Source organism: Sphingomonas sp. 8AM (assembly GCF_902506455.1).
Lineage (GTDB): Bacteria > Pseudomonadota > Alphaproteobacteria > Sphingomonadales > Sphingomonadaceae > Sphingomonas.
Map to the genome: position 1 here is coordinate 61,905 of NZ_LR733844.1, position 55,804 is coordinate 117,708.

Here is a 55,804-nt window from a genome sequence, read left to right on the forward strand (position 1 = left end):
GGGCTGGGCACCGTGGGCACGTCCAACGGCCGTGCGGCCATTCGCATCTCCAAGTTCGAAGGACCCCTGCAATGAACGACATGACCGGCGGATTTGCCATCGACGCCGCCGTCGCCGCCAACCTGCGGCTGTTGCAGGGCGTCGACGTCAAGCTGACCGTCGAAATCGGCTCGACCACACTGTCGCTGCGCGAATTGCTCGCGCTGGGCGAGTCGAGCGTGATCGAGCTGGACCGGCAGGCGGGCGAGCTGCTCGACGTGCTGGTCAACGGCACGCTGATCGGCCGCGGCGAGATCGTCACCGTCGGCGAGCGCTACGGCGTCAAGATGACCGAACTGGTTTCGCCCGAGAAGCGCGGCTGAGGGGCGATCACGCGATGATGTGGACCTATATCCTGAAGCTGGTCGTGATGCTCCCGCTCGTCTGCGGGCTGATGATCGGCTGCCTGTATCTCTGGCGTCGGCTTGAGGCGCGGATGCCCGGCAAGCCGTCGACGCGCGGGATTGCGGTGCGCGAGACGATGATGATCTCGCCGGGCGTCAAGCTGGCGGTGGTCGATTTCGAGGGACGGCGCCTGCTCGTCTCGGTCAACCGCGCCGGCGTTACCCTGGTCGACAAGGCCGAAGGGCGCGTGCCGGTGGAGCCCGCCGCGTGAGCGCCTCGGCGATGCAGAGCGGCGCGCTGATCCGCCCGCGCGCCCGTGCCGCGGGCAAGCGGTCGCACCTGATCCTCGCGCTGCTCGCGATCATCGTCGCGCTGTGCGTCGCGATGCCGGCGCTGGCGCAGAACTTCCCTGCCCCGGCGCAGCCGGCGGTGCAGGGCGCCCCGGCCGCGCCCGCGCCGGGCGTCGGCGACGCGGTCGACCGCGCGCTCGGCCAATTGTCGCGTGGCGATGCCGGTGCGCAGGGCAACAACGGCTCGATGTCGTTGTCGCTGCAAGTGCTCATCATCATGGGCCTGCTCACGGTGCTGCCCGGCATCGTGCTGATGATGACCAGCTTCACGCGGATCATCATCGTGCTGTCGATCCTGCGTCAAGCGATGGGGCTGCAACAGACCCCGCCCAACCAGGTGCTGATCGGCCTGTCGCTGTTCCTCAGCTTCTTCATCATGGCGCCCGCGATCAACCAGATCAACACGACCGCAATCCAGCCCTATTCGCAGGGGCGGATCAACGGCACGCAATTGATCCAGACCGCCGCCGCGCCGCTCCACGCCTTCATGTCGAAGCAGACGCGCGTGAAGGACGTGACGATGTTCGCGCAGATGGCCAAGTCCGGCCCGTATGCGACGCCGAACGACATCCCCTATTCGGTGCTGCTGCCTGCGTTCGTCACCTCGGAGCTGAAGACCGCGTTCCAGATCGGCTTCCTGCTGTTCCTGCCGTTCATCGTCATCGACCTCGTCGTCGCGACGGTGCTGATGGCGCTCGGCATGGCGATGCTCAGCCCGACGATCATTTCGCTACCGTTCAAATTGCTGTTGTTCGTGCTGGTCGATGGCTGGGCGCTGACGATGGGCAGTCTGGCCAATTCGTTCGCGACCTAGCCTCCCGTCATCCCCGCGAAGGCGGGGATCCAGAACCTCCGACGTATCGCCTCCATCGACAGACCTGCGCGTCTGGATTCCCGCCTTCGCGGGAATGACGAAGAGAGAAGAGTAAGCCCGCCATGCAACCGCTCGTCGACGCCGATTACTTCCTGACCGTCGCCAACCAGACCATGTGGGTGCTGGCGCTGGTCTCCGCGCCGATCCTGATCCCGGCGCTGCTGTCGGGCCTGATCCTCGGCATGGTGCAGGCCGCGACCTCGATCAACGAGCAGACGCTGAGCTTCGTGCCCAAGCTGATCGTCGTCGCGGTGTCGATCATGGTGTTCGGTGCGATGATCCTCGGCTTGCTCAGCGACTTCACCAACGAGATCTTCGCGCGCATCCCGGATCTGGTGCATTGAGCCTGACCTTGGCTGTTTATCGTACCGCGGCGAAGGCCGGGGTCCAGCTGCGGAACGATCGTACTGACAACGATCGGTCCGTATCTGAGCCCCGGCCTTCGCCGTGGCACAGGCGGCACAACTGACATGTTGGGCTTCGGCCTCTCCATCGAACCGCAGCTCTGGGCGCTGATCTTCGTGATGATCCGCGTCGGGGCGGCGTTCATCGCCGCACCCGTGTTCGGCAACGTTTCCGTCCCCTTGCCGGTGCGGATCACGCTGTCGGGCGCGGTCGGGGTGCTGGTAATCGGCACCACGTCGATCCAGCCGCCACCGACGATCTTCGCGCTCGCCACCTTCGTCGCGATCGCCGCCGAGGCGCTCGTCGGGCTGGCGATGGGCTTCATCGTCCAGATCGCCTTCGCCGCACCGCTGGTGGCGGGCGAGATCATCGGCGGTTCGATGGGCATCGGCTTCGCCAATATGATCGACCCCAATTCGGGCCGCTCCAGCCCTGCGGTCGGCCAGTTCCTGTCAATCCTGCTGACGCTGCTGTTCCTGTCGCTCGACGGGCATCTCGTGCTCGTCGACATGGTGGTGAAAAGCTATACAGCCTTGCCGCCCGGCGCGGCATGGCTGGCGGCGGGGCAGATGCGCGACATCGCGCTGTTCGGCGGCTATGCGTTCATGGCCGGGCTGCTGCTCGCCTTGCCGGTCGGGTTCCTGTTGTTGTGCCTCAACCTCGTCATGGGGATGGTGTCGCGCTCGGCCCCGTCGCTCAACCTGTTCTCGATCGGCCTGCCCGCCAGCCTCGCGGTCGGGGTCATCAGCCTCGCGATCGCGCTGCCCGCGATGGGCGATTACATGCAGGTGATCGTCCGTGAGGGTCTCGCCGCCGCGCAAAGCCTGGTGCTCGGCTGATGTCGGAGGGAGGTGACAAGACAGAAGCCCCAACCCAGAAGCGTCGTGACGACGCCAGGGAGAAAGGCGACGTCCTCAAGAGCCGCGACCTCGCGACCGCCTTCGTCGTGCTGGCCGGCATCACCTGGATCATGTTCTTCGGCCCGGCGCTGCTCGCCGCCTGCCGCGAGGTGATGGCGGCGAGCTTCAACTTCGGCCGCGCCGACGTCGAGGATTTCCAGCCATGGCGCCCGCTGATCCAGGCCGGGTGGAAGCTGGCCGCGCCGCTCGGCACGCTGTTCGCGATCACGATCGCCGCCGCGGTCGCCAGCCAGGCCGGGCTCGGGTCGCTGAGCTTCAACGCGAAGCTGCTCACGCCGAAAGCATCGCGGATCAATCCCGGCTCCGGGATCATGCGCATCATCGGAATGCAGGGCTGGATCGAACTCGGCAAGTCGCTGCTCAAGGTGACGCTGCTCGGCGCGATCGGCGCGTGGATGCTGTGGCAGACCGCGCATTTCAGCTTCGGGCTCGCCGCCTCCAACCTGCCGGTCGCGCTCGCCGGGCTGGGCTCGACGCTGACGCATGTCCTGCTCGTCATGGCGATGGGGCTGGTCGCGATCGGCATGATCGACGTGCCGACCCAGATCATGCAGCTCCTCAAGAAGCTGCGTATGACCAAGCAGGAAGTGAAGGACGAGCATAAGGAGAGCGAGGGCAACCCCGAGATGAAGGGGCATATGCGCATGAAGCAGCGCGAGATGCTGTCGGGGGGCATGCACAAGGCGCTCGACCAGGCGCATGTCGTGCTCACCAACCCGACGCACTTCGCGGTGGCGCTGCGCTACGAGCGCGGACGCGACGAGGTGCCGGTGGTGGTGGCCAAGGGACGCGGCGCGCTGGCGCTCGCGATCCGTTCGGCCGCCAAGGATCGCGCGCTGCCGATCCTCGAATATCCGGCGCTGGCGCGTGCCGTTTACTATACCAGCCGCGAGGGACAGGAAGTGCGCGACGATCTGTATCTCGCCATCGCCACCGTGCTGGCTTTTGTCTTCGGACTCAATGCGCAAGCCGGCGGGACGCAGCCGCCGGTCGATGTGCCCGACACCGCACGTTTCGACGAAAATGGTGTCCGCCAGTCATAAAGAATCGCCGCGCGCGGCCGTTTAGGAGAGCATCATGGCGACGATCAGCAGCACCAGCACGAGCAGCACGGCGTCGACGACGAAAACGTCGTCGACGACCGCGTCGTCGACCACCAAGACGGCGAGCGCGTCATCGATCAACAAGTCGACCGCCAACTCGATCCTGACCTCGCTTGGCTCGGGCTCGGGCGTCGACACCGATACGCTGGTCACGCAACTCGTCGACGCGCAATTCGCCGCCAAGCGCGCGCAGATCACCGCCAAGACCGACAAGCTGACCGCGCAGATCTCCGACGCGGCGACGCTCAAGAATTTCGTCAGCGACTTCGCCAAGGCGGTCAACACGCTGGTCACCGGCGGCTCGCTGGCGACGCAGCCGAACGTCAGCGACCCCAAGGTCGCGGGCGCGACTGCGATCTCGGGCGCGCCGATGTCGGCCAGCGCCTCGGCGAACGTCACCGTCACCTCGCTCGCCACGGTGCAGACCGTCACCAGCGCGAAGCTCGCCAAGACCGACCAGTTCGGCAGCGGCAAGCTGACGATCAACATCGGCACCGCAAACTACACCGCCGGCAAGATGGACGGCCTGACGGTCGGCAAGGCCGGCGACGGCAGCGACCTGAGCTTCGACGTCGACGTCGCGCCGCCCAACGACACGCTGTCGGGCATCGCCGCCGCGATAAACGCCAAGAACACCGGCGTCACCGCCGCGATCATCACCGACGCCGATGGCGGCGCGTTCCTGTCGCTGAAGGGGCAGAGCGGTACCGCGCAGGCGTTCTCGGTTACGGGCACCGGCGGGACGCTCGACACGCTCAACGTTGGCCCCAACGCCACCGCGACCTCCAAGATGTCGGTCGTTGGCCAGTCCGCCAATGCCAAGCTGTCGGTCGACGGCGTGTCGGTCGAGCGGCCGAGCAACGAGATCAGCGATCTCGTTCCCGGTATAAAGCTGACGCTGGCCGGCACCGGCTCGATGACGTTGACCGGCACGCGCCCCGACACCGCGTTGACCAATGGCGTCAAGGATTTCGTCGAGACCTTCAACCAGTTGCTCAACGAGGTGAAGCAGCAGACCAACGCGGTCGACGGCAGCCTGCGCGCCGATCCGGCCGCCAAGCAGCTGCTGCGCAACCTGCAGGGCTTCGCGAGCAAGACATTGCTCCCCGACGCCGCCCCGGGCTCGCCCTCGACGCTGGCCGGGATCGGCGTGACCACCGACAAGACCACCGGCGAGCTGACGATCGACGACGCCGCGCTGACCAAGGCGATGAAGGACTCGCCCGATTCGATCCAGGCGATGTTCAACCCGAACAGCTTTGGCGCGACCGGCATCAACGCCGCGATGCAGTCGCTGAAGCTGTCGTCGGGCAGCACGCTGTACGGGCTGGGCGCGACCGACCTGAAGCTGCGCAAGGCGCAGGACGATCTGACGAAGGAAACCGCCAAGATCGACGAGCAGTCGACGCGCTTCTCGGCGCGGCTGACGCAGCAATATGCCAGCATGAACTCGCGCGTGTCGGCCTACAAGCAGACGCAGTCGTTTATGAAGCAGCAGATCGACGGCTGGTACAAGTCGAGCTGATCGGGAGAGACGACAGATCATGGCCTATGCCTCTTCCCTGCTGCGCGATCCGGCGCGCACCTACCGCGAGATCGACCTCGCGGGCCGCACCGCCGCGGCCGACGGTCCGGCGCTCGTCCAGTTGCTCTACGAGGAACTGACGCAGGCGCTGCGCGTCGCCGCCTGGGCGGCCGATCACAAGCAGTTCGCCACCCGCAGCGAACGCATCACCCGCGCCACCGCGATCCTGTTCGCGCTGGAGGCCAATCTCGATTTCGAGAAGGGCGGCGACGTGTCGCGTGCGCTGGCACGCTTCTACGGCGGGTGCCGGCGGCAGGTGATCGAGGCGAGCATCGGCACCGACGGCGCCCCGTTCCGCGCGGTCGCCGCCGAGCTGGAGGAGATCGCCAGCGCGTGGCGTCAGGCACGCGCGGCGTAACCTGCCGTCACCCCCGCGAAGGCGGAAATCCGGACGCGCAGGTCTTCGTAAGAGTCGTTGACGTCCGAGGTTCTGAATCGCCGCCTTCGCGGGAATGACGAAGCAAGTCCGACGGTCACCTCCTGAACCAGTGCCGCTGGACGAACCAGATCACGATCCCCGCCGCGATCACCGCGCAGGCGCCCGCGATCGCGTCGAACGCCCACGGCTCCTCGGCATAGGGCAGTCCCTTGACGTTCATCCCGTACAGCCCGGTCAGGAACGTCAGCGGCAGGAAGATCATCGCCACCATCGCGATCACCAGACTGCGCTGGTCTAGCTGTTCGGCGCGCAGGTCGGTCAGCGCCTCGTGCATCAGCGCGGCGCGCTCGCGGATCGCCTCGACTTCCTCGGCCATCCGCGCGGCGCGGTCGGCGGCGGCCGAGAGATGCGCGCGATCTTCTTCCGCCAGCCAATCGCCGGGGAGCGTCGCCAGCCGCTCCAGCGCGGCGCGCTGCGGGCTGAGGAAGCGGCGGTAGTTGATCGCTTCCGAGCGCATCCGCGTCACCGAACGACGCAGCTCGAAAACGCGGTGCGCGCTGAGCTTCTGCTCGCAATCGTCGAGCCCGTCGCCGAGGTCGGCAACGACCGGGTCGAGATCCTCGGTGATCGCGGTGGCGATCGCGGCGATCAGGTCGCCGGGATCGCGCAGCTCGCCACGCTCTATCGCTTCCTCGACGCGCGACAACGTCACCAGCCGCTTGCGCGAGACGGTGATGACGCGGCCCCTGGTAGCCCAGATGCGGATCGAGGCCAGCACATCCGAGGTATCGAGCGGCTCCTCGGTCCGCCCGCGCAGGTTGACGAACGCGCCCTGCCCGATCTTCTCGGCGCGCGGCCGCGTCTCGGCGGCGGTCAGCGCGTCGACGGTGAAGGCGTCGAGCCCGGCGGCGTCGCGCAGCCATGCCTGTGCCTCGGCGGCGTTGGAGGCGAGATGCACCCAGCGGAACGCCGCGTCGCCCGACAGCCCCGTTTCCGGTGCGACCTTCTCGACCTTGCCGTCATCACTGACGCGCCATGCCACGCCGCTCATGCTCGCATCCCGATATCCACGGTCAACCCGGTGCCGCGTGTCGGTGGTTCATCGCATTGTTCGCGCGCGGCATCGGCGCGCGCGCGGTCGAGGATTGCGGCGGGCACGTCGGCGCGGTGCGTGACACGGTCGGCGGCGGCGAGCAGCCGCGCCTGCCGCAGCGTGAGGTCGTCGGGATCGCGCGAGGCGAGGTCGAGCCGCACGACGCCGGTCGTCGCGCTTCCGGCGAGTACCGCGTCGGCGGCATCGCGCCCGTCGTAAGCGGCGAGCGGATCGAGCGCCGCGCCGGGGGCGAGCGCCGCGCCGATCGCGCGTCGCCGCTCGCCGCCATCGGGCAGCGCGACACGCAACGCCGCGCGCGCGCCGTGCAGCGCCTCGGCAAGCCGTCCGAGCGATGCGGGCAGCACCGCCTCGAGCCGTTGCCGCACCGCCGCCGCCAGCCCGGCCGAGACACCGCCGGTGCCGATCGCGACCAGCACCGGCGCGCGATCGACGATCGCGGGCAATGTGAAGTCGCAGAGTTCGGGGCGATCGACGGCATTCACCAGCACGCCCCGCGCCTTGAGCCGCGCCACCGCTGCGTCGTCATCGGCAACGATCGCGAGCCGGGCGTCCGGATGATCTTCCCCGACGACGATCGCTCCGGCGCGTTCGAGCAAGCGCCGCTTCGGCTCGGCCGCCTCGCCATCGCCGACGAGGATTACCGGGCGGCCGTTCAGGCGGACGAAGAGCGGGAGACTTTGGAGGGTCATGCCGCGCGTCCTCGCGCCGTCATTGCGAGCATAGGGGCCGCCGCCCATGTCGTCACCCCGGCGAAGGCCGGGGCCCAGTTGGGCAACCGAGCCGCATCAAACGACCGGCCCGTCACGGGACCCCGGCCTGCGCCGGGGTGACGGCAATTCGCGAGAAGCACCGCCCCTACAACCACTCCGGCACGCGCTCTGCGGCAAGGATCGTCTCCGCGGCGATCCGGTCGGCGACCACCGCATAGCGGTCGCCGTCGACCAATACCTCGGGCACCAGTGCGCGGCTGTTGTAGGTCGACGCCATCGTCGCGCCATACGCTCCAGCGGTGCGAAGCACGGCGAGGTCGCCGCCCTTCACCGCGTCCATCTCGCGCGCCATCGCGAAGGTATCGCCGGTCTCGCACACCGGACCGGCGACGTTCGCCGTCATCCGCTCGCCGGTCGGGATCACCGCATCGACATCGTGCCATGCGTCGTACAGCGCCGGACGCGCCAGATCGTTCATCGCCGCATCGACGATCACATAGGGATGCAGCACCCCCGGCTTCACCCAGATCACGCGCGTCAGCAGCACGCCGGCATTGCCCGCGATCACGCGGCCGGGCTCGAACATTAAGTGTGCGTCCCAGCCCTTTGTGACGCGCTCGACCATCGCGCCATATTCGGCAGGCGTGCGCGGATCGTCGCCGGCCTTGTAGCGCACCCCGAGGCCGCCGCCGAGATCGACGCGCGCCACCGGATGGCCCGCGCCGCGCAGATCGTCGACCAGCAGCTTGACGCGCCGGTACGCCGCCTCGAGCGGGGCAAGGTCGAACAACTGGCTGCCGATGTGGATCGCGACGCCCTGCATCGACAGGCCGGGCAGCGCGGAAAGCCGCGCGTACATCGCCGGGGCCTGATCGATCGGCACGCCGAACTTGTTCTCCTTGCGGCCGGTCGAGATTTTGGCATGCGTGCCCGCATCGACGTCGGGATTCACCCGCAGCACCGCCCGCGCGGTCATTCCGCGTTCGTGCGCGAGCTGTGCGAGGACGACGCCTTCTTCTTCCAGCTCGAGGTTGAACTGGCCGATCCCGGCTTCCAGCCCGCGCAGCAATTCGGCGCGCGTCTTGCCGACGCCGGAAAAGACAATCCCGCTCGCCGGAATGCCCGCCGCCAGCGCGCGCGCCATCTCGCCACCGGAGACGACGTCCGCGCCATAGCCTTCGGCGGCGACGACGCGCAGCACCGCGAGATTGGGGTTCGCCTTGATCGCATAGGCGAGATGCACGTCGGGCACCCCCGACAGCGCATCGCGAAACGCGCGCGCCTGCGCGCGGAAGGCGGCGGCGGAATAGACGTAGACGGGGGTGCCCACCTCGTCGGCGATGCGGGTCAGCGGCACGCCCTCGCACCACAGGGCACCGTCGCGGTAATGAAAATGGTCCATGGTCACTCGCAGATAATCGTCAGCGTGGGGGAAGGTCGAACGGGTCGGGCTCCCGTTTCTGCGAGCTTTTCAAGACCTCCCCGGTCCGTTGCGGCCGCGCCTGCACCGACGGGGTCAGCAATGCCCCGACCGCAGGCTGTTGCGCCGCGCCGTACGGCGTGACCGGCATCGCCTGTCCCGGCGCGGGCTTCAGCGCCTGCGTCGATCCGCACGCGGCGAGCGGGAGCGCGGCGAGGATTAGCAGCGCCCTCACGCGCGCGCCGCCCGGATCGCGGCGCGGACATTGTCGGGCGCGGTGCCGCCGAAGCTCTTGCGGCTCGCCACCGAGGCATCGACCGACAGCACGCCGTACACCGCGTCGGTGATCCGCGCGTCGATCGCCTGAAGGTCGGCGAGCGGCACCTTGTCGAGCGTGCAGCCGAGCGCCTCGGCACGCGCCACCGCGCGCCCGGTGATGTGATGCGCCTCGCGGAACGGCACATCGGCCTCGCGCACCAGCCAGTCGGCGAGGTCGGTCGCGGTCGCGAAGCCGCTCTCCGCCAGCGCGCGCATCCGCTCGATGCGGAAGGTCGCGCTCTCGATCATGCCGGTCATCGCCGCGATCGAGATCGCCAGCAGGTCGTGGCACTCGAACACCGGCGGTTTGTCGTCCTGCATGTCCTTGGAATAAGCGAGCGGCAGCCCCTTCATCGTCACCATCAGGCTGACGAGGCAGCCGGTGATCCGCCCGCTGTGCCCGCGCACCAGCTCGGCCGCGTCAGGGTTGCGCTTCTGCGGCATGATCGAGCTGCCGGTCGACCATTGATCGCTGAGCGACACGAACCCGAACGGCTGCGACGCCCAGAGCACGAACTCCTCCGCCAGCCGGCTGAGGTGAAGCGAGCATTGCGCGGCGGCGGTCAGGTAATCGAGCGCAAAGTCGCGGTCGCTGACCGAATCGAGGCTGTTGCGTGTCGGGCCGTCGAAACCGAGCGCGGCAGCGGTGGCGTGGCGGTCGATCGGGAAGCCGGTCCCCGCCAGCGCCGCGGCGCCGAGCGGGCAAAGGTTGCCGCGCGCGCGATTGTCGCGGAAGCGGCTGATGTCGCGCGACACCATCTCGTGATAGGCCATCAGATGGTGGCCGAGCGTCACCGGCTGCGCGGACTGCAAATGCGTGAACCCGGGCATCACGCTGCCGGCATGTTCCTCGGCCCGCGCCAGCAGCGCCGCATCAAGCGCGTCGAGCGCCGCCAGCACCTGATCGGTGGCGTCGCGCACCCACAGCCGGAAGTCGGTCGCGACCTGGTCGTTGCGGCTGCGCGCGGTGTGCAGCCGTCCCGCCGCCGCGCCGATCGCGTCGGACAGACGCGCCTCGGTCAGCATATGAATGTCTTCCATCGCCAGATCGTCGGGCACGCCGTTTTGGGCATAGCCGGCCGCGACCTGCTCCAGCCCGTCGCGGATCGCCGCCGCATCGGCTGGCGAGACGATGCCCTGTTCGGCGAGCATCGCAACATGCGCGCGGCTGCCCGCGACATCCTGCTGCCACATCCGCTTGTCGAAGGGAATGGACGCGTTTATCTCGCGCATCACCGCGGCGGGCCCTTCGGCGAACCGCCCGCCCCACATCTGGTTGGAACCGCTCATGGCATCCCGCGTCGCGATCGTCTGTCTCCTCGGCACCGCGCTGGCAATCGCCGCGTGCGATAAGCCCTCCCCGGCCAACGAGCAAGCCGAGGTGGCGAGCAGCGACGAGGTCGCCGCCACCGCCGCGCCGAAGGTCGACAAGATCGACCGCAGCCGCAAGGGCGAGCGCGCGCCCGACGTCCTCTTCACCCCCGCCGCGGGCGGCGCCGCCACCACGCTGGCGGCGTTCAAGGGCAAGCCGGTGCTGGTCAACCTGTGGGCGACCTGGTGCGCGCCGTGCGTCAAGGAGATGCCGACGCTCGATGCCGCCGCCGCGACGCTGGGCGAGAAGCTGCCGGTGCTCGCGATCAGCCAGGATATGGAGCCCGCCAAGGCCAACGCCTTCCTCGCGCAGCGCAAGTTCGCGCATCTGCGCGCGTTCCTCGACCCGAAGCTGGGGCTGAGCACCGGCTATGGTGCGAACCTGCCGACGACGATCCTGTACGGCGCCGACGGCAAGGAGATCTGGCGCGTGACCGGCGACATGGACTGGACCGGCGCGGAGGCGAAAAAGCTGCTCGCCGAGGCGGCGTAAGAGGCGACCACCACTCTCCGTTATTGCGAGCGGAGCGAAGCAATTAAGATCCGGACCAGGACGCCCCGGATTGCTTCGCTTCGCTCGCAATGACGATCCTCACAGGAACATCATGACCGGCCCCGCCCCCACCAGCACCGCGCCCGCGCTCGTCGCGGTGATCGTCGCGAACGCGGCGCTCGCGTTCGGGCCGCTGTTCGTCCGCGTCGCGGATACCGGGCCGGTCGCCGCGGCGTTCTGGCGGATGGCGCTGGCGGTGCCGGTGCTCGCGGCGATCGCGCTCGCCACCCGCAAGTCCGCCGCCGCGCCGTCCCGGCGCGTGTGGCTGTTCGTCGCACTGGCCGGCCTTGCCTTCGCCGCCGATCTCGGGACGTGGCACCTCGGCATCCTCCACACCACGATGGCCAACGCCACGTTGCTCGGCAATTCGGCGACCTTCCTGTTCCCGCTCTGGGGGTTCCTCGTCGCGCGCGCGTGGCCGACGCGGATGCAGGGCATCGCGCTGTTGCTGGCCGCCGCCGGAGCCGCGCTGTTGATGGGGCGGTCCTACCAGCTCGACCCGCGGCATCTCGCGGGCGACCTGCTGTGCATCGTCGCGGGCGTGCTCTACGCGCTGTACTTCATCCTGATGTCCGACGTGCGGCGCGCGCTCGCCCCGTGGCCGGCGCTGGCGCTGTCGTCGCTCGCCTCGTTGCTCCCGTTGCTCGGCTATGCACTGATCCTCGGCGAGAAGATCATGCCGCAGCACTGGACGCCGCTGCTCGCGCTGGCGCTGGTGTGCCAGCTGCTCGGGCAAGGCTGCATGATCTATGCGCTTGGCCGGCTCCCGCCGCTGGTGATCGGGCTGGCGCTTCTCATTCAGCCTGCGGTGGCGGCGACGATCGGCTGGGCGCATTTCGACGAAGCGCTCGCCGCGCCCGATTTCGTGGGGATCGCGATGATCGCTGCGGCATTGGTGCTGGTGCGCGACACGCGGCGCGCTGCTAAAGCGCCGCCACCCGCCAATCCGGTGCCGGAGGAAATGCAATGACCGAGGATCTGACGCCGGAAGACCTGACGCCGGAAGACCTGACGCTGGACGAGGTGCGCGCGCGCCTCGCGCCCGCGATCGCCGCCAATGCGGCGTTCGATGGCTGGGGCGACACCGCTCGCGATCTCGCCGCCGAGCAACAGGGCATCGACCGCGATGTCGCGCGGCTCGCCTTTGCCGACGGGGCGGTCGCGATGATCGACGCATGGTTCGGGCACGTGGATGCCGGGATGGCCGCGGCGCTGCCCCCGGCGACGCTCGCGGCGATGAAGATCCGCGAGCGCATCACCGCGCTGGTCGAGGCGCGGCTCGCCGTGCTGGCTCCGGAACGGGAGGCGCTGCGCCGCGCACGCGCGATCCTCGCGCTGCCCGTCAACGTTGCCGCCGCCGCGCGACTCGGCTGGCGCAGCGTCGATGCGATGTGGCGGCTCGCAGGCGACACGGCGACCGATTACAATCATTACACGAAGCGCGCGATACTGCTGGCGGTCTATGCCGCCACCACCACCGTCTTCCTCGACGACGACAGCGAGGAGCAGGCGGACACGCGTGCCTTCCTCGCGCGGCGGATCGACGGGATCATGCGGTTCGAAAAGGCCAAGGCGCAATTCACCCGCCGCACGCAGCATCGCCCTAGCCTCAGCCGGTTCGTCGGCCGGCTGCGCTATCCGGTCGTTTGAAGCACCAGATCGGGCCAATGGCGAATTGATAATCAATCTCATTGTGCTTATAGAGGCCTGGTGACCACGCCCATCAGCCTCGAAACGCTTCCGCGGCATCAGGCCGCCATCGTCGACGACATCGACTGGTCGCGACTCGCCACGCCGGAAGCGCGGCGGCTGCGCGAGCTGGGGTTTGATTCGGGGGTTCCGGTGCAGGTGCTGCACCGCGCGCGGCTGGGTGCCGGGCCGGTCGCGTGCCGGATCGGACGGATGACGGTCGCGCTGCGCCGCCCGGTGGCCGGCGCAATCCGCGTCTCGGTCGAGCCGCTGGCGGCCGAGTGACGCGCCACCGGCGCGACGCGTGATGGAAATGCCCCCGCTGGTTGCGATGGTCGGCAATCCGAATGCCGGCAAAAGCGCGCTGTTCAACGCGCTGACCGGCGCGCGGCAAAAGGTCGGCAATTATCCCGGCGTTACCGTCGAACGCCACTCGGGCCGGCTTGCACTCGATGACGGTCGCCCGGTCGAGCTGGTCGACCTGCCCGGTGCGTACAGCCTCGAACCCTCTTCCCCCGACGAGCGCGTGACGCGCGACGTGCTGCTTGGCGCGCAGAGCGGCGAGCGGCGTCCGGACGCGCTGGTCGTAGTGCTCGACGCCGCCAATCTCGACAACCACCTGCGCTTTGCGATGCAGCTGATCGCGCTCGGACTGCCAGTGGTGATCGCGCTCAACATGGTCGACCTCGCCGAACGCGACGGGCTGGTGCTCGACCCGACGGTGCTGGAGCGCGCGCTGGGCGTACCGGTCGTTCCAACCGTCGCGGTGCGCCGCCGCGGGATCGACGCGTTGCGGGCGACGCTGACCACCTTGATCGGCGCACCCGCCGCGCCGGCCGCACCCGCGGTTCCGGTCGAGGACATCCGCACGCTGCAACGTCGCGCCCGCGCACTGTCGCAGGCCGCGACGATCAGCGAGACGCCGACGCGCCGCTGGCACCATGCACTCGACAGTGTCGCGCTGCATCCGGTGTTCGGCCCGATCCTGCTCGTCGCCTTGCTGTTCGTGATGTTCCAGGCGGTGTTCAGCTGGTCCGAGGCGCCGATCAGCTGGATCGAGGACGGCTTCAAGGCGCTGGAGGCCGCGATCAAGGGCATGATGCCCGACGGTTTCCTGCGCTCGTTGCTTACCGACGGCGTGATCGCCGGGGTCGGCGCGGTGGTCGTCTTCCTGCCGCAGATCCTGATCCTGTTCCTGTTCATCCTCGTGCTTGAGGCGTCTGGCTATATGGTTCGCGCCGCGTTCCTGATGGACCGGTTGATGGCCGGGGTCGGACTGTCGGGGCGCGCGTTCATCCCGCTGCTGTCCAGCTTTGCCTGCGCAGTGCCCGGGATCATGGCCACGCGCACGATCGACGACGAGAAGGACCGGCTGACCACGATCCTGATTGCGCCGCTGATGACCTGTTCGGCGCGGCTGCCGGTCTATACGATCATCATCGGCGCGTTCATTCCGGCGCGGCAGGTGCTGCCGTTCGTCGGGTTGCAGGGGCTGGTGCTGCTCGGTCTCTACCTGATGGGGATCGGCGGCGCGTTCGTGGCCGCACTGCTGCTCCGCCGCACCGTCACCAAGGGCGAAAGCTCTGGCTTTATGATGGAGATGCCCAAGTACCAGATGCCGCGCCTCCATGATGTCGCGATCGGGCTGTGGAGCCGCGCGGCGATCTTCCTGAAGCGGGCGGGCACCACGATCGCGCTGACCACCGTCGTGCTGTGGGCGCTGCTCAGCTTCCCGCAGGCGCCCGCCGGGCAGAAACAGGTCGAATATTCGATCGCCGGGCGGATCGCGAGCGGGCTGGAGGTCGTCGTGCGTCCGATCGGCTTCAACCACGACATCGCGCTCGCACTGATCCCGGCGATGGCCGCGCGCGAGGTCGCGGTCGCGGCGATCGGCACCGCCTACGCGATCGACGACACCGAAGACGAGAATGGCGCGAAGAGCCTCGTCGATAACCTGCGCGGACGCTGGTCGTTGCCGACCGCGCTCGCCTTCCTGATGTGGTTCGTGTTCGCTCCGCAGTGCATCAGCACAATCGCAGTGACGCGGCGCGAGACGAACGGCTGGAAATGGCCGGTGTTCATGTTGGCTTATCTGTTCGTGACCGCCTATGTCATGGCCGGAATCACGTTTTGGCTGGCGACGTTCGCCGGTCTCTAAGAGGGCTTCATGGCAGGCAGCGTTAACAAGGTCATTCTCGTTGGCAATCTCGGGCGCGATCCCGAGTCGCGCTCGTTCCAGAACGGCGGCAAGGTCGTGAATCTCCGCATCGCGACGTCAGAGTCGTGGAAGGATCGCAACACCGGCGAGAAGAAGGAAAAGACCGAATGGCATTCGGTCGCGATCTTCAACGAAGGGCTGGCGAACGTCGCCGAGCGGTTCCTGCGCAAGGGCAGCAAGGTCTATATCGAGGGCCAGCTCCAGACGCGTAAGTGGCAAGACCAGCAGGGCAACGACAAGTACAGCACCGAGATCGTGCTGCAGGGCTTCAACTCGGTGCTGACGATGCTCGACGGCCCGGGCGGGAACGCCGGCGGCGGTGGCGGCAGTGGTGTTCGTGACGACTTCGGCGGCGGCGCAGACGATTTCGGCGGCGGAGGCGGCTACGGCGGCGCGCGCAGCGGCGGCGGCGGTTCGCGTGGCGGCAGCGGCGGCAGCAGCACTGGCGGCGGCGGCGCGGGCGGTGGATCGCGCAGCAGTGGCGGCGGCAATTACGGTGGCGGCTTCGCGGACGACCTCGACGACGACGTACCGTTCTAGGTTCGGTCGCTCGCGTGAACGCTTCCTCCTCCAGCCGGCCAGCCGGAACCGTCGTCGACGCCCGGTCGGTTGACGAGCGGGAGCGGCGTGCCGCCGTCGATGCGCTCGATCTGGTGCCGCTGCACCGTGCCGCAGCGCTCAAGCAGATCACCGACTTCGCGGCGCAGCTGTGCGCCGCGCCGATCTCGCTGGTGTCGCTGGTGGAAGAGGAGGAGCAGACGTTCCTCTCCGCCACCGGCACCGCGCTGGCCGGGACGCCGCGCGACATGTCCTTCTGCGCGCACGCGATGTGGCAGGACGATCTCATGATCGTCACCGACGCGACACAGGACCCGCGCTTCGCGGACAATCCGCTGCTCAACGATCCCGGCGTGCGTTTCTATGCCGGCGCGCCGCTGGTGACCGACGGCGGCGTCCCGCTCGGCGCGCTGTGCATCCTCGACACCGTTCCGCGGCCGGAGGGACTGACCGCCTTCCAGGCGGAGGGGCTGCGCATTCTTGCCGGATCGGTGATGGCGCGCATCCACGGCTCGCGCGATCATGCGGTGTCGCGGGCGGCGCAGGCCGAGGCAGCGGAGAGCGAAACGCGTTTCCGCGTGCTCGCCGACACGATGCCGCAGATGGTGTGGTCGACGCTGCCTGACGGCTTCCACGATTATTATAACGCGCGCTGGTACGCCTTCACCGGCGTACCGGCGGGATCGACCGACGGCGAGGCGTGGAACGGCGTGTTCCACCCCGACGACCAGCTGCGCGCCTGGGCGGCGTGGCGGCAGTCACTCGAGACCGGTGATCCGTACGAGATCGAATATCGCCTGCGCCACCATGACGGCAGCTATCGCTGGGTGCTCGGCCGCGCGCTGCCGATCCGCGATGCCGACGACGCGATCACGCGCTGGTTCGGCACCTGCACCGATATTCACGAACAACGCATTGCGTTGGAACAGCGCGAGATCATCAGCCAGGAGCTGAGCCACCGCATCAAGAACATCTTCTCGGTAGTGGCGGGCCTCGTGCATCTGACCGGACGCACGCATCCGGAGCTGGCCGGGCTACTCGGCGAGTTGCGGCAGCGGATCACCGCGCTGGGCCGCGCGCACGATTTCGTTCGTCCGCACAGCGACCAGTCGCGCCCGACGGTGCGGCAGGACAGCCTCCACGGGCTGCTCGCGGAGCTGTTCTCCCCCTATCAGGCGCGTGCCGGTGAGCGGATCCGGATCACGGGTGACGATGTCACCGTCGACGACCGCGCCGCCACCCCGCTGGCGCTGATCTTCCACGAGCTGGCGACCAACGCGAGCAAATATGGCGCGCTGTCAGTCGCCGAGGGTGGCGTAGCGGTGAGGATCGCGATCGACGCGCCGGACGTCGTGCTGCATTGGTGCGAGCGCGGCGGCCCGACGCTCGCCGGGGCGCCCGCCCGCGCCGGGTTCGGCTCGCAGCTGATCGAGATGAGCGCATCGCGCCAGCTGGGCGGAACCGTGACACGCGACTGGCACGCCGACGGGCTGGAGGTGACGGCGCGCGTGCCGCAGGTGGCGTTCAGCCGCTAGTCTCAATCCGGCCGCTCGCCCGATCGGCCGGCATGCCCCGCAGGGCTTCGTTCAGACAGCCGAGGTCCAGCGCACAAAGTCGATGCACTCCACCCCGCCTTCGTCCGCCTGCGCCGCCGTACGAGCCGCGGCAAGGATCGCCTCCTCGTTAAACGGTTTGCGGACATAGCCCAGCGCAGTGTCGCGATTGGTGATTTGCCCGGGATTGGCGGTGACGAACACCACCTTGACCCCATGGTCACGCGCGATCCGCGCTGCGATATCGGGTCCGGTCGGCCCATCGCGCAGATTGACGTCGACGAAGGCGAAGCGGCAGCCGGGCGCTGCCTCGATTGCCGTCGCAGCGTCGGCGGCGATCGCCGCGACATGGTAGCCCGCGTCTTCCAGAATGCGTTCGAGATCGAGCGCAACGAAAATCTCGTCTTCGACGATCAGGGCCGTCGGGTTCATGGCGCACATCCGTTCACGGCGACTTAACCGCGATCAACTTTGCTTTGTTCCCGGCGCAGCAGGAAGATCGCGTGCTCGGCAAGGAAGTTAGCCGCCGCCCCGCCGGTCTGCTTGTCGCCCGACAGGAACCACGCCCCCTCCACGATCACCCCGCGCTCGGCGAGATGCGCGCGAAAATCGTCGATGGTCAGGTGGTGGATGTTGGGCGTGTCGTACCAGCGTTCGGGCAGCAGCCGCGTCACCGGCATCCGCCCGCCCCACAACAGCGACAGCCGCACCCGCCAATGCGCGAAATTGGGGAAGCTGACGAACGCGAACCGTCCGATCCGCAGCAGCTCGTCGAGCACGCGATCGGGCGCGCGCGCGGTCTGCAGCGTCTGGCTGAGGATCGCATAGTCGAAGCTCTGGTCGGGGTAGCCGGCAAGATCGGTATCGGCATCGCCCTGGATCACCGACAGCCCGCGCCCGACCGCTGCCGCGACGTTGCCGGGTTCCAGCTCCAGCCCGCGCACGTCTACGCCGCGTTCGTCGCGTAGCGCCGCCATCAACTCGCCGTCGCCGCATCCGACATCAAGCGCCCGCGCCCCGGCGGGTAGATGCGCGGCGATGATCGCCAGATCGGGTCGCAAGCTCATCGCCCGGCACTCAGGAAGCCGCGAATGACGCGATCGAGTTCCGGTGAGTCGAGCAGGAACGCGTCATGCCCGAACGGGCTCGACAGCTCGACGAAGCTCGCCGGCGCGCCCGCCGCCATCAAGGCATGAACGATGCTGCGCGACTCGGTCGTCGGGTACAGCCAGTCGGTGTCGAAGCTGACAAGGCAGAAGCGGGTTGCAGTGCCGCGGAAGGCGTTGGCGAGCAATCCGCCATGCTCCTCGGCCAGATCGAAGTAATCGAGCGCGCGGGTGATGTAGAGATAGCTGTTGGCATCGAACCGGTCGGTGAACGCCAGCCCCTGATGTCGCAAATAACTTTCGACCTGGAAATCGGCGTCGAACCCGAACGACTTCTGCGCGCGCGCCTGCAGGCGGCGTCCGAACTTCTCGGTCAGCCCCGCCTCGGACAGATAGGTGATGTGCGCCGCCATCCGCGCCACCGCCAGCCCGGCGGCGGGCGGATCGCCGTCGTAATAGTCGCCACCACGCCAGTTGGGATCTGCCATCACCGCCTGCCGCCCGACCTCGTGGAAGGCGATGTTCTGCGCCGAATGCCGCGCGGTCGAGGCGATCGCGACGCACTTCTCGACCCGCTCGGGGAAGGTCGCCGCCCAGCTGAGCGCCTGCATCCCGCCCATCGACCCGCCGACCACCGCCATCAGCTTCGCGACGCCGAGATGATCGAGCAGCAGCGCCTGCGCGCGCACCATGTCGCGGATCGTGATGACCGGAAATGCCATCGCATAGGGACGGCCGGTCGACGGATCGACGCTCGCCGGACCGGTCGAGCCCATGCACGAGCCAAGCACGTTGGTGCAGATCACGAAATAACGATCGGTGTCGATCGGCTTGCCCGGCCCGACCATCCGCTGCCACCAGCCCGGCTTGCCGGTCCGCGGGTGCGCGCTCGCCAGATGCTGGTCGCCGGTCAGCGCATGGCAGACCAGCATTGCATTGCCGCCGTCCGCCGCCAGCGTGCCATAGGTTTCATAGGCGATCTCGACCGGCGCGAGCAGCGCGCCGCCATCGAGCCGGAGCGGCCCGGGCAACACGACGCGGCGCGACAGGCCGAACCGCTGATCGAGCGAGGAAGGCGTGGTGAGCATGGAACCGCCGCCTTTACCCGCGGCGCGGCCGGGGTGTCGAGACACGTCTGCGTCCGCGCCGCCGGGCGTGACCCGCAAGTAGGGCAGCGCGTCGAACGACGCGGGAGCGAGCGCCGGAGCCGCACCGTTCCTGCTCATCCGCCGGCTTCCAAATCCATGTTGCGCGGTTCGTCGGCCGTGTTGACTAATCTGTAAGGAGTGCTGCCTAGCGCGGATTCAAGGGCATGGAGGCCATATGGGATTACTGGATTCACTCGCCGGCTTCATCGACAACGAAGGTCTCGCCGAGGCATTTGCGGTCAAGCCCGACGACCCCGCCAAAGTGCGCCGCCCGCTGCTCGACGGCATCCAGCGCACGCGGGAACAATATGCGGAACGCACGCCCGGCACCGCCAAAGCGGGCGGCCGCTGGTGGCAGATCCAGAACGGCATCGTCGCGTTCACCGTCAGGCTGCCCGGCGGCGCGCTGCCGCTCAACGGATCGGCGACCAACCACCTGCCCGAGGCGATGTTCGCGGTGTTCCTCGACAAGCTGGAGCAGGCGGTGGAAGCCGGCGAGCTGGACGACGCGCTGAAGGCGCATCAGGAAGATCGCGCCCGCTCGCAGACGGCGAGCACCCCCCGTCGCAAGGAGCGCAGCGGCGAACGCCATCCCGGCACCGACCGCGAGGACTGGGACACGCTCACCTGGGCGCAACGCCAGAAGGTCAACGCGTTGTTTCGGGAGGGCAGAAACCCCGACGGCAGCGTGATCGCCGAGGTCGGCTACAAGCCCGACGCGCCGCTCTAGGCGCACCCGCCCCCTTCCCCCGACGCCCCGCGCGCGCTACCCGCGTCGACCATGACGAACGCGCCCGCTCCCAAGCCCTGGATCATGGATATCGCCCCGTACATCCCGGGGCGCTCGACCACCGACGACGGTCGCACCGTCGCCAAATTGTCGTCGAACGAGAACCCGCTCGGCACCTCGCCCGCCGCGCGCGCGGCCTATGCCTCGGCGGCCGACACGCTGGAGCGCTATCCCGATGCCAGCGGCGCGATCGTGCGCGAGGCGATTGCGGGACGCTTCGGGCTCGACGCCGCCCGGATCATCTACGGCAACGGTTCGGACGAGATCCTCCACCTCGCTGCGGGCGCGTTCGCCGGGCCCGGCGACGAGGTGATCTTCGTTCGTTACGGCTTCGCGGTGTATGAGATCGCGACGCGGCGGGTCGGTGCGACCCCGGTGATCGCGCCCGACCATGACTATGCGACCGACGTCGACGCGATCCTCGCCTGCGTGACCGAGCGCACGCGCGTCGTCTATGTCGCCAACCCGAACAATCCGACCGGCACCTTCGCGCCCGCCGCCGAGATCGCGCGGCTCCACGCCAGCCTGCCCGGCAACGTGTTGCTGGTGCTCGATCAGGCGTATGCCGAATATCTTGCCGATCACGACGACGATGGCGGGCTGGCACTGGCGAAGACCGCGCGTAACGTGCTGGTGACGCGCACCTTCTCGAAAATTCACGGCCTCGCTGCCGAACGGATCGGCTGGGGCTATGCCCACGAGGAGATCGTGCAGGCGCTGCACCGCATCCGCCTGCCATTCAACATCACGATCGGCGGGCAGCGGGCCGCAGTCGCCGCGATCGAGGACCGCGCCTTCGTCGAACATACCCGCGCGCATAATGCCGAGTGGCGGGCGTGGTTCGCGGAGGAAATCGCCAAGCTCGGCAATGCCGGGCTGCGTGCGATCCCCAGCGAGGCGAACTTCGTGCTGGTGGTATTCGAGGGCGAACTGACCGCGGAGACCGCCTACAAGGGGCTGATGGACGCGGGCTATATCGTCCGCTGGCTGCCGGGTCAGGGGCTCGCGCAGGGGCTGCGGATCACGATCGGCACCGAGGACGAGACGCGCGGTGTCGCCGCGGCGCTGCGCAATCTGGTCGAGCGTGGGGCGGCTCCGGCGCATGCCACCGCGCCCGATAAGGGTATCGAGCGCGGCTGATGCTGCCGTTCGCGCGTGTCTCGATCATCGGCCTCGGGCTGATCGGCTCCTCGATCGCGCGCGCGGTGCGGCAATATATGCCGACCGTGCGGCTGACCGGGCATGACGCCGACGCAAGCGTGCGCGAGACCGCGCGCCGCATCGACCTGCTCGACGACATCACCGATCATGCCGGCGCAGCGGTCACTGACGCCGATCTGGTGATCCTGTGCGTGCCGGTCGGCGCGATGGGCGCGGTCGCCGCCGAGATCACCGCCGATCTGCCCGCCGACGCGATCGTCAGCGACGTGGGAAGCTGCAAGGCGTCGGTCGCGCAGGCGCTGTCGGCGGTGCTCCCGCCCGAGCGCGTCGTCCCCGCGCATCCGGTCGCCGGCACCGAGCAGAGCGGGCCGGAGGCGGGCTTTGCGACGCTGTTCCGCCGCCGCTGGTGCATCGTCACCCCGCTTCCTGACAGCGACGAGGCGGCGACGATCCGCGTCGAGGATTTCTGGCGGCGGCTCGGCGCGGACGTCGAGCGGATGGCGCCCGATCACCACGATCTCGTCCTCGCCGTCACCAGCCATCTGCCGCACCTGATCGCCTATACGATCGTCGGGACCGCCGATGATCTGCAACAGGTGACGCAGTCGGAGGTCATAAAATTCTCCGCTGGCGGGTTCCGTGATTTCACGCGCATCGCGGCGTCGGACCCGGTGATGTGGCGCGACGTGTTCCTGTCGAACAAGGAAGCGGTGCTGGAGATGCTGCAGCGCTTCAGTGAGGATCTCAGCCAGCTACAGCGCGCGATCCGCTGGGACGACGGCGACGCGCTCCACGACCGCTTTGCGCGCACCCGCGCGATCCGGCGGTCGATCGTCGATCAGGGCCAGGACGACGCCGCGGCGGATTTCGGCCGCAAGCACGACTGACCTACCTTTCGTCATCCCCGCGGAGGCGGGATCCAGAACCTCTGCCGTTTCGACACTATCGACGGACCTGCGCGTCTGGATTCCCGCCAGCGCGGGAATGACGGACAAGGCTCAAATCAGCCCCAGCTCGCTCAGCTTTCCCATCAGCACCGGCGGCATCGCGGCCAGCCCGTCCGCTACATCGCCATCCAGATCGACCGGCGCATCGCCCGCCTCCAGATAACGCCAACCCTGATGCGCCCGCCGCGGCTGCGCCAGCACCAGCCGCAACGCGGGGTCGATATGGATCGCCACCCGCCCGCCCTCGGCCTCGGCGAACGACAGGATCGGCGAGCGCGCGACCAATTGGTGCTTGATGATCCAGAACAGCGACCCCTGCCCCGCCACTTCCTCATGCCGCTTGGGCAGGTAGCGCGTGGTCAGGAAGACCGGTCCGGCGGCGGCACGCGCCTGCAACCGTTCGGCAAGCAGGTCGACGCTCGCCGCGCCGAACGCGACCTTGGTGAGATGAAGCGGCATGGAAACAGCGATGTGGGTCGGCAGCACGCCGCCCGCAAGATCAGCGCAGCGGCGTCTCGAGCAGCTGCGCCATCTTCGCCTTCATCGCACGGATCGTCGCGACGGGCAGCGTCTGCAGGCTGCTCATCGAGATGCTGCGCGGATTCACCGGCCGCCCGTTCTGCCACACTTCCCAGTGGAGGTGCGGTCCGGTCGAGATGCCGGTCGACCCGACATAGCCGATCACCTGCCCGCGCGCGACGCGCATGCCCGCGCGCACCGCGAACCGGCTCATATGGCCATAGCCGGTCGTCAGCCCGCCGGCGTGCGCCAGCTTGACGAAATTGCCATAGCCGCCCGCGCGCCCCGCCAACTGCACCACGCCGTCCATCGCGGCATAGATCGGGCTGCCATAGGGCGCGCCGATATCGGTGCCCTTGTGCATCCGCATGAAGCCGAGCAGCGGGTGCATCCGCATCCCGAACGTCGAGGTGACGCGCCCGGCGACCGGCATCCCCATCGTCCCGCGCCGCTCGACCTGCCCGCCCGGGTCCATCAGCGTGCCGCCGTCTTCGCCGTCGCGGGCGCCCCAGCGCACCAGCGTCACCTTCTGCCGGCCCTGATCGAGCCCGGCATATTGCAGCTGTCCGACCTCGACCTCGCCGGTCGCGGCACGCTGCTGGTCGGCGACGATGTCGAATGTATCGCTCGGATCGATCCGCTCGATCGGCATGTGTGCGCCGAGCGCCTTGAGGTAATTCTCGACCACCCGCGCCGGCACCCCCGCTGCGCGCGCCGAGCGATACAGGCTCGCGCCGACGATCCCGCGGACGTGCAGCGGGGTGCGGTCGATCGCGATCGGGCGGCGCAGCACCGTCAGCCCCTCGCCCGCGCGCAGCACCGTCATGTTAAGATCGAACGCGGCGCGGAAATCGAGCTTTTCGAGCGGGCGCGGCTGGAATTTGGTCGGTCGCCGCCCGAGTGTCAGCGACAGCAACGTCCCCGGACGCAGCGTCGCGCTGCCGACCAGCGACGCCACCCGCGCCGCCTCGCCGCCGCCCACCCCGGCGCGCTGCAAGGTGCCCGCCAGCGTGTCGCCGTCGCCAAGCGCAGCGGTCAGCTCGATCTGCGGACGTTCGGGCGTTTCGCTCAACGGGCGCACCAGCGCCCCCGCCGCCATCCGCCGCCCGGTCGTCGCGCCCAGCGCGAGCGGTGCGAACGACTGCGTCCGCGCTTCCTCGAACGCCGCCTCGCCCATCACCGGTGCGCTCGCCCCGATCAACGGCTGAAAGCCCGGCGACAGGAACCACGCGCCCGCGCACAAGGCGGTGCACGTCGCCAGCCCGCGCCACCATGTCCGGCTGCCGATGTCGCGGCCGAGATCGGGCACCCAGTCGGCCTCGCGCGCCGCGGCACGCGCGCGGTGCAGCCACGCGCGATCGTCGGACGGCAGAACGACCCGGCCGGGCACGCCCGCGCCCGCACCCGCCCATTCCAGCCCCTGTTGCTCGCGCAAGAACACGCCGGCTTCTGCCCCGCTCTCGAAAAAGCACGCCGCCGAAGCGACCTGCGTCAGGGGCAGCGTTGTGGACGTGATTCGCTAAAGTCAAATTAACCGCCCACGTCGGAGCGTCGCGCTGCGGTGGAGCGTTGATCTGGGACGGCGAACCGGAGGCGCCTGACATGCAGCGATTGCATCCCCGCGCCGCGCACCCGATGTAAGGCAGGTCATGGTGGCTTTCGACCGACCCCGCGTTACGGCCGTGCTGGGTCCGACCAACACCGGCAAGACCCATCTCGCGATCGAGCGGATGTGCGCGCATTCCAGTGGGATGATCGGCTTCCCGCTCCGACTCCTGGCGCGGGAGGTCTATGACCGCGTCGTCGCGATCAAGGGCGCCGATCGCGTCGCGCTGATCACCGGCGAGGAGCGGATCGTCCCGAAGGACGCGCGCTGGTTCCTGTGCACCGCCGAGAGCATGCCGTTGCAGCAGGACGTCGCCTTCGTCGCGCTCGACGAGGCGCAGCTCGGCAGCGATCGCGAGCGCGGGCACGTCTTCACCGATCGCATCCTGCGCGCGCGCGGTCGTGAGGAGACGATGATCCTCGGCTCCGAGTCGCTGCGTCCGGTGCTGCGCGCGCTGGTGCCGGGGATCGAGATCGTCGAGCGCCCGCGCTTCTCGACGCTCAGCTTCGCTGGCGCGAAGAAGCTGTCGCGGTTGCCGCGTCGCTCGGCGATCGTCGCCTTCTCCGCCGAGGAAGTCTATGCGACCGCCGAGATGCTGCGGCGGCTGCGCGGCGGCGCCGCGGTGGTGATGGGGGCGCTCTCCCCGCGCACCCGCAATGCGCAGGTCGCGATGTTCCAGAACGGCGAGGTCGATTATCTCGTCGCGACCGACGCGATCGGCATGGGGCTCAACCTCGACGTCGGGCATGTCGCCTTCGCCGGGCTCCACAAGTTCGACGGCCAGCAACGCCGCCGGCTGCGCGTATCGGAGATGGCGCAGATCGCCGGCCGCGCCGGGCGGCATCAGCGCGACGGCACGTTCGGCGCGCTGACCGAGGAAGGCCCCGACGCCTTCGAGCCCGAGGAAGTCGCCGCGATCGAGGGGCATCGCTTCCCGCGACTCGACTGGCTCTACTGGCGCAACGGCACCCCCGATCTGTCGAGCATCGACGCTTTGGTCGCCAGCCTGTCGGAGCGCCCCGACGACCTCGCCTTGCGCGCCGCCCCCGAGGCGCTCGATCTCAGGATCCTCAAGCGGCTCGCGGAGGAACCCGGCGTCCGCGACCGCGCGCGCGGCAATGTCGCGCGGCTATGGGCGGCGTGCGGCATCCCGGACTTTGCCAAGCTCGGGCTCGATCCGCACGCGCGCTTCGTCGGGCGCGTCTTCGGCTATCTCGCGCAAGGCTATATCCCGCACCAATGGTTCGCCGACGAGGTCGCGCGGCTCGACCGCACCGAGGGTGATGTCGAGACGATCGCCGGCCGCATCGCGGCGATCCGTAGCTGGGCCTATATCGCGCAGCGCCCCGACTGGCTCGCCGATCCGCAGACCTGGGCGGCGCGCACGCTCGAGATCGAGGCGCGGTTGTCCGACGCGCTCCACCTCAGCCTGACGCAGCGCTTCGTCGACAAGCGTACCACCGCGCTCGCCAGGAAGATCGGCGGCGGGGTCGGCGCGCTGCCGGTCGAGATCGACGCGCAGGGCGAGGTGACGATCGACACACACACGATCGGGCAGCTGGACGGCTTCCGCTTCGTCGTCGCCCCTGATGCGCGCGCGCACGACAAGCGCCTGCTGCTCGCCACCGCCGAGAAGCGGCTGGCGGGCGAGCGTCGCCGACGGGCGGAGGCACTGATCGCCAGCGACGATGCGCAGTTTGCGCTTGGCGAAGACGGAACGATCACGGTCGCCGGGCTTGACCATTTCTCGGGCAAACTCGCCCCACCCACACCGTTCGGGCTGAGCCTGTCGAAGGGCGGGCCACCGGACCCGTGCCTCGACCAGCTCGGCACGAACGGCTGTGAAGAGGCACCCTATGAAGGGAATGCCCTGGTCGTCGCCCGGCTGGCGCGCGGCACGTCGCTCGCGCGTCCGCAGGTCGTGCTGGACGAAGCACTCGACTGCCTTGATCCCCCGCTGCGTAATCGCGTGGTCGAGCGCCTGCGGCTCTGGACCGCTGCCACGATCGCCCGCGCGCTTCCGGCGCTCGCCGCTTTATCGGAGGCGACGCGCGCCGCCGAGGCTGGTCCCGCGCTGCGCAGCATTGCCGCAGCGATGGAGGCCGGCGCGGGCTTCGCGCAACGCCTGCCGCTACGCGAGGCGATCGAGGCGCTGGCGCCCGGCCAGCGGCAATGGCTGCGGCGGCAGCGGATCACGATCGGCGCGCTCGACCTGTTCGATCCACGATTGCTCAAGCCCGCCGCCCAGACGTGGCGGCGCGCACTGCTTGCTGCGCACGGCACACCGCCCCCGGCTGCCCCCCCGATGGGCGCGACGACCCTCCCGCGTGGTGCGCCGGGCGCAGTGCCGCTGATGGGCTATCGCGCGCTCGGCGGGCAGGCGGTGCGGATCGACCTTGTCGACCGCGTCGCGCGCGCCGCGCATGACGCCCGCGGCGCGAACGGCCGTACCCCCTTCGCGCCCGACCCGGCGCTGGCGGTGTCGATCGGGCTCGAACCCGCGACCGTTGCGCGATTGATGGCCGAACTCGGCTTCCGCCCGGTCACCGGGCCCGATGCGGCCCCGCATTACGTCTGGCGGGGCCGCGCGCGCGCCAGGGTTGCCGCGCCCGACCCGGCCAATGCCTTTGCCGCGCTCGCCGGATTGATGGGGCGATGACCACCGACGCGACGATGCGGCTCGACCGCTATCTTTGGTTCGCGCGGCTCGCCAAGACCCGCGACGTCGCGCAGGCGCTCGCCTGCGACGGGCACTTCCGTATCGACGGCCGCGCGGTCGACCGCGCGCACGCGCCGGTCCGCGTCGGCAACATCCTGACCTTCTTCCATGCCGGCCGCGTGCGCGTGCTGCGCGTCGAGGCGTTGCCGGCCCGCCGCGGCCCCGCCCCGGAAGCGCAGGGTTGTTATCAGGAACTGGCCCTGTCTGAGCCGGTTTCGTCACCAGAGCGTTGACGCGCGACACCGACGGCGCGAAAGCGGCGCGCGAGAAGTGAGGAATTAGCCGACCATGACCTATGTCGTCACCGACGCCTGCATCCGCTGCAAGTATATGGACTGCGTGGAAGTATGTCCGGTCGACTGCTTCTATGAGGGCGAGAACATGCTCGTCATCAACCCGTCGGAGTGTATCGACTGCGGCGTGTGCGAGCCCGAATGCCCGGCCGAGGCGATCCTTCCCGACACCGAAAGCGGGCTGGAGCAATGGCTTGAGCTGAACAACACCTTCTCGGCGCAATGGCCCAACGTCACGCGCAAGCTCGACCAGACCCCGGCTGACGCCGACGAGCACAAGGGCGCCGAGGGCAAGTACGACAAATTCTTCTCGCCCGAGCCCGGCAAGGGCGACTGACGCGGATGCGGCTGTCGCGCCGCGCGCTGCTGGCCGGCGGTGCCGCGGCGCTGGTGCCGCTGCCCGCGCTCGCGCGAGACGCCAGCTACCCGCCGCCCGATCGTGAGGCGATGATCGCGGTCCCCGGCGGTCGCGTCTACGTCCGCATCAACGGTGACCTGAATGGCCCACGCCCGCCGCTGGTCCTGATCCACGGTGGCCCTGGTGGCACCCACACCGGGATGCTCGACGCGCTCGCACTCGCCGACGAACGCGCAGTGATCCTCTACGACCAGCTCGACAGCGGCCGGTCGGACTGGCCGCAGGATCCCGGCAACTGGCGCGTGCCGCGCTTCGTCGACGAACTGGAGGCGATCCGTCGCGGGCTCGCCGTCCCGCATTGGCACGTCTGTGGCATCAGCTGGGGCGGAACGATCGCACTCGAATATGCCGCGCGGCGGCCGGCTGAACTGGTCAGCACCGTCCTCGGCGGCCCGTTGATCGCCACCAAAGCCTGGCTCGCCGACGCCGACGCGCTGCGCGCCGCACTCCCCGTCGCGGCACGCGACACGCTGCTCGCGTGCGAAGGTGTCTCGCCGCCCGCATCTGCTGCCTGTGATTCGGCGACCGACGTCTTCTACCGCCACTATAACCGCCGCGAGGACGCACCCTCCGCGCTGCGTGCGGCGGCACGCGCACCGGGCAATCGCGGGTCGAATCAACGGCTCTACGAGACGATGTGGGGCAAGAGCGAGTTCGTCTCGACCGGCACGTTGCGCGATTACGACGGCACCCCGCTGCTCGCGAAGCTGGACGGTGCGCGCACGCTGTTCATGGTGGGCCAGTATGACGAGGCGCGCCCGGTTACCGCGCTCGGCTTTGCGGCGCGCTTGCCGGGCGGGGCGGAGATGGCGGTGATCCCCGGCGCTGCGCATGGGACGCTCAGCGACCGTCCCGCCGAGACGGTCGGCATCCTGCGCGCGTGGCTGGCACGTCACGACACGCATCCGTTGTAAGAAAGTTCCGGCCCGTCAGCGTCGCTGCCCTAAACAGGCTGGAAATTTTATTGCGGTTGGGTTATATACGTCCGGCACGGGCGCTTCCTTAGCGTCCGCCGGAGACGTCCAACCTTTTTGCCCCGGTCCGACCAGCAACGCGGCGCTTGCGCCACGGTCGGGTCCGTTGGGGCCACAACATTGGAAAGGCCACCTATGGCTGCCAAGGCTCTGCATTTCGATGTCGGCGATTATGTCGTTTACCCCAAGCACGGCGTCGGGCGCGTCATCGAGTTGCAGAAACAGGAAATCGCCGGAATGCAGCTCGAGCTGTACGTCCTGCGATTCGAGAAGGAGCGCATGACGCTCCGCGTCCCCACCAACAAGGCCGAGTCGGTCGGCATGCGCAAGCTGTCGTCGGACAAGACGATGCGCGAGGCGATGGAGACGCTCAAGGGCAAGCCCAAGGTGAAGCGCACCATGTGGTCGCGCCGTGCGCAGGAATATGAGGCGAAGATCAATTCGGGCGACCTCGCGTCGATCGCCGAGGTGGTCCGCGACCTGTTCCGCGCCGACGACCAGCCCGAGCAGAGCTATTCCGAACGGCAGATCTTCGAGGGCGCGTGCAGCCGCCTCGCGCGCGAACTCGCCGCGATGGAGCAGATCGACGAGCCGGCCGCGCAGGAGAAGATCCTCGACATCCTCCGCAAGGCCGCGGCGATCTACAACAAGGACAAGGTGCCCGCCTGACGCGGCATCCCCCCTGTTGCGTGCAGAAGGGGCGGCCGGCGACGGTCGCCTCTTTTCGTTTGTGCACCCCCAGGTTGTGTATTATTGAAGCAACACACAACGGGAAACGGACGATGCGGTCGATGATGCTCGCGGCGCTGCTGCCACTGGTCGCATGCGGCAACAATGGCAACATCGAGGGCGCGGAGGTACCGGCGCACGGGTCCGGCGCCACGCGGACCTATGACGTGCGCGACTTCACCGCCATCAGGCTGGCGGGCAGCGACGATGTCGACGTCCGCGTCGGCGGCAACTTCTCGGTGCGCGCCGAGGGTGACCCGCAAATCCTCGCAAAGCTGACGATCTCGCGCGACGGTGATCGGCTGATCGTGTCGCGCCGCTGGAGCGGCGCGCGCGGCAACGCCCGCGTCTACGTCACGCTCCCGGCGCTGACCGCCGCCGCGCTCGACGGTTCGGGCGATCTTACCGTCGATCAGGTCCGCGGCAGCCGCTTCGATGCCAAGCTCGCGGGATCGGGCAACCTGCGGGTCGTGCAGGTCGCCACCGAGTCGCTCGGCCTCTCGCTTGCCGGATCGGGCAACATCGCCGCCGCCGGACAAACCGGCCAGCTCTCGCTCAATCTCGCCGGCTCTGGCAACGTCGAGGCTGGCGCACTGGTCGCGCGCGAAGCGGCGATCAAGTCGGCTGGCTCGGGCAATATCCGCGCAACCGTGCGCGGGCCGGCATCCGTCGCGCTCGTCGGCTCGGGCGATGTCGATCTCGGCAGCGGCGCGCGCTGCACCGTGCGCAAGGTGGGCTCGGGCTCGGTGCGGTGCGGGGGCTGATCGCGCTCGCCACGTTGTTCGCATCGCCGGCGCACGCCGCCGAGCGGCGCTGGCCGGTGGGCAGCATCGAACGGCTCCGCATCGAAGCCCCCGTCACGGTCCACGTGGTGACCGGCGGTGGCAACGGCGTCCGCGGCACCGCTGCGGATCGCGCAACACTTGATGCGCTGGAATTGCGTGTCGATGGCAACACGCTGACGATCCGCGCGCCACGCGGCACAGCGAAGAACGCCGATCTCGTCGTCGCCACGCCGCGCCTTGACACAATTGCGCTCTTTTCAGCCACGACGGTGCGCATCGACGTGCTGCGCGGCGCGCGGGTGACCGTCTCGACGGCCGGGACGGGCAGCATCTTGATCGGGCGGGTCGATGCCGAGCGCTTCGACGCCACGCTTGTCGGGGAGGGAACCATCACGGCAGCCGGCCGGGCCACCGAGACGCGGCTCGCCGGCAACGGCCCCGGCATTATCGACGCCGCAGCGCTCGCATCCGAGCGCACCATGGTTCAGGCGGCCGGCGACCTGATCGTCCGCGCCGCCGCGCGCAGCGTTGCGCAGATTTCCGCCGGACCGGACGCGCAGGTTACGATCGCCGGTCGCCCGCAATGCACGATCCGCGCGGCACGACCGACCAACATCCGCTGCTAGCATGGTCGGTGCCGACCCCGCCTTGGTCAGAAATCGACCGCGATCCCTTTCAGCTCCCAATCGCCGAACCGCACCGGATCGCGGCCGAGCGGATCCTCCTGCGGCCGTTTGATTGGTTCTGGGTCGGGCACCGGCGTGTTGGGGCTGAGGTGCGCGGGCGGCTTTACATGGTCGGGGCGCTTGCCCATCGCGACGGTCCTTCCGATTGATCCGGCGTGCGCTCCGGCACATATGCAGCGCCATGACCGCCTTCAACCCGAGCCGCTTGCAGCAGATTGCGCGTGGCTGACGCCCGCCCGCCCGCTCACGCAAATCATCCGAATAGGCTCGACCCACACCTGCCGACCTCCGCACGGCCAGCACCTTGAATCAGACTTCCAGCGCCGTGTGAATCCCCGATCGACTCCGCTCAGATGACTCAGACTCTAGTACGCCGACAGCGTGAACCGGTCCACGTCCAGCCAACCGCCATTGCCGGCGGCATTGTAGCAGGACAGCGCGAACTGGACTCCCTGAAACGTGCCCGTCTGCCAGTCGAACGCCAGCGGCACCGTTCCCCCGACCGGCGTGAAGCGGCGGCCGTCCTCGCTGTAGGACAGCGTGGCGGTTTTTGCGGGAAAGTCCATGTCGGCGCGCAGCCACAGACGGGTGCCACGAAAGCGCTGCGCCGGCACGCGGACGTCGACGTCAGGACCGTCCTTGCGATCCTCCGTCACGCGCATTGTCAGCGTGTTCGTCCCGCCGCGTACCGACAGTTGCGCGCTGAACTTGCCAAGCGTGCCGAACCCGCAGACATCGCCGCGTTTCAACCGGCGCGTGTCGATCAGCATCTCGCCGCGCGCGCGTGGGGCCTGACCTTTCTGGACGAGCGTGTTGCGCGCCCACCACAACTGATCGCCGGGCGCGGCGTGGAGCCGGAGCCAGCCGGGGCGCTCCGCGAGCGACCAGAGATGGTCGAGCGGATTGTGGTTCCACTGCCATTGCCGGCCAAGCGTGCGCGCGGCGAAATCGTCGCTGGAGGGCGGTTCGGCGAACGGCTGCCCGGCGATCGGCTTGCGCGCTATGTCGGGCACGCGACCGGGGGCATCGGGCGTGCCCCAGACCGGCCAGTCGTCCCGCCAGAACACCGGGCTGATGTTCGTGACGCGGCCGATCGGCCCTGAATCGCGCATCACGAACCCGTACCAGCCGCCGCCGGGCAGATCGACCAGCGCGCCCTGGTGGCCGCCGGTCGTGTCGTCGATCTGGGCGCGCGTCTCCCACGGACCATCGAGCGTGCGCGCGCGCGAAACGGTCAGCGCCAATTTGCCGGGGATAGCGTTGAACAGATAATAATAGCCGCGGCGCTTGATAAGCTTCGAGCCCTCCGCGCCCTTGTTGTAATAGATGACGCGCGAAGCGGTGATCCGCGTCAAATCGTGATCGAGCGTGTGAAGCGTGATTGTCCCGTCGCTGCCGATCGACGTCGCGAGATAGACCGCACCGTCATCGTCGAAGAACAGCGCCGGGTCGAAGGCGGCGCGGTCGAGCGTCACATGGGTCCACGGTCCCTTCGGATCGCGTGCGCGGTAGATCCGCGTGTGCTGCCCGACCGGCGTGACCGCGACATAGAAGACGCCGTCGCGATAGCGCAGGCTGGGGGCGTAGATGCCGTGCCGGTACGACCCGCCATCCGTCATGTCGAACTTCGGTGACCCGTCCAGTCGGGGCAGGAGGTGCGACACGATGTCCCAGTTCACCAGATCGCGCGAATGCAGCAGCGTCAGTCCCGGCGCGTTCGCAAAGGTGGTGCTCGCGAAGTAGAAATCCGCGCCGACGCGGATGATGTCGGGGTCGGGATAATCGGCGTTGAGCAGAGGATTGGCATAGCGGCCGTCGCCACGATCGCTCCGCCACACCTGCGCGCCGACGTTGGCAGGCACGGCAAGCGCCAGCGCACTCGCAAAAGTGATGCATCGCAGCAACAGCGGTGTGCTCGCCAACATTCTCCATCCCTCCGGAACTTGTCTGATAGTATACCGCAAACGACTGTTTCAGCGCTGCGGATGAAATGCTGCCGCACACATGAAAGGGTGTGTGGCCAATTGGTCACAGCTAAGATGAACTTTGATATAAACCGGGATTGCATCCCCTTGTTACGACCATCCCCAGATTGACAGTGCAGGGCACCCTGATAGCGATAACGGCAATCATGTCACAAACATGAACAAGGCGGCGCGTCGCCGTCACGGAGGAGGGGATGATGAAGGGAAGTCATGTCATGGGCGCGCTCGCGCGTTCGTCGTCGGTCTGGGCGCTGGCGGTTGCTGCCGCCGTGCCGGGCATCGCGGTCGCGCAGACCAGTGGCCAGAGCACGACCGAAAGCCCGACCAATGCGCAGCCGGCTGACGGCACGGCGGTCGGTCAGGACCCCGCGCCGGGTGCGGACGACATCGTCGTCACCGGCGTGCGCGCCAGCCTTGATCGCGCCATCGCGATCAAGCGCGATTCGCCGGGCGTCGTCGACGCGATCAGCGCGGAGGACATCGGCAAGTTCCCCGACACCAACCTCGCCGAATCGTTGCAGCGCATCACCGGCGTGTCGATCAACCGCGTGAACGGCGAAGGGTCGCAGGTCTCGGTGCGCGGCTTCTCGGGCGGGTTCAACCTCGTCACGATCAACGGTCGTCAGCTGCCCGCCACCAACATCGACACCAGCGGCGGCAATCTGTTCGCGCGCGGCGCAGGCCGGTCGTTCGACTTCCAGAACATCGCCTCGGAAGGCGTCAGCGGGCTTGAGGTCTACAAGACCGGCCGCGCTTCGGTGCCGACCGGCGGTATCGGTGCGACGATCAACATCAACACCCGCAAGCCGCTCGACTCGCGCGAGACCGGCGTTACCGGCTCGATCGGCGCGAAGGCGCTGTACGACACCTCGGTCGAAAAGTCCGAGGACACCAAGCATCGCGTGACCCCGGAAGTCTCCGGGCTGCTGAACTATCGCAACGAAGAGGGTACGTTCGGCGCGGCGGTGTTCGGCAGCTATCAGCTCCGTTACTCGGCGTCGGCGCAGTCGAACCCGAACTACTGGAACGTCGTCCCGACCGCCGACTTCTTCAACCCGGGTACCTTCATCAACTCGACGACCGTCATCGACGGTACGCGCCCGACCGCGCCGTATGTGCTGGTGCCCAACGACAGCCGGTACCAGTTCTCGGAGAACCGCCGCGAGCGGATCAACTTCCAGGGCGTGCTGCAATTCCGTCCGACCGACCGGCTGGAATTCACGGTCGACAGCCTGTTCGCGCAGAACCGTCTGCGTGAATCGCGCAGCGAGCAGACGAACTGGTTCAACCGCCCGTTCAGCGAAGTCCGCTTCGATGACAATCCGAACATGGCGACCGCGATCTTCCTGCGCGATTACCTGCCGAACGGGCCGAAGGACGAAGGGTTCGAGCAGCAGCAGGCCGCGACCAAGGCACGGCTGGGCTCGGTCGGCCTGAACGCCAAGTGGGAGTTCGCCGATAACCTGACGCTGACCGTCGATGGCCATCATTCGGTCTCGACCTCGTCGCCGGACAACCCCAACGGCACCACCGCGACCACCGTCGCGCTTGGCGCGCCGGTGATCCAGGGTCACTCGCTCGACTTCAGCACCGGCTTCCCGCAGCAGGCGCAGGTCATCAACGATTGCTATCGCGCGAGCGCGACGGCGACGCCGACCGGCAATTGCAACGGCGTGCTCGACATCGGCGATCTGGGCTCTGCTCCGGCGCGCACGATCATCTCGCGCCAGACGCAGCGCATCGATCAGTTGCAGGCACGTCTCGGCTGGGATCTGGGCGGCGGCAGCCGCTTCGACGTCGGCGGGTCGTACACCGACTCGAAGATGCACTCGACGCAGACCCAGACGCAGCAGACGCTGGGCGACTGGGGTCTGCAGAACCCGGGCATCATCCAGCAGCTCGCGCCCGAGCTGGTCAGCCAATATTGCCTGACCTGCAAGTTCGACCACTTCAACCCGGCATCCGAGGGCGCGTCGCTGATCGCGTTCCGCGGCAATGCGATCGACCTCTATAACGTGCTGAGCCCCTATTACTCGCAGCGCGGTGCGCCGCCGGCACCTTCGGCCCCGGCCGATGATACCGTGCAGGAGAAGATCTGGTCGGTGTTCGGCCAGTTCACCTGGAACGGCGAAGTCGCGGGCAAGCCCGCCAACCTCGTCATCGGTGCGCGCTACGAGCAGACCCGTGTCGTCTCTGACGCAGTGCAGACGTATAACAACATCGTCTGGACCGCCGACAACGACTTCCGCGGCGACGCCAGCGGCGCGTTCACCGCGATCCGCCAGCGCGGCAGCTACGAGAACCTGCTGCCGTCGGTCGATTTCAGCATCGAACCGATCACCAACGTAAAGGCACGCGTGTCGTTCAGCCGTACGCTGGCGCGACCGGATTACGGCAACCTGTTCGCGACCGCCTCGGCAGGCGCTCCGGGTCGCCCGACTGCGCTGGGTGGCATCCCGACCGGCAGCACCGGCAACGCCAACCTGCTCCCGCTGCTGTCGGATAACTTCGACGTGTCGCTGGAGTGGTATTACAAGCCGTCCAGCTTCGTCTCGATCGGTTTCTTCGACAAGCGCGTCGCCAACTTCCTCGGCACCGGCATCGTCAACCAGAACCTGTTCGGGTTGCGCGATCCCAGCTCGGGGGCTGCAGGCTCGCGATCGGGCACCGCGGCGGCCTATCTGCGTGGCGCCGGGCGTGACCTCAGCGACGTGAACCTGTTCAGCTACACCGCGCTGCTGGTCCAGAACAACGGCAACCAGGCCGCCGCGACGTCGCAGTTCGAGGCGAATTATGTCACCAACCCGAACGGTGGCGGCGCGCTGAACCAGGCCTTCGTCAACAGCCTGCTGGCCGCGGTGGACATCCCCGCCGATGCCAACGATCCGCTGTTCAACTTCTCTGTCTCGCAGCCGATCAATAACCGCGAAGGCAAGATCAACGGCTTCGAGCTGGCGTGGACGAACTTCTTCGGCAACACCGGCTTCGGTTTTGCAGGCTCGTTCACGAAGGTGAACGGCGATGTGAACGTCGATCCCTATGCGGACCCGACGGTGAACATCTTCGCGCTGACCGGCCTCGGCAATAGCGCCAACGCGACGGCGATCTACGACAAGAACGGCATCTCGGCACGTGTCGCGTACAACTGGCGCGACAAGTACCTTGTTGCGACCAACCAGGGGGGCAACCGCAACCCGTTGTTCGTCGCACCGTTCGGCACGCTGGACGTCAACATCAGCTATGACGTCAGCGACAAGATCGCGCTGACGCTGGAAGGGATCAACCTGACCAGCGAGAGCGTGAAGACCTATGGCCGTACCAAGCGCAATCTGGTGCTGGCCCAGGAGCTGAAGCCGCGCTTCCTGCTGGGCGCGCGCTACCGCTTCTGATCGGTCGCGGACGTACGAAATGTGGAGGGCCATCGCTTGCGGTGGCCCTTTGCGTTTGGGACAATGACGGAATGACGTTCACGACTCTCGATAATGTCGATCATGCCGAGCTGCGCGTCGCGGTGCGCGCCGGGGCGGCGTTCGGCGATCACGCCAATCTGCTGCCGATCTTCCCGATCGAGTTCGAGGAGGCGCAGCGCGAATTGCCGATCGTGTTCCGGCGCGGCGAGGATGGCGGCATCCGTGCCTATGTCCTGCTGGGGCTCGACCGCGGCGAGAATTTGTTTCTCGACGGAGATCGCTGGACCACGCGCTTCGTGCCGGCGATCCAGCGGCGGGGGCCGTTCGCGTTGACGCGCGGCGACGATGGCGAAACGGTGGTGCAGATCGACCCGGACGATCCGCGCGTCGGCGCGGCGGACGGCCTGCCGCTGTTCCGCGACCACGGCGGCGACGCACCGTATCTGGAGCATGTCCGCGCCGCGCTGGACCTGCTGGCGGCGGGTGCGCAGAGCGAACGCGCGATCCACGCTGACTTCGAAACGGCGGGATTGCTCCGCGGCGTGACGCTGCGGATCGATCTGGGCGACGCTGGCGGCTATGAGCTGACCGACCTGCTGACGATCGATCAGGCGGCGCTCGCCGGGCTGTCGGGAGCGACGCTGGAGCGGCTGCACGCCAATGGCTTGCTGCGGGCGGCGACGATGGCGGCGGCGTCGCTCGGTAATATGGAGCGGCTGATCGAACTCAAGACGCTCAGGGAGGCGGCGTGACCGCAGCGATCACCGACCCGCGCGTGCGCGAGATCGCCGCCGATGATCCGGCGGCGCAGGATCTGGCAGCGCTGGTCGCGGCGGGCGTGCCGGTGGTGGTGCGCGGACTGGCTGCCGACTGGCGGCTGGTTGCGGCCGGGCGGGAGGGGCCGGCGGAGGCAGTCGCCTATCTGCGGCGTTTCTACAACGGGCAGCCGGGGGTGGGATACACCGCTGACGCCGCGCATGGCGGCCGCTATTTCTACGACGAGACGCTGACGCGGCTTGATTTCGCCGCCGAGCGCGTCGCGCTCGACGATTACATGGCGCGAATGCTGGCGACGCTGGCCGCGGACGATGCACCGTCCTTCTATATCGGCTCGACCGATCTCGAGCGGTTCTTCCCCGGACTGGTCACCGAAAACCCGCTTGCGCGCGCCGAATTTGCACGCGTGCTGCGCAGCATCTGGATCGGCACGCGGACGACCGCGCAGGCGCATTACGACATGTCGAACAACATCGCGGTCTGCGCAGTCGGGCGGCGGCGATTCACCTTGTTCCCGCCTGCGCAGGTCGCGAACCTCTACCCCGGTCCGCTGGAGCCGACGCCGGGGGGGCAGGTCGTGTCACTGGTAAACTTCCGCGCGGCCGATCTCGGCCGCTTTCCCGGCTTTGCCGAGGCACGCGCGGTAGCGCAGGTCGCCGAGCTGGAGCCTGGCGATGCGGTCGTCTACCCGGCGCTGTGGTGGCATCATGTCGAGGCGCTCGCGCCGTTCAACGTGCTGGTGAACTATTGGTGGAACGATGCCGCTGCCTTCATGGACACGCCGATGAACACCTTGCTTCACGGGATGCTCAGCCTGCGCGACCGGCCGGCGTCGGAGAAGCAGGCGTGGCGCGCGCTGTTCGACTATTACGTGTTCGGCGATGCCAGCCGCCCGGCGGCGCATCTGCCTGCGGCGGCGCAGGGCGCGCTCGCTCCATTGGACGACGCCCGCGCGCGGCGGTTGCGCGGTGACTTGTTGAGGAAGCTGAACCGATGACGGGTGTGCGGCGGGTAGTGATCGCGGGCGGCGGCACCGCCGGGTGGCTGGCGGCGGCGATGCTGACCAAGCAACTCGGTGCGATGGTCGCGGTGACGCTGGTCGAATCGGAGGAGATCGGGACGGTCGGGGTCGGCGAATCGACGATCCCGACGGTGCGCGCCTTCCACCAGTTGATCGGGGTCGACGAGCGCGATTTCGTTCGCGCGACCGGCGCGAGCTTCAAGCTGGGAATTTCGTTCGAGGGCTGGTCGCGCCCGGACGAACGCTATTTCCATTCGTTCGGGTCGATCGGGCAGTCGACATGGATGGCCGACTTCCATCATTTCTGGCTGGAGGCGCGCGCGCAGGGAGGCGCGGAGGAAATCGGCCGCTATTGCGTGGAGCACGAGGCCGCGCGCGCCGAGAAGTTCGCTGGCGGTGCCGAAGCCGGGCTCAACTACGCCTATCACTTCGACGCTGCGCGCTACGCCCGCTATCTGCGCGAGCGCTGCGAAGCCGACGGGCTGACGCGCGTCGAGGGCAAGATCGCGCGCGTCGAGCGCGACGGCGAGAGCGGCGATATCGCGGCGCTGGTCATGGAGGACGGCACACGCATTGCCGGTGACCTGTTCCTCGACTGCACCGGCTTTCGCGCGCTGCTGCTCGGCGAGACGCTTGGGGTCGGCTATGAGGACTGGGCGGAGTGGCTGCCGACCAACCGCGCGCTTGCGGTGCAGACCACCGCGACCGGGCCCGCCGTGCCCTATACCCGCGCGATCGCGCATGATGCGGGGTGGCAATGGCGCATCCCGCTCCAGCACCGGCTCGGCAACGGAATCGTCTATGCCAGCGACTATCTGAGCGACGACGAGGCGCGGGCGCGCTTGCTGGGAAGCGTGACCGGCGAGACGCTGATCGAGCCGCGCCTGATCCGTTTCCGCACCGGACGACGGGTCAAGGCGTGGGAGCGCAATTGCGTTGGGCTGAGCCTGGCGGGCGGGTTCGTCGAGCCGCTCGAATCGACCAGCATTCACCTCATCATGATCGCGCTGACCCGGCTGTTGCAGCTCTTCCCGTTCGATGGCGTGAGCGAAGCGGCGGCGGCGCGCTTCAACGACATGGCGCGGCGCGAGATCGAGGGCGTGCGCGACTTCATCATCCTGCACTACACGCTCAACCAACGCGACGAGCCCTTCTGGCAGCGGATGCGCGACATGCCGCTGCCCGACTCGCTGGCGACGCGGATCGCGCTGTTCCGCGAGGGCGCGCAGGCGTTTCAGGCGAGCGACGAGCTGTTCACGATCACGTCGTGGGTGCAGGTGATGCTCGGGCAGAAGCTGACGCCGCGCGCGCACAATCGCGTCGCGCGGATGATGCCGGAGGGGCGGTTGCAGCAGACGTTGGGGCAGATGGCGGCCAACGTCGCGGGCGCGGTGCGCGGCTTGCCGACGCATCAGGCGTATCTGGATCGGGTTTAACCGATCACGTCATTGCGAGCGTAGCGAAGCAATCCAGGGCGTCCTGGTCCGGCTCTGGATTGCTTCGTAACGCTAGCAATGACGAGTGGTTAGCGCGGCCGCGTCCACAGCCGCGGGTCGCGCGGTGTGTCGGGCAGCGACTGGCGCCGCGCTGCCTTGAGCCCCGCGCGCGCGATCCACGCGAGCTTCGCGCCCTTTGATGTCGTGACGCGGTGATCCCACGCCTGCGGCCCGCGCGCCGCAACTCCGCGCGCGATGTCGCCGTAAATCCCCGCCGCCGCCAGCACCGCCCACGCCGAGCGAAACGACAGCGCCCTGGTGCCGATCGCTGCGCTGTCCTCATGCAGTTGTGCGCGCGTCGCCAGCCGTTTGGCGAGCACCGCCAGCCGCTCGCGATACGGCGGCTTGATAAATTCGCCGGGCGGCATGTCCGTTTCGACCAGCCAGTCGACCGGCAGATAGCAGCGGTCGACGCGCGCATCCTCGGCGACATCCCGCGCGATATTGGCGAGCTGGAATGCCAGCCCGAGATCGCAGGCGCGATCGAGCGTCGCGTCATCGTCGGGCGACACCCCCATCACCACCGCCATCAGCAAGCCGACCGCGCCCGCGACATGGTAGCAATAACGGTAGAGGTCGTCCTCGCTGCGCGGGCGCCAGTCATCAGCGTCGAGCTGGAAGCCGTCGATCACGTCATGGACGAAGCGACGCGGCAGCCCGGTCTCGCGCGCGACGACGCCGAGTGCGTCGAACGCCGGATCGCCGGTCGCCTCACCATCGAGCGCGGCGTCGCTGAGCGCGCGCACCCGCGCCACTCGCGCGCGGGCGTCGGTGACGATCGTGCGGTCATGGCCATGATCCTGCCCGTCGACCAGATCGTCGCAGGCGCGGCACCAGGCGTAGAGCAGCCACGCGCGCTCGCGGACGACCGGCGCGAACAGTTTCGAGGCAGCGGCAAAGCTCTTCGAGCCGCGCGCGATCGACAGCCGCGCGGTTTCGACCAGCGCCGCGCGCGTGTCGGTCACAGGTCGGAGGCGGCCATGCGCACGATCGGCTGCGTCGGGACGTGCGCCGCCATGCGGTCGAGCAGCCCGCCCAGCGTCTCGTCGACGATCAACAGGTCGCGATGCTGCGCGCGCAGGAAGCCGACCTCGCCCATCTTCTCCCAGAAGGCGACGATCGCGTCATAATAGCCGCCGGCGTTGAGCAGCCCGACCGGATCGGCGTGATAGCCGAGCTGCGCCCAGCTCAGCGCCTCCCACAATTCGTCCATCGTCCCGGTGCCGCCGGGCAGCGTCACGAAGCCGTCGGCGAGATCGGTGAACATCTGCTTGCGCTGGTGCATACCCGTCACGACGTGCAGTTCGGTCAGGCCGCGATGCGCGACCTCGGCATCGACCAGCGCCTGCGGGATCACGCCGATTACCTCGCCGCCCGCCGCCAGCGCGGCATCGGCGATCGCGCCCATCAACCCGAGCCGCCCGCCGCCATAGACGACGCCGATCCCGCGTGTCGCGAGCGTGTGCCCGACCTCGCGCGCGAGATCGAGGTAGAAGGGGTCCGAGGGTGTGGCGGAGCCGCAATAGATGGCGAGGCGCTTCATGTGCCTCGCGCTACGGGATCGAGGCGAGCGGGGCAACCGGGGTTGGCAGGGCGTGCCCCACCGGGGCAGAGTGATGCGCGCGGAAGGATCGGGGTTGGCGTTCGGGGGGGCGGATGAGCTGCGGCGGCGAACGGGCGGGATTGATCCTGCGCACCATTTACGCGCTGTGCCTGCTTGGGGCGACGTACAACCATTGGGCGATCATCGTCCGCCACGGGCTGCTCTGGGACTATGACGGCCTGCCCGTGGTGAGCGCGGTCTTCTGGACGTCGCTGGCGTTCCTCGATCCGGCGGCGGTGGTGTTGCTGTTCCTCCGCCCGCGCGTCGGTGTGGCGGCCACGATCGCGATCATTGTCGTCGACGTCGTCCACAATCTCTGGATTCTGGCGCATTGTTATCCGCCGCTGTCGCGCACCCTGCTCGAAACGCCGGGCGTCATCGCGCAGATCGTCTTCATGGTGTTCGTGCTGGGCTCCGCGCGCATCGCGTGCCGGTCACGCTGACGCCATCGGCGGGACGCTCCAGTCGATCGTGCCGCGGCCGTGTGCGGCGAGGAAGGCGTTGGCCTTGCTGAAATGACCCGAGCCGAACCAGCCTTTATAGGCCGATAGCGGCGAAGGATGTGGGGCGGTGAGGATCAGGTGGCGGTCGTCCCCGGATGCGGTGACGAGCGGTGCCTTGGCCTGCGCGTGGCTGCCCCAGAGCATGAAGACCGTCGGTGCTTCCTGTTCGGCGACGGCACGGATGATCGCATCGGTCAGTTGCTCCCAGCCACGCCCGCGATGCGCAGCGGCGCTTCCCTCGGCGACGGTCAGCACGGTGTTGAGCAGCAGGACGCCCTGCCGAGCCCAATGTTCGAGGAAGCCGTGCGTCGGTCGGGCGATGCCGCAGTCGCTGGCCAGTTCGCGATAGATGTTGGCGAGACTGGGGGGCGGCTTCACGCCCGGGCGGACCGAGAAGCACAGGCCATGCGCCTGCCCCGCGCCGTGATAGGGGTCTTGCCCGAGGATCACCACGCGAACGTCGGGCAAGGCGGTAAGTTCGAGCGCGCGGAACCGCTCGGCGGCTGGCGGGAAGATCACCGTCCCGGCCTGTTCCTCGGCGGCGAGAAAGCGGGTGAGTGCGGCCATCGACTCGCTGGTGAGTGGCGCGGCGAGCGCGTCGCGCCAGCTCGGGTCGATTGTCGGGGCGTCCATGCGCGTCAACCGTCGCGGCGGTGTTCGAGCAGCCACGGACGCGGGCGCCCGGTCGGCTTCGGCGTGCCGTCGAGCCGGATTGAGCGCGTCACCACTACCGGGCGCAGCATCAGCGTGCCGTTCATCTGCTGGCCGGTCGGCTCGGCCAGGATGCGCTTGACGGTCTTCTGCCCGGCGACGACGCGCCCGAAGGCGGCATAGCCGGGGTCGCGCGGACTCCAGTCCATGTACGCCGCCGGGCCGACGGTGATGAAGAAATTGCCGTTCGCCGACCCCGGCGGCCCCTTGCGCGCCATCGAGATCGTCATGTCGAGGTGGCGGATGCCGGTCTTCTTCGTCGATTCGTGCGGGATCATGTCGAGGAAGCGCCGCGCGTCGGTGCGGATGCCCGACTGGATGAAGCCGGTGCCGGGCAGCTTCTTGCTGCGCGCGGTGCGGTAGAAGCTGACCCCATCGAAGCGGCCGTCGTCGACGTAGCGCAGGAAATTGGCGGTGGTGAGCGGCGCGTGGCGCTGATCGAGCGCGAGCACGATCGGGCCGTCGGCGGTCTCCAGTCGCACGCGCACCCAGCCCGGCGTGGCGCGGTCGGCACGCTGTGCCGCGGCGGGCGCGGCGGCGGAGAAAAGGGCGAGCAGCAGGAGAAGGCGACGCATTGCGCGGATGTACGGAGGTGCGGGCGCGTCCGCAACGCCGTCAGAGGCCGAGCCAGACCAGCGGGGCAGGGAGTGCGGTCGCGGCATAATCGACCTGCAGCACGCGGAGGCGGCGATTGCCCTGCGCGATGGCGGAGGCGTGGAGGATCGGCGTGGCGTAGCTCCAGACATCCCCTGCGCTGGCGAGGCACGCGACGGTGCCGCAGTGTGTGAGGGTGTCGGCGATTGCGTCCTCCGCGATGCGGCCGAAGCGGTGCGAGCCGGGGGCGATCAGCAAGGGCGCGTTGTCGACGGGCGTGTCGTCGAGATGGAGGCGCAGCGTCACCATCGCCTCGGTGATCGCGAACGGTGGTTCGACGTGCTGGATGCCCTGCTTGGTCGACCACGGACCATAGCCGGGGACGTCGGCGCGGGCCTGGACGGCGATCGTGCGTTCCTGATGCCAGCCGAGCGACCAGTTCATGGCGGTGGTCTTGTCGAACAGGATCGGGCGGACCGGCTGCGCCGCGCGGCCGAGGTGGTGCGCGGCGATGGCGTGGATCGCGCCTGCGGCCAGGAGTGCGGGCAGCGAGGGGTGTCCGTGGGGGCGCAGACCGGCGCGCTCCTGCGGGAGATCGACGGCGAGTTGGTGGAGCGTGGGGAACAGCGATGTCGCGGCGGCGGGGTGGTGCGCGGCGCCGCCCCGGGCCAATTCGAGGGTCGCCGTCATAGGGGCAAGCGTAGTGGGCGGCCCGCGTATTTGCGAGCGCGCGAGAGGCGCGGACGGGCATCACACCCGACCGTCATCCCGGACTTGATCCGGGATCCCGCTTCTTTGCGCGGCCTGCGAGGGAGCGGGGCCCCGGATCAAGTCCGGGGCGACGAACAAGGGATGAGCTCACAGAACATCTTGCGGCCACGACGCGGGAGTAAAACCCGCGTCGTCGAACAGCGCTGTGGCGCCGCCGGCCGTGTCGGCGGCTGGCACGTCGCTTCGCGCGTGCCACCGGCGGGCATACGCCCGCCTTCCGCCTTACAGTTTCTCCGTCAGCTCGGGCACGATCTTGAACAGATCACCCACCAGTCCGAGGTCCGCGACCTGGAAGATCGGCGCGTCCTCGTCCTTGTTGATCGCGATGATCGTCTTCGAATCCTTCATGCCGGCGAGATGCTGGATCGCGCCCGAGATGCCGACCGCGACATAGACTTCCGGCGCGACGATCTTGCCGGTCTGGCCGACCTGATAATCGTTCGGCACATAGCCCGCGTCGACCGCGGCGCGGCTCGCGCCGACGCCCGCGCCGAGCTTGTCGGCGAGCGGCTCGATCAACTCGTGGAACTTCTCGCCCGACCCGAGCGCGCGGCCACCCGAGACGATCACCTTCGCGCTGGTCAGCTCGGGACGTGTCGAGGCCGCGATCTCCTGATTGACGAAGGTCGACAGGCCCTTGTCGCCGGTCGCGGCGACCGCCTCGATTGTGCCCGTGCCACCCTCGGCGCCGGCCTTCTCGAAGGCGGTGCCGCGGACGGTGAGCACCTTCTTGGCATCCGACGTCTTGACGGTGGCGATCGCGTTGCCGGCGTAGATCGGACGCGTGAACGTGTCCTCGCCCTCGACCGACAGGATGTCGCTGATCTGCATGACGTCGAGTAGCGCGGCGACGCGCGGCGCAACCGCCTTGCCGGTGGTGGTGGCAGGCACGACGAACGCGTCATGGTGCCCCATCAATTCGACGACCAGCGGCGCGATATTCTCGGCCAGCTGGTGCGCATAGGCCGCGTCGTCGGCGACATGGACCTTGCCGGCTCCCGCGATCTTCGCCGCCGCCTCGGCGACCGCGCCGACACCTTGGCCGGCGACGAGCAGGTGCACCTCACCGAGCTTCGCCGCGGCGGTGACCGCGGAGAGCGTGGCGTCCTTGACGGTCGATCCGTCGTGTTCGACCCAAACCAGAGTCTTCATGATCTACCTCTCCGGGGACTTGCCCCGCTTGATCCGTTCGCCCCGAGCCTGTCGAAGGGCGTGTCCCGGAACCCGTGCTTCGACAGGCTCAGCACGCACGGCGGGAGATGCCTCCCGCCCTGGATTACTTCGCGATGCCCATCGACTTGAGCCGGTTCACCAGCTCGTCGACATCGGCGACCTTGACGCCGGCCATGCGCTTGGCCGGTTCGGCGACGCTGACGACGGTCAGGCGGGGCGTCACGTCGACGCCGAAATCGGCCGTGGTCCTGGTCGCGAGCGGCTTCGACTTGGCCTTCATGATGTTGGGCAGCGAGGCGTAGCGCGGCTCGTTGAGGCGCAGGTCGGTGGTGACGATCGCGGGCAGCTTGAACGTATCCGTCTCCAGCCCGCCATCGACCTCGCGGGTGACGGTGACGCTGTCGGCAGCCAGCTCGACCTTGGACGCGAACGTGCCCTGACCCCAGCCGAGCAGCCCGGCGAGCATCTGGCCGGTCTGGTTGTTGTCGTCGTCGATCGCCTGCTTGCCGAGGATCACGAGCTGCGGCTGTTCCTCTTCAACGATCTTGGCGAGCAGCTTGGCGACGCCCAGCGGCTCGACCTTCGTCTCCGAGGTGACGAGGATCGCGCGGTCGGCGCCCATCGCCAGCGCGGTGCGCAGCGTGTCCTGCGCCTTCGGCTCGCCGATCGAGACGACCACGATCTCGGTGACCGCGCCCTTTTCCTTCAGGCGGATCGCTTCCTCAACCGCGATTTCGTCGAAGGGATTCATGCTCATCTTGACGTTCGCGAGATCGACGCCCGAGCCGTCCGCCTTCACGCGGGGCTTCACGTTATAGTCAAGCACGCGCTTGACCGGCACCAACACCTTCATTGCGCTAACCCTCCTCAATCTGTCCGGGCTGCTACCTGACGTTTACGTAAACATCAAGTGAGCGGCCGGATGCCGCCGGGTCGCGCACGGCCGGCATCCTCTGTTGTAAAGCGATAAAGCCTCAGGCCGCCGAGATGTCCATCGCGATATGCGGGACAAGCAAAGGGCGGGAACGGCATGCCGATCCCGCCCCTGCGAGTCTTCGAAGCGTCCCGCGGTGGCCGCGGCGCGCGTCAGGCGACCTTCTTGACCTCGGCGACGATCTTCTGCGCGGCATCGCCCAGATCGTTGGCGGGGACGATCGCGAGGCCCGAGCCGGCGAGGATTTCCTTGCCCTTCTCAACGTTGGTGCCCTCGAGGCGCACGACCAGCGGCACCGACAGGTTCACTTCCTTCGCCGCGGCGACGATGCCCTCGGCGATGATGTCGCACTTCATGATCCCGCCGAAGATGTTGACGAGAATGCCCTTCACCGCCGGATCAGCGAGGATGATCTTGAACGCCGCGGTGACCTTCTCCTTGTTCGCGCCGCCGCCGACGTCGAGGAAGTTGGCCGGGAACATGCCGTTCAGCTTGATGATGTCCATCGTCGCCATCGCCAGCCCGGCGCCGTTGACCATGCAGCCGATGTCGCCGTCCAGCTTGATATAGGCGAGGTCGTACTTCGACGCTTCCAGCTCGGCAGCATCCTCTTCGGTCTCGTCGCGCAGCTCGGCGAGGTCCTTGTGGCGGAACATCGCATTGCCGTCGAAGCCGACCTTTGCGTCGAGCACCATCAGCTTGCCGTCCTCGGTAACGGCCAGCGGGTTGATCTCGATCTGCTCGGCATCGGTGCCGAGGAAGGCGTCGTACAGCTTCGCCGCGACATTCGCCGCCTGCTTGGCCAGATCGCCGCTCAGTTCGAGCGCGCCCGCGACGGCACGGCCGTGGTGCGGCTGGAAGCCGGTCGCCGGATCGACGTCGATCGAGTAGATCTTCTCGGGCGTGTCATGCGCGACGGTCTCGATGTCCATGCCGCCCTCGGTGGAGACGACGAACGAGATGCGGCCGGTGGCGCGATTGACGAGCAAAGCGAGGTAGAATTCCTTCGCGATGTCGACGCCATCGGTGACGTACAGGCGATTGACCTGCTTGCCGGCCTCGCCGGTCTGGATCGTCACCAGCGTGTTGCCGAGCATCTCGGTCGCGGCGTGGCGCACCTCGTCCTCGGTCTTGGCGAGGCGGACACCGCCCTTGCTACCCTCGGGAAGCTCCTTGAACTTGCCCTTGCCGCGGCCGCCGGCGTGGATCTGCGCCTTGACGACGTACAGCGGCCCCGGCAGCTTCTTCGAAACCTCGACCGCCTCATCCACGCTCATCGCGGCATAGCCGGCGGGCACGGGCACGCCGAATTTCGCGAGCAGTTCCTTGGCCTGATATTCGTGGATGTTCACGGGGGCTCTCCCAGGTGCAGCGATAAAATCCCGGCAGCCTAAAGCACAGGGGCGCGCGCAAATCCACCCTTTATCGCCTCGCAGTTGATATGCAATTGCAATAGAGGGTTCCGGTTGCTCTTTCGTTCTTGCATCGCCATGTCGTTGAACGTGATCCGGCTTCCGCATCCCGCGCTGCACGCGAGCCATTCCGGCATCTGGATGGCGGATGGCGAGCAGACGCGGGCGCTGTCGCGTGGCGAGGCGATCCGGCTGGCGGCCGACACGCCGGTGATCCTGCTCAACGCGCCGCTGATCGGGCAGCGGCTGGGTTACGCCGAGTTGTCGGGGCTCGACCTGCTCGAATTGTTCGCGTTCCTGCATCCGGCGCGGTTCATGGTGCCGACGCCAAAGGGCGTAGCGGATGCGTGCGGCGTGTCGGCGCCGGCGCGCGACGATGAGGTGGCCGCCTTCCTGCGCGATGCGGCGGCGCGGATGCTGGCGGTGACCGACGGCGACTGGCCCGAGCGCGAGGGCGCGTGGACTTCGGCGCAGTCGCTGACCCGCGCGCGCTGGGCGTGGGCGCCAGTGGTCGGCCCCCGGATCGCCAAGCCGCAGCAGAACGAGCGCTGGCTGTTTGCGCGCCTTCCCGAATGGGATGAGGTCGCGCCCCGCCCCGCGCCGCGCAGCGTCACGCTGGAGGAACGCGCGGTGCTCGATCGGCTCGACCGGCTGACCGGGGAGAATGCCGAGCCGCGCGCAGGGCAGCGCGCCTATGCCGCTGCCGCCAGCGCAGCTTTCGGGCCGCGCGCTGCGCGCGACACGCCCAACCTGATGCTCGCCGAGGCGGGGACGGGAATCGGCAAGACGCTGGGCTATCTCGCCCCCGCCAGCCTGTGGGCGGAACAGGCCGGCGGCGCAGTGTGGGTGTCGACCTATACCAAGGCGCTGCAACGGCAATTGGGGCACGAGACGCGCCGGCTCTACCCCGATCGCGCGCTGCGCAAGGCGAAGGTGGTGACGCGCAAGGGGCGCGAGAATTATCTCTGCCTGCTCAATCTCGAGGATGCGTTGCAGGGCGGGTTCGCGGGGCGCGCGGCGATCCTCGCGCATCTGGTCGCGCGCTGGGCGGCCTATACCGATGACGGCGACATGATCGGCGGCGATCTGCCCGGTTGGCTGGTCGCGCTGTTCCGCCGCAACGGCTCGGCGGCGCTGACCGACCGGCGCGGCGAATGCGTCTATGCCGGCTGCCCGCATTACCGGAAGTGCTTTATCGAGCGTGCGGCGCGCGCCTCGGCGGAGGCGGATCTGGTGATCGCCAATCATGCGCTGGTGATGGTCAATGCCGCGCGTGGGCGCGAGCTGGCGACGCGGCCGACGCGCTATGTCTTTGACGAGGGACATCACCTGTTCGATGCCGCCGACGCGATGTTCGGCACCGCGCTCACCGGATCGGAGACGATCGAGCTGCGACGCTGGATCGTCGGGCCGGAAGGAACGTCGCGCGGGCGGCGGCGCGGGTTGCAGGCGCGGCTGTCGGATGTCGCCAGCTATGACGAACAGGGCGGGCGCGCCGTGACCGACATCGTCGGCGCGGCGCAGGCGCTGGCGTCCGACGGCTGGCTGTCGCGGGTCGCCGAAGGGCAGCCGTTCGGCGCGATCGAGGCGCTGCTGGGGGCGGTGCGCGGGCTCGCCTATGCGCGCGCCGAGGAACGTGGTGCGGACGCTGGTTACGGGCTGGAGACCGAGCTTGCCGCGCCCTCGCCCGAGTTGATCGAGGCCGCCGCGCCCGCCGCGCAGGCGCTCGACGCGCTGGTGCGGCCGATGGTGGCGCTCGGCAAGCGGCTCGAGGCGGTGCTCGCGGAGGGGCCGGACTGGCTCGACGGGCAGGCGCGCGCACGGGTGGAGGGGGCGATCGCCTCGCTCGGCTGGCGTGCGGAGACGGTCGCGTCGTGGCTGGCACTGCTCGCTCGTGTCGGCGGCCCGGCCGATCCGCGCTTCGTCGACTGGTTGGCGGTCGATCGCGTCGAGGGGCGGGAATTTGATATCGGGCTGCACCGCCGCTGGCTCGACCCGACGCTGCCGTTCGCGGAGACAGTACTGAAGGGCGCGCACGGCGCGCTCGTCACCTCCGCGACGCTGACGGCGGGGGGCGATTGGGACATTGCCGAGGCGCGGGTCGGTGCGCCGCATCTGCCACGCGCGGCGGGGCGGTTCCAGGTCGAGTCGCCGTTCGATTATGCCGCGCGCGCCGAGGTGGTGATCGTCACCGACGTGAAGCGGGGCGACATTCCCGCGCTCGCCAACGCCTATGCGCGGCTGGTCGAGGCGAGTGAAGGCGGCGCGCTGGGATTGTTCACCGCGATTCGACGGCTGCGCGCAGTCCATGCGCGGGTCGCCGATCGGCTTGCGCGCGCCGGGCTGCCGCTCCACGCGCAGCATGTCGATCCGGTCGATACGGGCACGCTGGTCGACATCTTCCGCGACGATCCGCACGCCAGCCTGTTCGGCACCGACGCGCTGCGCGACGGGGTCGACGTGCCCGGCCATTCGCTGCGGCTGGTGGTGATGGAAGGCGTGCCCTGGCCGAAGCCGACCGTGCTCCACGCCGCGCGGAGGCTGACCGGGGGCGGCAGCGCCTATGACGACCGGATCGTCCGGGCGCGGCTGGCGCAGGCGTTCGGGCGGCTGATCCGGCGCGGCAGCGACGCGGGGTTGTTCGTGCTGCTGTCCGCCGCAATGCCGTCGCGGCTGCTCGACGCCTTTCCGCCGGGCGTGACGGTGACGCGCGTGCCGCTCGACGAGGCGGTCGAAAGAGTGAAGCGGCGGCTTTCCACCGCGTCTAACATGGGGCATGACGCGCCCCTCGATGCCTGATGGAGACCATCGCCCCGTGAAGACGCTGACGCTGCTGCGCCATGCCAAATCGGGCTGGGACGATCCGGTGGCGCGCGATTTCGACCGGCCGCTCAACGCGCGTGGCCGGCGCGCGGCGGTGACGATGGGGCGGCATCTTCGCGAACTCGGACTGAGCTTCGACCGGGTCGTCGCATCACCCGCGGCGCGCGTCGACGAAACGATCGTCGAGGTGGAGCGCGGCATGGGGGGCGCACTGGCGCCGGTGTGGGACCGGCGGCTGTATCTCGCGGCACCGACGACGTTGCTCGACGTCGTGCATGAATGCGACAGCGCGGCGGACTCGCTGCTGCTGGTCGGGCACAATCCGGGGCTGGACGAACTGACGCTGCTGCTGACCCCCGACGAGGCCGGCGCGTTACGCGCCGCCGCGGGGGAGAAATATCCGACCGCAACGCTGGCCGAGATCACTTTCGACACCGACGACTGGCGCGCGGCAGCGCCCGGCACGGGCCGGCTGACGCGTTTTATCCGACCGCGCGACGTCGATCCGGCGCTGGGACCGGACGGCGACTAGAGTGCGATCCATCTAAGTTGAAGCGTAGCCGCTGTTGCGGAGATAGTTGGCGCATTCGTGGGGTGGGAAGGCGTCGAGAAGCGAGCCGATCTGCTGCCATGTCGTCTCGACCGATCGGGTGTTGGCCTTGCGCAGCAGCGTCTTGAGTTTGGCAAAGACCTGCTCGATGGGATTGAGGTCGGGCGAATAGGGCGGCAGGAACAGAAGCCTGGCGCCGACGGAGCGGATAAGCTGTCGCACGGCCTTGCTCTTGTGGCTGCCGAGGTTGTCCATGACGACGATATCGCCGGGCGAAAGGGTAGGCAGCAGGAACTGCGCGACATAGGCGGCGAAGCTCTCGCCGTTGATGGGGCCGTCGAGCACGAGCGGCGCGTCGATCCGATCGTGCCGGAGCGCGGCCAGAAAGGTGAGTGTGCGCCAGTGGCCGTGCGGCACCTTGTCGACCAGCGGCAGGCCACGAGGGGACCAGCCGCGCAATCGCGTCATGTTGGTCTTGGCCCAGGTTTCGTCGATGAAGACGAGCCGACGCGGATCGATCCTGCCCTGATACTTGCGCCATTGCGCGCGGCGTCTGGCAATAACGGGCCGATCCTGCTCGCGGGCGATCAACGTCTTTTTTTGAACGTGATCCCGGCCTCGCGCACGATCCGCCACACCGAACCGTAGCTCGTCACCACGCCGCGCTCGCCCAATTCCGCCACCAGTCCGCGCAACGTCACGTCCGGCTTGGTCGCCAGTCGCTCCAGCAGCCACGCACGTTCGGCAGCCAGCGAACGCGGCTGCTTGCGTCCCAGCCGTCGCGCCGCGGCGCTGCCCGTCGCCCGACGTCGTTGCGACCACTTCGCCGCACTCGCCACGCTCACGCCGAACAGTTCAGCCGTCGCCCGGCACGACCGGCCACCCAGAACCGACGCCGCTACCCGCTCACGCAAATCATCCGAATAGGCTCGACCCACACCTGCCGACCTCCGCACGGCCAGCACCTTGAATCAGACTTCCAGCGCCGTGTGAATCCCCGATCGACTCCGCTCAGATGACTCAGACTCTAGCGGCGATCGGCGGCACTTTCGATCGGGACACCTACTAACGTCGTCGCCCCCGGGCCTAATCCAGAGCCTCGCTTCGTGCCGACAGAGAGAAGAAGCGGGATCCCGGATCAGGACCGGGATGACGCGTCCGGCACTGACCCGCGCTCCGCCGTTACGCGGTCAGACGCCTCGCGCTCCGCACCGACTGCCGCGCGCACCCCGGCGCGGCCGCGCCGCTTCAACTCGGCCTTCAACTCCTCGGGCTTCGGTGCGATGAGGAAACCGAAGCTGACGTTCCCTTCCTTCGTCTCGACGACATGGTGCAGCCGGTGCGCCTGGATGATCCGCTTCATATACGCGGATCTGGGCAGATATCGCGTCGGCAGCCGCTTGTGGACGATCACGTCGTGGAACCCGAAATAGATCGCGCCATACGCCGCAACTCCCGCGCCGATCCACGTAAACCCCGGCCACCAGCCGAGTTGCAACCCGCCGAGGATCATCACGAACGACGGCACCGCGAAGATCGCGGCATACAGGTCGTTCAGCTCCCAATTGCCGTGCCGCGCGCGGTGGTGGCTTTCGTGGAGGAACCAGCCCCAGCCGTGCATCACCCAGCGGTGCATGACATAGGCGAACCCCTCCATCAGCGCGACGGTGGCGAGGAACAGCAGCAAGGCGGGCCAGAACGACATCGCGCGTGCATATAGCCATCGTGCGCGCGTCTCGCTACGTCGGCGCGCATCATGACCGACGATCTCCGCCCGGAAAGCCTCCGAACCGCCGCTCTCGAATCCAAGGCCTGGCCGTATGAAGAGGCGCGCAAGCTCCTCAAGCGCTATCCTGCGGGCAAGCCCGATGGTCAGCCGGTGCTGTTCGAAACCGGCTACGGCCCGTCGGGGCTGCCGCACATCGGCACCTTCAACGAAGTGCTGCGCACCACGATGGTCCGCAACGCCTTCCATGCGCTCAGCGACCTGCCGACGCGGCTGATCGCGTTCAGCGACGACATGGACGGGCTGCGCAAGGTGCCCGACAACGTCCCCAACGGCGACATGCTGCGCGAACATCTCGGCAAGCCGCTGACGCGCATCCCCGATCCGTTCGGCAAGTTCGACAGTTTCGCCGCGCACAACAATGCGACGCTGCGCGACTTTCTCGATCGCTATGGCTTCGATTACGAATTCGCGTCCTCGACCGAATATTACGCCTCCGGTCGCTTCGACGACGCGATCAGGGGCGTGCTGCGTCACTGGCAGGGCGTGATGGACGTGATGCTGCCGACGCTGCGCGCCGAGCGCCGCGCGACCTATTCGCCGGTGCTGCCGGTCAGCCCGAAGAGCGGGATCGTGCTGCAGGTGCCGGTCGAGGTGATCGACGCCGAGCGCGGGCTGATCGCGTTCGACGATGAGGGCGAGCGCATCGAGCAATCCGCGCTCGGCGGACTGTCGAAGCTGCAATGGAAGGTCGACTGGGCGATGCGCTGGGTCGCGCTCGGCGTCGATTACGAGATGGCGGGCAAGGACCTGATCGACTCGGTCGTGCAATCCTCGAAGATCGCGCGCGTGCTCGGCGGACGCCCGCCGGAGGGCTTCAATTACGAGATGTTCCTCGACGACAAGGGCGAGAAGATCTCGAAGTCGAAGGGCAACGGCCTGTCGATCGAGCAATGGCTGACCTACGGCCCCGAGGAGAGCCTCGCTTTCTACATCTATCGCGAGCCCAAAAAGGCCAAGCAGCTCCACATGGGCGTGATCCCGCGCGCGGTGGACGATTACTGGCAGTTCCGCGGCAATTATGCCGGGCAGGCGGTCAAGGAGCGGCTCGGCAACCCCGTCCACCACGTCCACGACGGCAAGCTGCCCGACGGCACGCTGCCGGTGACGTTCGGCTTGCTGCTCAACCTCGTCGGGGTGATGGGTGAGGGCGCGACGCGCGAGCAGGTATGGGCGTATCTGGCCAATTACGTCGCCGATGCGACGCCCGCCGCCTATCCGGAGCTGGATCGGCTGATCGGCCATGCGCTGGCCTATCATCGCGACCATGTCGCCCCGACGCTCCAGCGCCGTGCGCCCGAGGGTGTCGAAGTCGCGGCGCTGGAAAGCCTCGACGCGGAGCTGGCGGCGCTGCCCGAGGAGGCGAGCGCCGAGGACATCCAGAACATCGTCTATGAGATCGGCAAGACCGGCGGTTTCGCCGAGCTGCGCGACTGGTTCAAGGCGCTGTACGAGACGCTGCTCGGGTCGAGTCAGGGGCCGCGGATGGGCAGCTTCATCCGGCTGTATGGCATTGCGAACACGCGGACGCTGATCGCCGAGGCATTGGGGAAAAGCTAAACCTTCCCCCTTCGCCCGAAGCTTCGTCATTGCTTCGCTACGCTGGCAATGACGGCATGAGCGAACCCCGGGCGACGACGCCTAGAACAAACTCCCGCCCGCCGGGGCGGACGGCGAGGGCGCCGGTTGCGGCTCTGCCGGCCGTGCAGGTGGCGGGGCGAACGCACCGGTGATCGCCGCCGTCTCCAGCGTATCGAGCGCCGCGCGCGCGTCGATCCAGCGCCGCGCCGCCGCGGTCCAGTTCGCTGCATCCGCGGCCCCCGGCAACCGTTCGACCTCCGCCAGCGCGGTCTCGACATTGCCGTTGTCGAGCTGCCGCCGCGCGCGCGCCAGCCGGTCGGACGGCAACGGCGAGGGCGTGTCGGCGCGGTGGATGACCACCAGATTGCGCAACTCGCTGCCGATCCCGCTCCACCAGTCGCTGGGTCGCGCCAGCAGCATCGGCGTCGCGACGTTCAGGCTCTCGCGCAGATCCTCCAGCGTCACCGGCTGGCGCGCGGCACGGATCACCGTGCCGACCTGTGCCGGCAGCGTCGCGCCGAAGCGGCGGCGCAATTCGTTCTCCAGATAACCGAGACCCGCGCCGCGATCGAGCGCGCGCCGCGCCGCGAACGTGACGAAGATCGCCTCCGCCTTGCCGGCATTCACCGCCGCCTCGGCGGTATCGGCGTCGGTGCGCGCCGCGCGCGCCTCGAGATTGGCGAGTTGCGCAGCGAGCGTCGCCTCGCGCAGCGCCAGAGTCGCGGCATCGGTACTGGCTTCGGGCGGCGCGGCCGGCGCGGCGGTCGGCTTGGCGGCGGGCGCGTTCGATCCGCCGCGCGCGAAGAAGCCGGGCGTGTTGCGCACCGCATAGGCCATCAGCCCCAGCCCGATCAGAAAGGCGAGGATCGCGATCGCCAGCGCCGGGCCGATCCGCGATCGCGTAGGGGGGCGCGTCGTGGCAAGGGGGTCGCTCATTGCCCGCTTATCCTCGCGCCCGCCGCGCCGGTCAATCGCGCGCGGCGAGCGCTGCCTGGATCAGCGCGGCATCCCCGGGCCGCTCGGCGACGACGACCTTCGCCCAGCCGCCGCCCGCTGCTGCGGCGACGGCGCTGCTGAGCGCGGCAAGGCGGATCTGCGCCCGCGGCAGCCGTCCGGCCAGCATCGCGAATCGCTGCGCGGCGCGAGCGGAATGGAGGAGTACCACGGCGTCCAACGCTGCCGCGAGCGCGTCGGGAGCGACCACGACCGGCTCGCTGGCATAGACCGGCAGCGCGCTGACCCGCGGCTGCGCGACATGCTCGCGCCCGGCGAGATGCAGCAATCGTGGA

General features: G+C 68.4%; 58 protein-coding genes (2 of these 58 only partly in view). 34 read left to right on the top strand and 24 right to left on the bottom strand.

The window, feature by feature from the left end; all coding sequences use genetic code 11:
• From BACI71_RS00325 to BACI71_RS00365, 9 genes are all read left to right on the top strand, one after another.
• On the top strand, positions 1-75 hold the end of the coding sequence (locus BACI71_RS00325; RefSeq protein ID WP_159753508.1) for a flagellar motor switch protein FliM. The gene continues 864 nt to the left of window position 1, outside the view; the window shows 75 of its 939 coding nt (coding positions 865-939); its start codon lies off the left edge, out of view; it ends in the stop codon at positions 73-75.
• On the top strand, positions 72-362 hold the full coding sequence (fliN, locus tag BACI71_RS00330) for a flagellar motor switch protein FliN (protein WP_028967502.1): 291 nt from the start codon (positions 72-74) through the stop codon (positions 360-362). The genes BACI71_RS00325 and fliN overlap by 4 nt, the downstream gene beginning before the upstream one ends.
• 14 nt (positions 363-376) lie before the next feature.
• Positions 377-655 carry a flagellar biosynthetic protein FliO gene (locus tag BACI71_RS00335; protein WP_028967501.1) on the top strand — a complete coding sequence of 93 codons (279 nt, stop codon included), beginning with the start codon at positions 377-379 and terminating at the stop codon, positions 653-655.
• An 11-nt stretch (positions 656-666) separates the two neighbouring features.
• Positions 667-1,548, top strand: coding sequence for a flagellar type III secretion system pore protein FliP (gene fliP / locus BACI71_RS00340; RefSeq protein ID WP_159760688.1), 882 nt, complete (start codon positions 667-669; stop codon positions 1,546-1,548).
• A 122-nt stretch (positions 1,549-1,670) separates the two neighbouring features.
• Complete coding sequence (gene fliQ, locus BACI71_RS00345; protein ID WP_159753511.1) at positions 1,671-1,952, top strand: flagellar biosynthesis protein FliQ; 282 nt, start codon at positions 1,671-1,673, stop codon at positions 1,950-1,952.
• 126 nt (positions 1,953-2,078) lie between these two features.
• The gene (gene fliR, locus BACI71_RS00350) at positions 2,079-2,852 is read left to right on the top strand and encodes a flagellar biosynthetic protein FliR (RefSeq protein WP_159753514.1); all 774 of its coding nucleotides are present in this window, start codon (positions 2,079-2,081) and stop codon (positions 2,850-2,852) included.
• Complete coding sequence (locus BACI71_RS00355; RefSeq protein WP_159753517.1) at positions 2,852-3,976, top strand: EscU/YscU/HrcU family type III secretion system export apparatus switch protein; 1,125 nt, start codon at positions 2,852-2,854, stop codon at positions 3,974-3,976. Before fliR ends, BACI71_RS00355 begins: the two co-directional genes overlap by 1 nt.
• A 34-nt stretch (positions 3,977-4,010) precedes the next feature.
• Positions 4,011-5,561 carry a flagellar filament capping protein FliD gene (gene fliD / locus BACI71_RS00360; RefSeq protein WP_159753520.1) on the top strand — a complete coding sequence of 517 codons (1,551 nt, stop codon included), beginning with the start codon at positions 4,011-4,013 and terminating at the stop codon, positions 5,559-5,561.
• A 19-nt stretch (positions 5,562-5,580) separates the two neighbouring features.
• Positions 5,581-5,979, top strand: coding sequence for a flagellar export chaperone FliS (locus BACI71_RS00365; RefSeq protein ID WP_159753523.1), 399 nt, complete (start codon positions 5,581-5,583; stop codon positions 5,977-5,979).
• A gap of 115 nt (positions 5,980-6,094) precedes the next feature.
• Here BACI71_RS00365 and BACI71_RS00370 read toward each other — a convergent pair whose 3' ends face one another.
• The 5 genes from BACI71_RS00370 to argH all read right to left on the bottom strand — a co-directional run bounded on the left by BACI71_RS00370 (position 6,095) and on the right by argH (position 10,834).
• Positions 6,095-7,051, bottom strand: coding sequence for a zinc transporter ZntB (locus tag BACI71_RS00370; RefSeq protein ID WP_159753527.1), 957 nt, complete (start codon positions 7,049-7,051; stop codon positions 6,095-6,097).
• On the bottom strand, positions 7,048-7,803 hold the full coding sequence (locus tag BACI71_RS00375; RefSeq protein ID WP_159753530.1) for a precorrin-2 dehydrogenase/sirohydrochlorin ferrochelatase family protein: 756 nt from the start codon (positions 7,801-7,803) through the stop codon (positions 7,048-7,050). Before BACI71_RS00375 ends, BACI71_RS00370 begins: the two co-directional genes overlap by 4 nt.
• A gap of 166 nt (positions 7,804-7,969) precedes the next feature.
• Entirely contained in the window at positions 7,970-9,226 is a 1,257-nt protein-coding gene (gene lysA / locus BACI71_RS00380; protein WP_159753533.1) for a diaminopimelate decarboxylase, read from the bottom strand.
• 19 nt (positions 9,227-9,245) lie between these two features.
• Positions 9,246-9,479 carry a hypothetical protein gene (locus BACI71_RS00385; protein WP_159753536.1) on the bottom strand — a complete coding sequence of 78 codons (234 nt, stop codon included), beginning with the start codon at positions 9,477-9,479 and terminating at the stop codon, positions 9,246-9,248.
• A complete protein-coding gene (gene argH / locus BACI71_RS00390) occupies positions 9,476-10,834 on the bottom strand; it encodes an argininosuccinate lyase (RefSeq protein WP_159760690.1) in 1,359 nt (452 codons plus the stop codon). Before argH ends, BACI71_RS00385 begins: the two co-directional genes overlap by 4 nt.
• Positions 10,835-10,850: 16 nt before the next feature.
• Here argH and BACI71_RS00395 point away from each other — a divergent pair, with 16 nt between their 5' ends.
• The 7 genes from BACI71_RS00395 to BACI71_RS00425 all read left to right on the top strand — a co-directional run bounded on the left by BACI71_RS00395 (position 10,851) and on the right by BACI71_RS00425 (position 17,486).
• Positions 10,851-11,426, top strand: a complete 576-nt coding sequence (locus tag BACI71_RS00395) for a TlpA family protein disulfide reductase (RefSeq protein ID WP_159753539.1) — start codon at positions 10,851-10,853, stop codon at positions 11,424-11,426.
• A 112-nt stretch (positions 11,427-11,538) separates the two neighbouring features.
• The gene (locus BACI71_RS00400; protein ID WP_159753542.1) at positions 11,539-12,456 is read left to right on the top strand and encodes a DMT family transporter; all 918 of its coding nucleotides are present in this window, start codon (positions 11,539-11,541) and stop codon (positions 12,454-12,456) included.
• Positions 12,453-13,136, top strand: a complete 684-nt coding sequence (locus tag BACI71_RS00405; RefSeq protein WP_159753545.1) for a COQ9 family protein — start codon at positions 12,453-12,455, stop codon at positions 13,134-13,136. Before BACI71_RS00400 ends, BACI71_RS00405 begins: the two co-directional genes overlap by 4 nt.
• Before the next feature lie 60 nt (positions 13,137-13,196).
• Complete coding sequence (locus BACI71_RS00410) at positions 13,197-13,460, top strand: FeoA family protein (RefSeq protein ID WP_159753548.1); 264 nt, start codon at positions 13,197-13,199, stop codon at positions 13,458-13,460.
• Between the two features lie 22 nt (positions 13,461-13,482).
• Complete coding sequence (gene feoB, locus BACI71_RS00415; protein WP_159753550.1) at positions 13,483-15,333, top strand: ferrous iron transporter B; 1,851 nt, start codon at positions 13,483-13,485, stop codon at positions 15,331-15,333.
• A 9-nt stretch (positions 15,334-15,342) separates the two neighbouring features.
• Positions 15,343-15,933, top strand: a complete 591-nt coding sequence (gene ssb / locus BACI71_RS00420; protein ID WP_159753552.1) for a single-stranded DNA-binding protein — start codon at positions 15,343-15,345, stop codon at positions 15,931-15,933.
• A 14-nt stretch (positions 15,934-15,947) separates the two neighbouring features.
• Positions 15,948-17,486 (top strand): sensor histidine kinase, encoded by a 1,539-nt coding sequence (locus BACI71_RS00425; RefSeq protein ID WP_443018441.1) that lies wholly within the window; start codon positions 15,948-15,950, stop codon positions 17,484-17,486.
• Between the two features lie 51 nt (positions 17,487-17,537).
• Here BACI71_RS00425 and BACI71_RS00430 read toward each other — a convergent pair whose 3' ends face one another.
• From BACI71_RS00430 to metX, 3 genes are read right to left on the bottom strand one after another with little or no spacing between them, the layout of a single operon-like run.
• Positions 17,538-17,936 carry a response regulator gene (locus BACI71_RS00430; protein ID WP_159753554.1) on the bottom strand — a complete coding sequence of 133 codons (399 nt, stop codon included), beginning with the start codon at positions 17,934-17,936 and terminating at the stop codon, positions 17,538-17,540.
• Positions 17,937-17,959: 23 nt separating this feature from the next.
• Positions 17,960-18,571 carry a methionine biosynthesis protein MetW gene (gene metW, locus BACI71_RS00435; protein WP_159753556.1) on the bottom strand — a complete coding sequence of 204 codons (612 nt, stop codon included), beginning with the start codon at positions 18,569-18,571 and terminating at the stop codon, positions 17,960-17,962.
• Positions 18,568-19,698 (bottom strand): homoserine O-acetyltransferase MetX, encoded by a 1,131-nt coding sequence (gene metX, locus BACI71_RS00440; protein WP_159753558.1) that lies wholly within the window; start codon positions 19,696-19,698, stop codon positions 18,568-18,570. The genes metW and metX overlap by 4 nt, the downstream gene beginning before the upstream one ends.
• A 235-nt stretch (positions 19,699-19,933) precedes the next feature.
• Here metX and BACI71_RS00445 point away from each other — a divergent pair, with 235 nt between their 5' ends.
• From BACI71_RS00445 to BACI71_RS00455, 3 genes are all read left to right on the top strand, one after another.
• Complete coding sequence (locus BACI71_RS00445) at positions 19,934-20,488, top strand: hypothetical protein (protein ID WP_159753560.1); 555 nt, start codon at positions 19,934-19,936, stop codon at positions 20,486-20,488.
• Between the two features lie 84 nt (positions 20,489-20,572).
• Positions 20,573-21,688: a histidinol-phosphate transaminase gene (gene hisC, locus BACI71_RS00450; protein ID WP_443018442.1), complete on the top strand. Its 1,116-nt coding sequence runs from the start codon at positions 20,573-20,575 to the stop codon at positions 21,686-21,688.
• A complete protein-coding gene (locus BACI71_RS00455; protein WP_159753564.1) occupies positions 21,688-22,596 on the top strand; it encodes a prephenate/arogenate dehydrogenase family protein in 909 nt (302 codons plus the stop codon). The genes hisC and BACI71_RS00455 overlap by 1 nt, the downstream gene beginning before the upstream one ends.
• 111 nt (positions 22,597-22,707) lie before the next feature.
• Here BACI71_RS00455 and BACI71_RS00460 read toward each other — a convergent pair whose 3' ends face one another.
• The gene (locus tag BACI71_RS00460; RefSeq protein ID WP_159753567.1) at positions 22,708-23,115 is read right to left on the bottom strand and encodes a DUF1489 family protein; all 408 of its coding nucleotides are present in this window, start codon (positions 23,113-23,115) and stop codon (positions 22,708-22,710) included.
• A 40-nt stretch (positions 23,116-23,155) separates the two neighbouring features.
• Complete coding sequence (locus BACI71_RS00465) at positions 23,156-24,616, bottom strand: M23 family metallopeptidase (protein ID WP_159753570.1); 1,461 nt, start codon at positions 24,614-24,616, stop codon at positions 23,156-23,158.
• A 208-nt stretch (positions 24,617-24,824) separates the two neighbouring features.
• On the opposite strand from BACI71_RS00465, the gene BACI71_RS00470 reads away from it, so the two are divergent.
• The 7 genes from BACI71_RS00470 (at position 24,825) to BACI71_RS00500 (ending at position 31,325) form a co-directional block, all read left to right on the top strand.
• Positions 24,825-27,440 carry a helicase-related protein gene (locus tag BACI71_RS00470; protein ID WP_159753573.1) on the top strand — a complete coding sequence of 872 codons (2,616 nt, stop codon included), beginning with the start codon at positions 24,825-24,827 and terminating at the stop codon, positions 27,438-27,440.
• The gene (locus BACI71_RS00475) at positions 27,437-27,733 is read left to right on the top strand and encodes an RNA-binding S4 domain-containing protein (RefSeq protein WP_236552749.1); all 297 of its coding nucleotides are present in this window, start codon (positions 27,437-27,439) and stop codon (positions 27,731-27,733) included. Before BACI71_RS00470 ends, BACI71_RS00475 begins: the two co-directional genes overlap by 4 nt.
• 55 nt (positions 27,734-27,788) lie before the next feature.
• A complete protein-coding gene (gene fdxA, locus BACI71_RS00480) occupies positions 27,789-28,130 on the top strand; it encodes a ferredoxin FdxA (RefSeq protein WP_159753576.1) in 342 nt (113 codons plus the stop codon).
• Between the two features lie 5 nt (positions 28,131-28,135).
• Positions 28,136-29,125, top strand: a complete 990-nt coding sequence (locus BACI71_RS00485) for a proline iminopeptidase-family hydrolase (protein ID WP_159753578.1) — start codon at positions 28,136-28,138, stop codon at positions 29,123-29,125.
• A 195-nt stretch (positions 29,126-29,320) separates the two neighbouring features.
• Positions 29,321-29,854, top strand: a complete 534-nt coding sequence (locus tag BACI71_RS00490) for a CarD family transcriptional regulator (RefSeq protein ID WP_022684772.1) — start codon at positions 29,321-29,323, stop codon at positions 29,852-29,854.
• A 113-nt stretch (positions 29,855-29,967) separates the two neighbouring features.
• Positions 29,968-30,678, top strand: a complete 711-nt coding sequence (locus BACI71_RS00495; protein ID WP_159753580.1) for a head GIN domain-containing protein — start codon at positions 29,968-29,970, stop codon at positions 30,676-30,678.
• The gene (locus BACI71_RS00500; protein WP_159753582.1) at positions 30,666-31,325 is read left to right on the top strand and encodes a GIN domain-containing protein; all 660 of its coding nucleotides are present in this window, start codon (positions 30,666-30,668) and stop codon (positions 31,323-31,325) included. Before BACI71_RS00495 ends, BACI71_RS00500 begins: the two co-directional genes overlap by 13 nt.
• 26 nt (positions 31,326-31,351) lie before the next feature.
• On the opposite strand, the gene BACI71_RS00505 is transcribed toward BACI71_RS00500, so the two are convergent.
• Together BACI71_RS00505 and BACI71_RS00510 are read right to left on the bottom strand one after the other, a co-directional pair.
• Positions 31,352-31,513 carry a DUF1674 domain-containing protein gene (locus BACI71_RS00505; RefSeq protein WP_159753584.1) on the bottom strand — a complete coding sequence of 54 codons (162 nt, stop codon included), beginning with the start codon at positions 31,511-31,513 and terminating at the stop codon, positions 31,352-31,354.
• A gap of 237 nt (positions 31,514-31,750) precedes the next feature.
• A complete protein-coding gene (locus tag BACI71_RS00510; RefSeq protein ID WP_201297265.1) occupies positions 31,751-33,310 on the bottom strand; it encodes a glycoside hydrolase family 43 protein in 1,560 nt (519 codons plus the stop codon).
• 257 nt (positions 33,311-33,567) lie between these two features.
• Here BACI71_RS00510 and BACI71_RS00515 point away from each other — a divergent pair, with 257 nt between their 5' ends.
• From BACI71_RS00515 to BACI71_RS00530, 4 genes are all read left to right on the top strand, one after another.
• A complete protein-coding gene (locus BACI71_RS00515) occupies positions 33,568-36,759 on the top strand; it encodes a TonB-dependent receptor (RefSeq protein ID WP_159760698.1) in 3,192 nt (1,063 codons plus the stop codon).
• Positions 36,760-36,830: 71 nt separating this feature from the next.
• On the top strand, positions 36,831-37,532 hold the full coding sequence (locus tag BACI71_RS00520; RefSeq protein ID WP_159753586.1) for a SapC family protein: 702 nt from the start codon (positions 36,831-36,833) through the stop codon (positions 37,530-37,532).
• Positions 37,529-38,554 (top strand): cupin-like domain-containing protein, encoded by a 1,026-nt coding sequence (locus tag BACI71_RS00525; RefSeq protein WP_236552750.1) that lies wholly within the window; start codon positions 37,529-37,531, stop codon positions 38,552-38,554. The genes BACI71_RS00520 and BACI71_RS00525 overlap by 4 nt, the downstream gene beginning before the upstream one ends.
• Complete coding sequence (locus tag BACI71_RS00530; RefSeq protein ID WP_159753588.1) at positions 38,551-40,014, top strand: tryptophan halogenase family protein; 1,464 nt, start codon at positions 38,551-38,553, stop codon at positions 40,012-40,014. The genes BACI71_RS00525 and BACI71_RS00530 overlap by 4 nt, the downstream gene beginning before the upstream one ends.
• A gap of 89 nt (positions 40,015-40,103) precedes the next feature.
• Here the strand turns inward: BACI71_RS00530 and BACI71_RS00535 are convergent, their stop codons facing one another.
• Together BACI71_RS00535 and BACI71_RS00540 are read right to left on the bottom strand one after the other, a co-directional pair.
• On the bottom strand, positions 40,104-41,039 hold the full coding sequence (locus tag BACI71_RS00535; RefSeq protein WP_159753590.1) for a phytoene/squalene synthase family protein: 936 nt from the start codon (positions 41,037-41,039) through the stop codon (positions 40,104-40,106).
• Positions 41,036-41,617, bottom strand: a complete 582-nt coding sequence (locus BACI71_RS00540; RefSeq protein ID WP_159753592.1) for a TIGR00730 family Rossman fold protein — start codon at positions 41,615-41,617, stop codon at positions 41,036-41,038. Before BACI71_RS00540 ends, BACI71_RS00535 begins: the two co-directional genes overlap by 4 nt.
• Before the next feature lie 140 nt (positions 41,618-41,757).
• Here BACI71_RS00540 and BACI71_RS00545 point away from each other — a divergent pair, with 140 nt between their 5' ends.
• Positions 41,758-42,120 carry a hypothetical protein gene (locus tag BACI71_RS00545; RefSeq protein ID WP_201297266.1) on the top strand — a complete coding sequence of 121 codons (363 nt, stop codon included), beginning with the start codon at positions 41,758-41,760 and terminating at the stop codon, positions 42,118-42,120.
• On the opposite strand, the gene ung is transcribed toward BACI71_RS00545, so the two are convergent.
• From ung to sucC, 6 genes are all read right to left on the bottom strand, one after another.
• Positions 42,112-42,813 (bottom strand): uracil-DNA glycosylase, encoded by a 702-nt coding sequence (gene ung / locus BACI71_RS00550; protein WP_159753598.1) that lies wholly within the window; start codon positions 42,811-42,813, stop codon positions 42,112-42,114. The two genes, BACI71_RS00545 and ung, sit on opposite strands and share 9 nt — an antisense overlap.
• 5 nt (positions 42,814-42,818) lie before the next feature.
• Positions 42,819-43,466, bottom strand: coding sequence for a peptidylprolyl isomerase (locus BACI71_RS00555; protein WP_159753600.1), 648 nt, complete (start codon positions 43,464-43,466; stop codon positions 42,819-42,821).
• 40 nt (positions 43,467-43,506) lie between these two features.
• Positions 43,507-44,175: a phytanoyl-CoA dioxygenase family protein gene (locus BACI71_RS00560; RefSeq protein WP_159753602.1), complete on the bottom strand. Its 669-nt coding sequence runs from the start codon at positions 44,173-44,175 to the stop codon at positions 43,507-43,509.
• A gap of 303 nt (positions 44,176-44,478) precedes the next feature.
• Positions 44,479-45,408: an electron transfer flavoprotein subunit alpha/FixB family protein gene (locus BACI71_RS00565; protein WP_159753605.1), complete on the bottom strand. Its 930-nt coding sequence runs from the start codon at positions 45,406-45,408 to the stop codon at positions 44,479-44,481.
• A gap of 124 nt (positions 45,409-45,532) precedes the next feature.
• Positions 45,533-46,282, bottom strand: a complete 750-nt coding sequence (locus BACI71_RS00570) for an electron transfer flavoprotein subunit beta/FixA family protein (RefSeq protein ID WP_159753608.1) — start codon at positions 46,280-46,282, stop codon at positions 45,533-45,535.
• A 233-nt stretch (positions 46,283-46,515) separates the two neighbouring features.
• Entirely contained in the window at positions 46,516-47,715 is a 1,200-nt protein-coding gene (gene sucC / locus BACI71_RS00575) for an ADP-forming succinate--CoA ligase subunit beta (protein WP_159753611.1), read from the bottom strand.
• A gap of 138 nt (positions 47,716-47,853) precedes the next feature.
• On the opposite strand from sucC, the gene BACI71_RS00580 reads away from it, so the two are divergent.
• Positions 47,854-50,574, top strand: a complete 2,721-nt coding sequence (locus BACI71_RS00580; protein WP_159753614.1) for an ATP-dependent DNA helicase — start codon at positions 47,854-47,856, stop codon at positions 50,572-50,574.
• 16 nt (positions 50,575-50,590) lie between these two features.
• Positions 50,591-51,130 carry a SixA phosphatase family protein gene (locus BACI71_RS00585; RefSeq protein ID WP_159753618.1) on the top strand — a complete coding sequence of 180 codons (540 nt, stop codon included), beginning with the start codon at positions 50,591-50,593 and terminating at the stop codon, positions 51,128-51,130.
• A 12-nt stretch (positions 51,131-51,142) separates the two neighbouring features.
• Here the strand turns inward: BACI71_RS00585 and BACI71_RS00590 are convergent.
• Together BACI71_RS00590 and BACI71_RS00595 are read right to left on the bottom strand one after the other, a co-directional pair.
• Positions 51,143-52,086 (bottom strand): IS630 family transposase gene (locus BACI71_RS00590; protein ID WP_159760702.1). Its coding sequence is split into 2 segments (ribosomal slippage): positions 51,143-51,748 and positions 51,751-52,086, totalling 942 coding nucleotides; the frame shifts between segments, so codons are not numbered across the junction.
• A 200-nt stretch (positions 52,087-52,286) separates the two neighbouring features.
• Positions 52,287-52,853: a sterol desaturase family protein gene (locus BACI71_RS00595; protein ID WP_159753621.1), complete on the bottom strand. Its 567-nt coding sequence runs from the start codon at positions 52,851-52,853 to the stop codon at positions 52,287-52,289.
• Between the two features lie 51 nt (positions 52,854-52,904).
• Between BACI71_RS00595 and BACI71_RS00600 the strand changes: the two genes are divergently transcribed.
• Entirely contained in the window at positions 52,905-54,494 is a 1,590-nt protein-coding gene (locus BACI71_RS00600; RefSeq protein WP_159753624.1) for a lysine--tRNA ligase, read from the top strand.
• Between the two features lie 81 nt (positions 54,495-54,575).
• Here BACI71_RS00600 and BACI71_RS00605 read toward each other — a convergent pair whose 3' ends face one another.
• Both BACI71_RS00605 and BACI71_RS00610 read right to left on the bottom strand, forming a co-directional pair.
• Positions 54,576-55,451 (bottom strand): hypothetical protein, encoded by an 876-nt coding sequence (locus BACI71_RS00605; RefSeq protein ID WP_159753627.1) that lies wholly within the window; start codon positions 55,449-55,451, stop codon positions 54,576-54,578.
• A gap of 31 nt (positions 55,452-55,482) precedes the next feature.
• A protein-coding gene (locus BACI71_RS00610; RefSeq protein WP_159753630.1) for a uroporphyrinogen-III synthase crosses the window boundary here: on the bottom strand, positions 55,483-55,804 show its 3' end. It continues 329 nt past the right edge of the window; 322 of the gene's 651 nt are visible here — the last part of the coding sequence; its start codon lies off the right edge, out of view — the gene reads right to left on this strand; the stop codon is at positions 55,483-55,485.

Coding starts and splice junctions, on each gene's coding strand:
- fliN (WP_028967502.1), top strand. CDS start 72: ATGAACGACATGACCGGCGGATTTGCCATCGACGCCGCCGTCGCCGCC.
- BACI71_RS00335 (WP_028967501.1), top strand. CDS start 377: ATGATGTGGACCTATATCCTGAAGCTGGTCGTGATGCTCCCGCTCGTC.
- fliP (WP_159760688.1), top strand. CDS start 667: ATGCAGAGCGGCGCGCTGATCCGCCCGCGCGCCCGTGCCGCGGGCAAG.
- fliQ (WP_159753511.1), top strand. CDS start 1,671: ATGCAACCGCTCGTCGACGCCGATTACTTCCTGACCGTCGCCAACCAG.
- fliR (WP_159753514.1), top strand. CDS start 2,079: ATGTTGGGCTTCGGCCTCTCCATCGAACCGCAGCTCTGGGCGCTGATC.
- BACI71_RS00355 (WP_159753517.1), top strand. CDS start 2,852: ATGTCGGAGGGAGGTGACAAGACAGAAGCCCCAACCCAGAAGCGTCGT.
- fliD (WP_159753520.1), top strand. CDS start 4,011: ATGGCGACGATCAGCAGCACCAGCACGAGCAGCACGGCGTCGACGACG.
- BACI71_RS00365 (WP_159753523.1), top strand. CDS start 5,581: ATGGCCTATGCCTCTTCCCTGCTGCGCGATCCGGCGCGCACCTACCGC.
- BACI71_RS00370 (WP_159753527.1), bottom strand. CDS start 7,051: ATGAGCGGCGTGGCATGGCGCGTCAGTGATGACGGCAAGGTCGAGAAG.
- BACI71_RS00375 (WP_159753530.1), bottom strand. CDS start 7,803: ATGACCCTCCAAAGTCTCCCGCTCTTCGTCCGCCTGAACGGCCGCCCG.
- lysA (WP_159753533.1), bottom strand. CDS start 9,226: ATGGACCATTTTCATTACCGCGACGGTGCCCTGTGGTGCGAGGGCGTG.
- argH (WP_159760690.1), bottom strand. CDS start 10,834: ATGTGGGGCGGGCGGTTCGCCGAAGGGCCCGCCGCGGTGATGCGCGAG.
- BACI71_RS00395 (WP_159753539.1), top strand. CDS start 10,851: ATGGCATCCCGCGTCGCGATCGTCTGTCTCCTCGGCACCGCGCTGGCA.
- BACI71_RS00400 (WP_159753542.1), top strand. CDS start 11,539: ATGACCGGCCCCGCCCCCACCAGCACCGCGCCCGCGCTCGTCGCGGTG.
- BACI71_RS00405 (WP_159753545.1), top strand. CDS start 12,453: ATGACCGAGGATCTGACGCCGGAAGACCTGACGCCGGAAGACCTGACG.
- feoB (WP_159753550.1), top strand. CDS start 13,483: ATGGAAATGCCCCCGCTGGTTGCGATGGTCGGCAATCCGAATGCCGGC.
- ssb (WP_159753552.1), top strand. CDS start 15,343: ATGGCAGGCAGCGTTAACAAGGTCATTCTCGTTGGCAATCTCGGGCGC.
- BACI71_RS00430 (WP_159753554.1), bottom strand. CDS start 17,936: ATGAACCCGACGGCCCTGATCGTCGAAGACGAGATTTTCGTTGCGCTC.
- metW (WP_159753556.1), bottom strand. CDS start 18,571: ATGAGCTTGCGACCCGATCTGGCGATCATCGCCGCGCATCTACCCGCC.
- metX (WP_159753558.1), bottom strand. CDS start 19,698: ATGCTCACCACGCCTTCCTCGCTCGATCAGCGGTTCGGCCTGTCGCGC.
- BACI71_RS00445 (WP_159753560.1), top strand. CDS start 19,934: ATGGGATTACTGGATTCACTCGCCGGCTTCATCGACAACGAAGGTCTC.
- hisC (WP_443018442.1), top strand. CDS start 20,573: ATGGATATCGCCCCGTACATCCCGGGGCGCTCGACCACCGACGACGGT.
- BACI71_RS00455 (WP_159753564.1), top strand. CDS start 21,688: ATGCTGCCGTTCGCGCGTGTCTCGATCATCGGCCTCGGGCTGATCGGC.
- BACI71_RS00460 (WP_159753567.1), bottom strand. CDS start 23,115: ATGCCGCTTCATCTCACCAAGGTCGCGTTCGGCGCGGCGAGCGTCGAC.
- BACI71_RS00470 (WP_159753573.1), top strand. CDS start 24,825: ATGGTGGCTTTCGACCGACCCCGCGTTACGGCCGTGCTGGGTCCGACC.
- BACI71_RS00475 (WP_236552749.1), top strand. CDS start 27,437: ATGACCACCGACGCGACGATGCGGCTCGACCGCTATCTTTGGTTCGCG.
- fdxA (WP_159753576.1), top strand. CDS start 27,789: ATGACCTATGTCGTCACCGACGCCTGCATCCGCTGCAAGTATATGGAC.
- BACI71_RS00485 (WP_159753578.1), top strand. CDS start 28,136: ATGCGGCTGTCGCGCCGCGCGCTGCTGGCCGGCGGTGCCGCGGCGCTG.
- BACI71_RS00490 (WP_022684772.1), top strand. CDS start 29,321: ATGGCTGCCAAGGCTCTGCATTTCGATGTCGGCGATTATGTCGTTTAC.
- BACI71_RS00495 (WP_159753580.1), top strand. CDS start 29,968: ATGCGGTCGATGATGCTCGCGGCGCTGCTGCCACTGGTCGCATGCGGC.
- BACI71_RS00505 (WP_159753584.1), bottom strand. CDS start 31,513: ATGGGCAAGCGCCCCGACCATGTAAAGCCGCCCGCGCACCTCAGCCCC.
- BACI71_RS00510 (WP_201297265.1), bottom strand. CDS start 33,310: ATGTTGGCGAGCACACCGCTGTTGCTGCGATGCATCACTTTTGCGAGT.
- BACI71_RS00515 (WP_159760698.1), top strand. CDS start 33,568: ATGAAGGGAAGTCATGTCATGGGCGCGCTCGCGCGTTCGTCGTCGGTC.
- BACI71_RS00520 (WP_159753586.1), top strand. CDS start 36,831: ATGACGTTCACGACTCTCGATAATGTCGATCATGCCGAGCTGCGCGTC.
- BACI71_RS00530 (WP_159753588.1), top strand. CDS start 38,551: ATGACGGGTGTGCGGCGGGTAGTGATCGCGGGCGGCGGCACCGCCGGG.
- BACI71_RS00540 (WP_159753592.1), bottom strand. CDS start 41,617: ATGAAGCGCCTCGCCATCTATTGCGGCTCCGCCACACCCTCGGACCCC.
- ung (WP_159753598.1), bottom strand. CDS start 42,813: ATGGACGCCCCGACAATCGACCCGAGCTGGCGCGACGCGCTCGCCGCG.
- BACI71_RS00555 (WP_159753600.1), bottom strand. CDS start 43,466: ATGCGTCGCCTTCTCCTGCTGCTCGCCCTTTTCTCCGCCGCCGCGCCC.
- BACI71_RS00560 (WP_159753602.1), bottom strand. CDS start 44,175: ATGACGGCGACCCTCGAATTGGCCCGGGGCGGCGCCGCGCACCACCCC.
- BACI71_RS00565 (WP_159753605.1), bottom strand. CDS start 45,408: ATGAAGACTCTGGTTTGGGTCGAACACGACGGATCGACCGTCAAGGAC.
- BACI71_RS00570 (WP_159753608.1), bottom strand. CDS start 46,282: ATGAAGGTGTTGGTGCCGGTCAAGCGCGTGCTTGACTATAACGTGAAG.
- BACI71_RS00580 (WP_159753614.1), top strand. CDS start 47,854: ATGTCGTTGAACGTGATCCGGCTTCCGCATCCCGCGCTGCACGCGAGC.
- BACI71_RS00595 (WP_159753621.1), bottom strand. CDS start 52,853: ATGTCGTTCTGGCCCGCCTTGCTGCTGTTCCTCGCCACCGTCGCGCTG.
- BACI71_RS00600 (WP_159753624.1), top strand. CDS start 52,905: ATGACCGACGATCTCCGCCCGGAAAGCCTCCGAACCGCCGCTCTCGAA.
- BACI71_RS00605 (WP_159753627.1), bottom strand. CDS start 55,451: ATGAGCGACCCCCTTGCCACGACGCGCCCCCCTACGCGATCGCGGATC.